Here is a 56,505-nt window from a genome sequence, read left to right as displayed (position 1 = left end):
AGTCCTTGCCGTCGGCGTCGGCCGCCTGCTGCTCGCCGCCGTCGTCGCCGCAGGCGGCGACGGTGAGCAGCAGGCCGGCGACGAGCGGCACGGCTAAGGAGCGCAGGTGGTTCTTCACTGGCATCGGGGGTTCCTCCGGAGGGGGTCGGGGGCCGGTCGGGTTCTCACTGGGCGGCTGCGCGCATGCAGGCGGACACCTCGGCCGCGATGCGGTTCAGCTCCGGGTCGTAGCGCAGGCCCTCGCCGCGCGGGTAGCCGAAGGGGACGGTGAACTCGCCACAGATGCGCCCGGGTCTGGGGGACATCACCACGACCCTGGTGGACAGGTAGACCGCCTCCAGCACCGAGTGGGTGACGAAGACGGCGGCGAACCGCTCGGCGGCGAAGAGCCGGAGCAGGTCGTCGTCCAGCCGCTCGCGGGTGATCTCGTCGAGGCTGCCGAACGGCTCGTCCAGCAGGAACAGCTCCGGGCGCAGCGAGAGGGAGCGGGCCAGGGAGACGCGCATGCGCATGCCGCCGGACAGGGCGCGCGGCCGGTGGCCGGCGAAGTCGGTGAGGCCGACCAGCTCCAGCGCGGCGTCGGCGCGCTTGCGCCGCTCGGCGCGCGGGACGCCGCGCAGTTCGCCGAAGAGCTCGACGTTCGTACGCACCGAGCGCCAGGGCAGCAGCGTCGGGTCCTGGAAGACGTAGCCGAGGCGGTCGGCGCGCGCGGCGACGGCGCCGGCGGAGGGTTCGGCGAGCCCGGCGGCGATGCGCAGCAGGGTGGTCTTGCCGCAGCCGGAGGGGCCGACGACGGACACGAACTCGCCGGCGGCGACGTCGAGGTCGACGGGATCGAGCGCGCGGGTGCCGTCGGGGAAGCGCTTCTCGACGGCGCCGAGGGAGAGGACGGGGCCCGTACCGGACACGGGTGCGGCCTCGTCGGCGTCCGCGACGGTCATGGGCCCACCTCCCGTGCGCTCCGGCGGGGGGTCAGTGCCGCCGGTCAGGTTCCTGCGCCGCGGCGGTGCGTCGCGGGCTCGGGGCCACAGAGGCTACGGGATGGACCTGCGGCCCGGTACGCGGGGTGCCCTGCGGGCGGCGGGCGCGGGCAGCCGGCGGGCGAACGCGGGGCGACCCCGGGACGGTTGCCCGGCCGAGCGCCGGAACCCCGGGCTCCGCCGAAGGCGGGCGGTCGCCCGGGATGCCGCACGCGGGCGGGGCCGCACGGGCGGAGGCGCCGGGGCGCCGGAAGGGGAAGCCGGAGGGCGGAGGGCGGAGGGCGGAGGGCGCGCGACGGGAGGCGGTGCGCAGGAGACAGGGCGCCGTGAGGCGGGCGCGGCCTGCTGCGGACGGGCCCGCGGCAGTTGCAGCGCGGGCCCGCCGGGCCGCCCGGGGTCAGCGGTCGTGCGGGTGCCGGGGGTGGGCCGTGTGGTGCCAGACGTCGAGCAGGCGGGCGGCCGAGCCGCCGACCGGGCCGACGGCGTCGGCGAGGACGTCCGGGGCGGGCAGCCGCGCGGAGGTGACGGCCGGCACCGCCTCCGCGGGGTCGTCGATGGTCGAGGAGCAGACGGCCAGCAGGTAGTCCGGCACGGTCAGCCCCGGTCCGGTGACGCCGACGAGCGGCACGCCGGCCGCGGCGACCAGCGGGAAGACGGTGCCCGGGATGCCGACGGCAGCCTCCGCCCGCGCCGCGGCCGTCAGCGACGGCACGTCGCTGATCTCGTACGCGTCCCACAGCTTGGGGTCCTCGCGCGGGTGCAGGCCCACCAGGATCCGCTTGCCCGCGGCCCGCAGTTCCCCGGCCGCGGCCAGCAGCAGTTCGGTGCCGGGCGCGGCGCCGCCGGTGCCGTCCGGGTACGTGACGCTGGTCAGGACGAGCACGAGCCCCGGCTCCGGCCGGTGGTCGGGCAGCGTGTCGGTCTGCGGCGAGCCGACGGCCCGGATCCGCCGCCGCACGCCCAGGTAGCCGCCGAACGCGCGTGCCTCGGCCGGCGAGGAGGACGTGACCGCGCGCAGCCGGGGCCGCAGCAGCCGTGCGCCCGGTGCCTGCGCGGGACCGAGGTACGCCAGCGAGCTGGCCGCCACCGGCAGCCGCGGGAAGCGCGCCAGGCACTCCAGCGGCCAGTCACCGGCGCCGGTGACGACCAGCAGATCGGCGCGCGGCGCGGCCTGCGGTGTGGCGACGGGCACGGGGTCGCCGGGCTGGACGCCCGAGGTGTCGGGCACCAGTTGGGTGATCCGCACCCCGCGCCGGCCGGCCTCCGCGAGCAGCGGCCTGACGTGGTACGTGCCCCAGGGCTCGTTCGTCGCGACGAGCACCCGCAGCGGGCGCCCGGGGCGGCCGCGGCCGCTGCCGCCGCCGGCCAGCGCGGGGCCGGCGCCGAGCGCGGCGAGCCAGGCGGCTCCGGCCGTCGCGGTGAGCCCGCGCAGCACGCCGCGGCGGGACGGCGCGGGCGCGGCGGGGGCGGGGAAAGCGGCGGACCGGGCCGCGGCGGCGGGGACTTCGGGGACGTCCGGGCCTGCGGGGACTCCTGTGTCGTACGTGGTGGGCATGGGCGGCACGCTAGGCAACGTCACGAACTCGCGGGTGAACGCGGCAAGAACAGCTCCTCCGCGACGCGCCCCGCGCCCCGCCCCGCAATCTTTGGTCCAGACCTCTTGACGAAAGGTCTGGACCAACTTACGTTGTGCCGCAGCGCAACACGTACCTCTCCTGGCAACCCCACAGCCCAGAAGGCGAGCGTGTCATGCAGTCTGCGATCAGCCGGACGCTGCGTCTCTTCGGCATCGGCCTCACCCTGGCGCTCGCCGCCCAGCTCCCCGCCGCCGCCGCGACCCCGCCGGAACCGGCCGGGCCCGCGGCGGCACGAACGGCGGCGGCGGAACCGGCGGCGGCCGAGACCTGTCCCACCAAGCCCAAGCCCGCGGGCAAGATCCTGCAGGGCTACTGGGAGAACTGGGACGGAGCCGCCAACGGCGTCCACCCGCCGTTCGGCTGGACGCCGATCACCGACCCCGGCATCCGCACCCACGGCTACAACGTCATCAACGCCGCCTTCCCCGTCATCCTCTCGGACGGCACGGTCAAGTGGGAGGACGGGATGGACAGCACGGTGAAGGTCGCAACCCCGGCCGAGATGTGCGAGGCCAAGGCGAACGGCGCCACGATCCTCATGTCGCTCGGCGGCGCCGCGGCCGGCGTCGACCTCAGCTCCAGCGCCGTCGCCGACCGGGTCGTCGCCACGCTGGTGCCGATCCTCAAGCAGTACAACTTCGACGGCATCGACATCGACATCGAGACCGGCCTCGTGGGCAGCGGCAGCATCAGCCAGCTCTCGCCCTCGCAGGCCAACCTCATCCGCATCATCGACGGCGTCCTCGCCCAGATGCCCGACGGCTTCGGCCTGACCATGGCGCCCGAGACGGCGTACGTCACCGGCGGCAGCGTGGTCTACGGCTCGATCTGGGGCGCGTACCTGCCGATCATCAAGAAGTACGCGGACAACGGCCGGCTGTGGTGGCTCAACATGCAGTACTACAACGGCAGCATGTACGGCTGCTCGGGCGACTCGTACCAGGCGGGCACCGTCCAGGGCTTCGTCGCCCAGACCGAGTGCCTGGACCGCGGCCTCGTCGTGCAGGGCACCACCATCCGCGTCCCGTACGACAAGCAGGCCCCCGGCCTGCCCGCGCAGCCCGGCGCGGGCGGCGGCCACATGTCGCCCGGCCTCGTCTCACAGGCGTGGAGCCACTTCGGCGGCGCCCTGAAGGGCCTGATGACCTGGTCGATCAACTGGGACGGCTCGCGCAGCTGGTCCTTCGGCGACAACGTCAAGTCGCTGCAGGGCCGCTGACGGACACGCCCCGGCCGCTCGTCCCCCACGGCGAGCGGCCGGGGCGGCACCAGGGTCTGCCGTTCGGATCTCCGCCGGGCTCGCGGCGGCCGGCAGGGCCCGAACGACGGACCCTAAAGTCCAACCGGTGTCCGGAAAGTCCAATGGATCGGGGCGCGGCGTCCGTTGTGCCGCGCCCCTCGGCAGGATCAGATGGATCTCATGCACGATCCGGCTCTCCCCGCCCACGAGGACTTCGCACCCGGCACCGGCACCCTGCCGCCGCGCGCCTGGTACGCCCGCTCCGACGCCGCCCGGCTGCCGCTCGACGGAGCCTGGCGCTTCCGGCTCTCCCCCACCGCGACCACCCACGACACGTCCTTCGCCGAACCCGGCCACGACGCCTCCGGCTGGGACGAGATCGCCGTCCCCGGCCACTGGGTGCTCCAGGGCGGCGGGCGGCACGGCGCGCCCGCGTACACCAACACCCCGTACCCCTTCCCGGTCGACCCGCCGCGGGTGCCGGCCGAGAACCCGACCGGCGACCACCTGCGCACCTTCGACCTGCCCGCCGGCTGGCCCGCCGCCCCGCTGCCCGCGGCGGAGGCCGTGCTGCGCTTCGACGGCGTGGAGTCGCACGCGCGGGTCTGGCTGAACGGCACGGAGCTGGGCGAGTTCAAGGGCTCGCGGCTGCCGCACGAGTTCGCCGTCGGCGCACTGCTGCGCCCCGCGGGCAACGTGCTGGCCGTCCGCGTCCACCAGTGGTCCTCCGGGTCCTACCTGGAGGACCAGGACCAGTGGTGGCTGCCCGGCATCTTCCGCGGCGTCACGCTGCTGCACCGGCCCGCGGGCGCCGTGCGCGACTTCTTCGTGCACGCCTCGTACGACCACGCGGCCGGCACCGGCACGCTGCGCGTGGACTGCGCGCCCGGCGGCCGGGTCACCGTGCCCGAGCTGGGCGTCGACACCGCCGCCGGGGAGTCCGTCACGCTGCCCGTCGAGCCGTGGACCGCGGAGGTCCCGCGGCTGTACGCGGCCGAGCTGGCCACCGCGGGCGAGCGGATCCCGCTGCGGGTGGGCTTTCGCACCGCCGCCGTCGAGGACGGCGTGCTCAGGGTCAACGGCCGCCGCATCCTGCTGCGCGGCGTGAACCGGCACGAGTTCCACCCCGAGCACGGCCGCGCCGTCGACGAGGCGACGATGCGGGCGGACGTGCTGCTGATGAAGCGGCACAACATCAACGCCGTACGCACCAGCCACTACCCGCCGCACCCGGCGTTCCTCGACCTCTGCGACGAGCTGGGGCTGTGGGTGGTCGACGAGTGCGACCTGGAGACGCACGGCTTCGGCGCCCTCGGCTGGCGCGGCAACCCGGTCGCCGACGAGCGCTGGACCCCGGCGCTGCTGGACCGCGCGGAGCGGATGGTCGAGCGGGACAAGAACCACCCGTCGGTCGTCATGTGGTCGCTGGGCAACGAGTGCGGCTCCGGCGCCGGGCTGACCGCGATGGCCGACTGGATCCGCGCCCGGGACCCCGGCCGGCCGCTGCACTACGAGGGCGACCCGACCAGCCGCGACGCCGACGTCTACTCGCGGATGTACGCCGACCACGAGGAGGTGCGCCGCATCGGCGAGCGCACCGAGGACCCGCTCGACGACCCGGCGCTGGACGCCCGCAGGCGCGCGCAGCCGTTCGTGCTCTGCGAGTACGCGCACGCCATGGGCAACGGCCCGGGCGGACTGGCCGACTACCAGCGGCTGTTCGAGACGTACGAGCGCTGCCAGGGCGGCTTCGTCTGGGAGTGGATCGACCACGGCCTCGCCCACCCCGAGCTGGGCTTCGCCTACGGCGGCGACTTCGGCGAGGAACTGCACGACGGCAACTTCGTCTGCGACGGGCTGCTGTTCCCGGACCGCACGCCGTCGCCGGGGCTCGTGGAGTTCGGCCACGTGATCCGCCCGGTGCGCATCGAGGCCGGGGACTTTCCGCACCAGGCCGTCGTCACCAACCTGCACGACTTCGCCGGCCTCGACCACCTCGCCTTCACCTGGACGTACGCGGTGGACGGCGCCGCGGTCGAGGGCGGTTCCACCGCGGTGCCGGCGCTGGCTCCGGGCGAGAGCGCGAAAGTCGAGCTGCCGGCGCCCGGCGTGCCGCCCGCCGGCGAGGCGCAGTGGACCGTCACCGCCCGGCTCGCCGCGGACACCGCCTGGGCGAGTGCGGGGCACGTGGTGGCGAGCGGGCAGTGGCCGGCCGCGCCGCGCCCGCCGCTCGCGCGGCCCGCGGGGGCGGCGCCCGTACGCGACGACGGGCTGGTCCGGCTCGGCCCCGCGGTGTTCGACGCGCGGACGGGCGAGCCGCAGACGCTGGCGGGGGTGCCGGTGGCGGGGCTGCGGCTGGAGGTGTGGCGGGCGCCGACGGACAACGACCTCGGCGCCGACTGGCTGACCGGGACGGAGCTGGCCCGGCGCTGGCGCGAGGCGGGGCTGCACCGGATGCGGCACCGGACGGACGCGGTCGAGGTCGCGGACGGCGCCCTGACGGTGCGTACCCGGGTGGCGCCCGCGGCCACCGACCTGGGGCTGGCCGCGGAGTTCCGCTGGAGTGCGGACGCGGACCGGGTGGCGCTGACCGTGTCGGTGGTGCCGGAGGGCGACTGGCGGCTGCCGCTGCCGCGGCTCGGGGTCGGCTTCGCGCTGCCCGCGGCGTACGGTGCGGTGCGCTGGTACGGCGGCGGCCCCGGCGAGGCGTACCCGGACACGGGCACGGCGGCGCTGCTGGGCCGCTGGTCGGCGGGCGTGGACGAGTTGCAGACGCCGTACGTGCGCCCGCAGGAGAACGGCGCGCGCGCCCGGGTGCGCTGGGCCGAGCTGACGGAGGCCGGAGCCGGGGACGGGAGGGGAGCCGCGGCCGGGCTGCGGGTCGAGGGCGAGCCGGAGTTCGCGCTCACGGCCCGGCGCTGGACCACCGCGGAGCTGGCCGCCGCGACGCACCGCCCCGACCTGGTGCCGGGCGACCGGGTCCACGTCACGCTGGACCACGCCCGCCACGGGATCGGCTCGGCGTCCTGCGGTCCCGGCGTGCTGCCGCAGTACGAACTCGCGGCGCGCCCGGCGTCGTTCACGTTCGTCTTCTCCGCCGCGGCCGGGCACTGACGCGCGGGGGCCCGCCCCGCCCGGATCCTCCCGGGCGGGGCGGGCCGTGGCACCGGTCCGGGGACCGGAGACGGTGCCGGCGCCGTCAGAACAGCGAGTACAGCAGGCGGTTCGGCGAACCGGTGCGCGGGTCCTGGACCTTGTTCGGCGTCGTGTTGTCCACGACCGCCTGGCCGACCTGCGCGGGTGTGGCGGAGGGGTTGCCCTGCAGGTACAGCGCGGCGACGCCCGCGGTGTGCGGGGTGGCCATGGAGGTGCCGGAGATGGTGTTCGTGGCGCTGTCGGAGGTGTACCAGCCGGAGGTGATGCTCACGCCGGGCGCGAACAGGTCCAGGCAGGTGCCGAAGTTGGACCACGAGGCGCGCCGGTCGGTGTTGTCCGTGGCGCCGACCGTGATGGCCTCGGGCACGCGCGCCGGCGAGTAGTTGCAGGCGTTCTGCGGGGTGCCGAAGATGTCGCCGTTGCCCGCGGCGATCGCGTAGGTCACGCCGGAGGCGACGGACCGCTTGACGGCGTCGTCGAGCGTGGTGCTGGCGCCGCCGCCCAGGCTCATGTTGGCCACGGACGGGCCGGAGGCGTTGGCGGTCACCCAGTCGATGCCGGCGACGACGCCCGCGGTGCTGCCGGAGCCGCTGCAGCTCAGGACGCGTACGGCGACGAGCTTCGCCTGCTTGGCGACGCCGTACGTGCTGCCGCCGACGGTGCCGGCGACGTGGGTGCCGTGGCCGTTGCAGTCCTGGCCGTTCTGGCCGCCGCCGACGGTGTCGGTGCCGACCGAGGCGCGCCCGCCGAACTCGTTGTGCGTGGTGCGGATGCCGGTGTCGATGATGTACGCGGTGACGTCGGCCGCGGTGGTGTTGTAGGTGTACGTGGTGCTCAGCGGCAGGTCCCGCTGGTCGATGCGGTCCAGGCCCCAGGTGGCGTTGTTCTGGGTGTCCGTGATCCGCATGACGGCGTCCTGCTCGACGTACGCCACCCGCGGGTCGCGGGCCAGCTCGGCCGCCTCCGCCTTGCTCATCTCGGCGGAGAAGCCGCGCAGCGCGGTGCGGTAGACGTGGTCGGGCCTGACGTCCGCGGTGCCGGCGAGGTCGCGGGCGACGGAACGGGTCTCGTCCTTGGCGACCTCGCCGTTCTTCAGCACGACGATCCACTGGCCGTCGATGGCCGTCGCGGGCGGGGCGAGCCGTACATCGCCTTCGGCGGGGGCGCTGCCCTCGGCGGGTGCGCTGTTCGCGCCGGTGCCGGCGGCCAGTTGGAGGCCGGCGGCGAGGCCGAGTGCGGTGAGCACCGTGGCCGCGCGGCGCAGGGGTGTGGGGGTGAGTCTCATCTCGTGCACCAGAACCTTTCGTTGACCGGATCACGGGCAATGAGGTGCAGTGCGGTGCGGGTGGCCCGCCAAGGGGTAGGCGGTGCCCCGGCAGCGTCTCGCATGCCGGACGGCGCCACAAGTGGCAGGTTCACGCCAAATATTGGCCGAAGGCACTGGTGGCGGCCGTGACGCAACGGGACGTGCGGGACTGACGGGGCCTCAGGTCGGTACGGGCCCGGCCGCCGCGACGCCGGCGGCCAGGGCGTCGTGCAGCGCGCGGGCGGCGGGCGGGATGACCCGCGTACGGCTGCGCCAGAGCACCAGGTGGACGGCCGGGACGGCGGCGCCCGCGAGGGGGCGCCAGGTGACCGCGCCGTGCCGCTCCAGCGGGTCGCCGACCACCCCGAAGTCCGGCAGCACCGTCACTCCCAGCCCCTCGGCGACCAAGTGCTTCGCCGCGTCGGGGGTGTCGGCCGCGTACGCCGGCAGCGGCGGGCGGCCGGCGCCGAGGCGGTGCAGCAGCCGGTGGACGAGACAGCCGGAGCGCATCCCGATCAGCGGCTCGGCGAGCAGCTCGACGGCGCCGATCTCGTCCAGCTCCGCCAGCGGGCTGCCGGGGCTCAGGCACACCACGGGGCGGCCGCGCAGCAGTTCGGTGTCGTACAGGTCGGGGTGCGGCTCGTCACCCGCGAGCCGGACGACGAGCCCCAGGTCGAGCGCCCCTTCGACGAGCCCGCGGCGCACCGCGTCCTCGGCCCCGGCGACGATCTCCACCCCCGTCTGCGGATGGCCGGCGCGGAACTCCCGCACCGCGGAGGCCAGCAGCGGCGCGGCGACCGCGCCACCGGTGCCGAGCCGGATCGACCGGCTGACCCGGTGCTGCTCGTCGGCGGCCCGCCGCAGCCGGTCCACGGCGTCGAGCACGGCGGCGATGTGCGGCAGCAGCTCCCGCCCCGCGTCGCTGATGCGCGCCCCGGACCGACGCCGGTCGAGCAGGTCGACGCCCAGCTCGCGCTCCAGGTTCCGTACGGTCTCGCTGAGCGCCGGCTGCGAAAGGTGCAGCGATTCCGCGGCCCGCCGCAGGGAGCCGAACCGGGTGACCGCGGCCACGTATTCCAGCTGCTGTATGCGCACCCCGACTCCCTGCTCCGCCGCAGGTCGAACACCCTAGCGCGGCGGAGTGGCGGGATTTCCGGCCGCGGCGGGGACGTGACCGGAAATCGGCGGATTGCGCTTCGGAATTGCTCCTCCTGAAGCCGGAAATGCCTTGTCACGAAGGTTTGTGAACGCGGTATTTCGAGTCCGTGTAACTTCGCGGCCGCGGACCCGCGCCGCCCCCGTTGGACGATTCCCCTGCCGGCGGGCGCCCGATCGGCGATCCTTGTGCGGTGCCTGATCACCCCGCCGCCACCGGCGACACAGCCGGCGACACGGTCACCGACACCGCCGCCGAGGCCCCCTTGCCGTCGGAGGCCGAGATCTCGCGGCGTATGCGGCTGCGCGCGCGCTGGCTGACGATCATCGGCGCGGTCGCGACGCTGGTGGCGGCGTCGGCCGTCAGCGTGCTGGTGCCCAACCAGACGCGGGGGCGGTACGTCGACGCCGTCGCCATCGAGCGGCAGGGCGCCGAGGAGGAGGTTCCGTCCGGCGGTACGGCCACCTTCACCGCCAGGATCGCGGCGCCGTCCGACAAGGTCGGACTCGTGGTCGGCCTGCAGCCCGCCGACGCACCGGTGACCTGCGAACCGCGGTCGGTGGACGTGGTGGTCCGCGCCGCGGGAGTGCCCGGCGGGGCCTGGCGGCAGCGGTACCCCGGGAGGCTCGGCCCCACGTTCGAGGCCGGGGTGCGCGTCTCCGAGCGGGCGGAGACGGTCTCCGTGGCGGTCACGCCGCACGCCGGGACGCAGGCGGGCGCCTGCGCGTACAAGCCCGATCTGCTCGTCGTCGAGTCGGCACGCACCCCTCTTCTGTGGGTCACCCTGCTCGGAGCGGGCATCGCCGTCGTGGGCGGGCTCGTGGTGGCCCTCCTCGTCTACCTCAGGCGCGACGTGCTCCGGCGCCCCCCGTGGCTCGGCCCCGCGGCCGACATGCAGCGGGCCCGCGCCCGGGAGCGGGCCGCGGAGCGGGCCATCGAGGACGCCCTGCGGCACGGCCGCGGGCGGCCGCCGGAGCCCCGGTGGCCCGCGGACGACGAGGCGCTGGAGCCGGTGGCCGGGACCGACGGAACGCGCGAGGCGGGGGGTACCGGACAGCGGTCCGGGCCCGGGGCCGGGTCGGACGCGCTCGTGCTCGCCGACCTGTGGACCGTCACCCACGCGCGACTCGACAAGTACCACGGCATCGCCCAGACGCAGGCCCGGCACGCCTTCCGCAACGCCCAGGTGGCCATGGGCATCGGCTTCGGCATGCTGATCGGCTTCACCGTCCTCGCCCTGATCGCCGACAACACCGCGACCAGCATCGTCGCCGGGGTGCTCGGCGCCTCCTCGGCCGGGCTCGCCGGGTTCATCGGCCGGACCTTCGTACGCTCCCAGGAGTCGACGGTCGAGACCCTGCGTGCCTACTTCACCCAGCCGCTGGAGTTCTCCCGCTACCTCGCCGCGGAGCGGCTGGTGGACGGCGCGGACCTGACCCGCGAGCAGCGGGCGGAGATCCTCGGCGCGATCGCCCAGGCCATCGTCGCCCAGCCGGGCGCGGTTCCGCAGGACCCGCAGCAGCAGCCGGCCCCCGGCAACGGCCGCTGACCCGGGGCGGGTTGCTGCGCCTGCCCGCCTTCCCCGCGCTTCCCGCCGCCCCCGCGCCTCCCGTACGGCCCGGGCCGGGCCCGGCGCGGAAAGTGCACAGGTACAGACCTCTTGACGCATTGGTCTAGTCCTTTTAACCTGCTCCGCAACCTCGCCGGCACCTGTACGGGCGGGCGCGTCACCCACCCCGCCACGCGCCCGCCGCCCAGCTGCCGCCCGCGCCGTCACCGCGGGCGGCAGCCCCCCTCCCCCGGTTCCGCGCCGCCGTATTCCCGGATCCCGGGAAACGGGAATACGGAGCCGTCCTCCTGTTGTACGCATGGGAGGACCACAGGACGACGGACGATCAGGAGGACCACGTGGCGGCAGCGGACGTGACGGCAGCCGGCGGGCAGGACGAGATCCGGGGCCGGGTGAGCGGCTCCGCACCCGTGCCGCTGTCGGTGCTGGACCTGGCGACCGTGGGCGCCGGGTACACGGCGGGCGACGCGCTGCGCACCGGCGCCGCGCTGGCCCGGCTCGCCGAGGCGCGCGGCTTCCACCGCTACTGGGTCGCCGAGCACCACTCGATGCCGGCCGTCGCCTCCTCCTCGCCCGCCGTGATCCTGGCGTACCTGGCCGCGCACACGGAGACCATCCGGCTCGGCTCCGGCGGCGTGATGCTGCCCAACCACGCCCCGCTCGTGATCGCCGAGCAGTTCGGCACGCTGGAGGCGCTGGCCCCGGGGCGGGTCGACCTGGGCCTGGGCCGCGCGCCCGGCACCGACGGGGCGACGGCGGCGGCGCTGCGCCGCACGGAGCGGCTGCGCGAGGGTGCCGAGGAGTTCCCGCAGCAGCTCGCGGAGCTGATCCGCTTCCTCGACGACGACTTCCCCGAGGGCCATCCGTACCGCAGGATCCACGCGGTGCCGGGCCCGGTACAGGGCACGGCCCCCGGCGGGGTGCAGTCCGGGCACCGGCCGCCGGTGTGGCTGCTGGGCTCGTCGATGTTCAGCGCGCGGCTCGCGGCGGAGCTGGGGCTGCCGTTCGCGTTCGCGCACCACTTCGCCGGGCAGCACACCGGCCCCGCGCTGGAGCTGTACCGCGAGGCGTTCCAGCCGTCGGCCGTGCTCTCCGCCCCGTACGCGCTGATCGGCGTCTCGGTGCTGGCGGCGGAGGACGGGCGCGAGGCGCGGCGGCAGGTCGCCTCGGGGGCGCTGAGCATGCTGCGGCTGCGCACCGGCCGCCCCGGTCTCGTGCCCTCGCCGGAGGAGGCGGAGGCGCACGGGTTCAGCCCGCTGGAGCGGGAGTTCGCCGACTCCTGGATCTCCAACGTGGTGCACGGCACCCCGGACGAGGTCTGCACCGGCCTGGACGACCTGCGCAAGCGCACGGGGGCCGACGAGCTGATGCTCACCTCGAACGTGCACGGACCCGAGGCGCGGCTGCGCTCGTACGAGCTGATCGCCGACGCCTACGGCATGCCGGCCGGACCGGCGGCGGCCGGGTAGCCGGGGCGGCACCCGGAGCCCGTACGGAGCCGGGCTCCGGGCACCGCCCTCAGACGCCTTCGCCGAGCAGCGCGCCGGGGCGCTCCCGGCCGGCGGTGACGTCCACGCGCTCGCCGGTCTCCTCGTCGACGACGCCGACGCGGATCACCGGCGGGCGCGGGCTGTCCAGACCCGCCTTCGCGTCCATCGCGAAGACCACGGACACCGGCCGGCCGGCGCCCTCGGCGCCGTCGGCGCCCTGGCGGCCGGGGTCGTACAGGCCGGTGTAGCGCAGGAAGCGCCAGCCCTCGTCGTCCCAGTGCTCGCGCAGTCCGGAGCGGACGACGTGGGTCACGGTCTGCCACGCGAGCGAGCGTTCCAGCAGCTCGACGGAGCCCTCGACGGGCACCGCCTCCGGGTCGCCCGCCGTGCCGGGCCCGCCGTGCAGCGGGTGCCCGAAGAGCCGCAGCCGCAGTCGGCGCAGCGGCAATCGGACGGCCCGGTCGGGGTCGCCGAAGAGCAGCCAGGCGAGCACCGCGCCCGCGGCCAGCAGGCCGAGCGCGGCGGCAGGACCGTCCCGCAGCGCCTCCCACCAGGGCCCGCCGGCCGGCGCCGGGAGGCCGGCGCCGGCCAGGCCGTCGGCCAGCACGACCGCGCCGCCGGCCAGCACGAACCCGGCCCTGGCGAAGGCCCGTACGCCGATGGGCGCCTTGTCCCGCGCGGTGCAGCCGCAGGACGAGTCGGGCGCGGTGGCCCTGGCGTAGCCGAGGTACGCCGCGAAGCCCGTACCGGCGAGCGCCGCGAGCGCCCCGGTGGCCAGCGGCACCGGCAGGGCCACCAGGGCGAGCGCGACGAGCAGCTCCGCCGCTCCGACCGCGCGCAGCGCGGCCGTGGCGCGCGGCAGCCCGCCGAGCTTGCGCTCCAGTACGGTGCCCGACGCCTGCACCGGGGTGTTGCGTCCGAACAGCTTGGTGCTCCCGCTCCAGCCGAGCACGCCGCCGACCAGCAGTGCGATCATGCTGCCTCCGTCCTCGATGTGGCCGCGGCGGTCAGTGCCCGACCGTGATCCTGGCGATGTCGACCGCCCCGTCCTTGGGCCGCCAGGCGCCGAGCACCAGCGCGTGCTGCCCCATCCGCACGCCCGACAGGTCGTCGGTGAGCGCGGCGCCCGCGTAGGAGGCGGTGGAGCGGCCCGGGACGATGCGGCCGATCAGCTCGCCGCCGTGGTAGCCGAGGGCCAGCCGGTCCTTGCCGATGCCGCGGACGGTGACGTCGAGGTTGACGATGTTCACCCAGACCGCGTCGGCGGCGATGGTGCCGTCGGGCATCTCCAGGCCGCGGGCGTAGAGGCCGTCGCCGGTCTCGACGTCCTCGGCGGTGGTGGGGTGGAGCTTCCAGATGCTGGTGGCGTTGGTGAGCTGGATGCGGTGCTGCTCGCCGTACGAGCCCTTGACGTGCAGCAGGGTGCCACCGTCGATGCCGGTGATCAGGCCCTCGGCGAACGAGGTCTCCGCGACCGCCGGGTCCAGCGGCGGGGTGGGCGCCGCGAACGCGGCGTCGGGGTCCACGGCGCCGAGCGCCGTGGCGCCGACGACGGTGGCGCCGCCGAGTGCGCTGGCGGACAGGAAGCGCCGCCGGTCGAGCGTCGAGTCGGTCGTGCGGTTCATGGCCGGGCCTCCTTCACTCGTAGATCCAGACACCGGTCTTGCCGGAGCTGAGGCTGGCGATCTGGGAGTACGCCGCGGGCGTCAGGTCGAGGATGCGGTTGGTGCGGCAGACGCCGTTGCAGCAGGCCGCCTCGCCGCAGAAGCTCTTGGTGCGCGGGCCGCAGTCGGTGATGGTGATGCAGACGGCCGACTTGGAGCACTCCTGGACGACGCGCATGACGGAGCCGCAGCCGCGCCGCGGGATGCCGCCCTCGCCGCACAGGTCGGGCCGGGTGATGTCCCAGCAGGCGGCGGAGGCGTTCGGCCAGGCGCCGTGGTTCGAGGCGGAGCGGCAGTTGCCGCAGGCGCCGCCGCCGGCGGAGCCGCAGGGGCCCCAGGCGGCGCCGCAGCAGAACCAGGTGGCTTCGCCGCGCCAGAGGTAGTTCGTACTGCAAGCCATGTGTTCGAGCTCCCTTCAGATTGTCCCGTACATGACAGTCCGAAATGCCATGTGGGGGTGGCGTACGGGTACCGAGAGCCCGCCGGGGAACATGGGTGGCGGACGGCCCGAGCGTGACGTGCAGGACACGCACCGTCAATCGGGCGCCGCGGTGCCAGTGGACCGGTCCTCTGGTGTAACCGCCGCGCAAGGCGGTCCGCGAGCGCGCCGCCCCGGGCCCCGTACTGCCGCGGGCGCACCCGTGCCGCTCAGGGCGCTCCCGCCCCCCGCGTGCCGCTCCGCGCTCCCCGCACGCCGCTCCCCCGTGCGGCGGGACGTGACACGATAGGGGCAACCGGCGGGCCGCGCCGGGCAGTTGTGCCAGGAGCACGCAGGAGTACGGGAGAGGGGAGCCCGGTGACCGGTCTCAACAAGGGTGTCGGCAAGGTCGAGATCGCGCTGAAGTGGGACCCCAGTCCCCTCGGCGCGCCCTCCCACGACCTGGACCTGATCGCGGCGACGTACACCGCCGAGGACCCGCACGGCGAGCCGGCCTACCTCGTCCATTTCGACAGCCGCGCCCCCGACGGCACGATCACCCTCCAGCGGCACAGCCAGACCGGCCAGGGCTTCGGCGCCGACGAGGTACTGACGCTGGAGTTCGCGCGCATCGCCCCCGCGTACGCCCGCGTCGTCGTCGGCGTCGCGATCCAGCAGGGCGCCGGGCGGCTGACCTTCGGCGAGGTGACGGGCACCCACGTGCAGGTGCGCGACGGCGTGGACGAGCTGGCCGCCGACGACTTCGGCGCGGTCGGCGCCGCCACCGCCGCGACCGTCGCCGAATTCGTCCGCGAGGAGTCCGGCACCTGGCAGTTCCACCCGGTGGTGCACGGCTTCGACACCGACCCCGCGTCGTTCTCGGCCCTCATGGGGACCGTGGCCGGCGGCTGACGGCACCGCCCCCGGGGGATGTCACCGCGCCACGCGAGGCAGACGGTGGCACCCCCCGGGGGCGGCGCCCGGGGTCTGTCGACCCTAGTGCCGCCAGGTGCTGAGCGAGTCGGACAGCTCCGCCGCGGCGGCCACGACGCGCTCCGTGATGTGCCCGGCGCGCTCGTCGTCGATGCGGAAGTGCGGCCCGGCGACCGTGACCGCGGCGACGACCTTCTCGCCCACCCCGATCGGCGCGGCCACCGCCCACACTCCCTCGTCGACCTCCGCCTCGCTCTTGGACCACCCCTGCGCGGCCACGGCCTGCACCTCCGCCAGCACCGCGTCCCGCTCGGCGGCCGAGGGGGCGGGGCGCAGCCGGTCGAAGTAGCGCTGGGCCCACGCCTCGCCCATCGCGGCGAGCAGCACCTTGGGCCCGGCGCCGCGGTGCAGGCTCATGATCTGCCCCGGCTCGAACGACAGCCGGATCGTGTGCTCGGGGTGGCTCATCTCCACGCAGGTCGCGAAGTCGCCCACCCGCCGGATCACGAGCGCCGCCTCGCCCGTTTCCTTCGACAGCCGCTCGACGAGCGGGCGCAGCACCCGGGAGACCGGGAAGGCCTGCTCCGCGCTGCGGGCCAGCAGGAAGATCCGCGGCGAGAGCACGTACGTGCCGCCGCCGTTGTCCTCCACCATGTCCATCTCGCGCAGCAGCGAGACGAACCGGTACGCGGAGGGGACCGAGATCCCGACGGAGTGCGCGATCTCCTCCACGCTCAGCTCCGGCCCCTTCTCGGTGAAGAGGAGAAGGATCTTCAGCACCCTCCTGGCGCTGTCCACGCCGGGGGTCCGCTCCCGCCCTTCAGACACGATGCGCTCGCCCTTCTGTGCTCGTGGGTGTATCCCCGGGTGCGTCAGGCGGAGTACGTGCCGACGAGCCGGTTCTGCTCGATGACGCGGTCGCCGTACGCGCTCAGGAACTCCTCGCGCGACGGCTCGCCCACGACCGGGGTGTCGAGGGCGTACACCCAGAAATAGTAGTGATGGGTACCGTGCCCCGGCGGCGGCTGGGGTCCCGTATAGGCCTTGTCGCCAAGGGAGTTGGGCCCTTCCCGGACGGCGCCCCCGGATGCGGGCACGGCGGGTGCGGCCGGGTCGATGCCGTAGACCACCCAGTGGGTGAAGCCCTGCGGCAGCGGCGCGTCGGGGTCGTGGAGGATCAGCGCGAGTTCCGCCGTGCCGGCCGGGACTCCGGTGATCTCGATGCCGGGGGCGGCGTTGCCGTGGTCGGCGGCGTGCCGGTCGGGGATCCGCTCGCCGGGGCCGAAGCCGTCGGCGGCGACGGCGAGGTCCTTGATGTTCAGGGGCATGGGACTGCAGTCCTCTCGGTGGCGGGGCGCGGGCGGGTCAGCCCGTCGTCCGGTCGAGCATGCGGACGATCTCGTCCGCGACGGTGTGCGGGTCCTCCTCGGGCAGGTAGTGGTCGAGTCCGGCGAGTTCGACGGCGCGGAAGTCCGGGCGCAGTTCGCGGGTGGCGGCGAAGGCGCGCGGGGAGACGATCGCGCTGTGCTCGCCGCGCAGCAGGGTGACGGGGACGCGGACGGCCGCGGTCTCGGCGGCGAAGTCGCGGCGCAGCCCGTCGACGGTGCGGACCATGGCCGCGGGGTCGGCGAGCGGGCGCAGCGTCGGGCCGGCGGCGGCCGGGGCGTAGCCGTAGCGGCGCCGGCGTCGGACGGCGTCGGCGGGCAGCAGGGGGTAGCGCTCGCGCAGGTACGTCTCGACGTCCGTGCCGGAGGCGAAGGCGCGGTCGCCGCCGCGTACCCGGGCCTCCAGGGCGTCGAGCACCTCCGGTTCGACGTACGGGGTGTAGTCGACGGCGACGACGCCCGCGACCGCCTCGGGATGCTCGGCGGCCAGCACCAGGGCGTTGCGGGCGCCGAGCGAGTGCCCGACGGCCACCACGGGGCCCAGCTCCAGTTCGCGGACGAGTGCGAGCACGTCGGCGGTGTACGCGGCGGCGTCGTAGCCGGCGGCGGGCTTGCCGCTGCGGCCGTGGCCGCGCTGGTCGACGGCGACGGTCCGCACCGTCTCGCCGAGCCGCTCGACCACGGCGTCCCAGACGCCGAGGCTGGCGGTCGTGCCGTGCAGCAGCACGACCGCCGGACCGCTGCCGGCATCGCGTACGCACAGCCCGACGTCCCCGGCGCGCACGTGGGCCAGGCCCGGCAGCGCGTCGGGGAGCGCCGCGGGGGCGGCGTGCGGTGCCGGGTCCGGCTGCTGTGGTACGCGGTTCACGGTCCCTCTCCCCTCCGCTCAGACCGGCTTGATCGCGGAGAGCGCCTTGCGGACGCTCACCAGGCCGTCGACGATGTCGGAGCGCTTGGCGGCGACTTCGCCCTCGCCGTACTCGTACAGGCCGCCGCCGGTCTTCATGCCGAGCCTGCCCTGGGCGGTCAGCTCGGTGACCAGCGAGGAGACGCCGGACTCGGTGGACAGGTCGCGGTTGAGGTAGGAGCCGACGGCCTCGTAGATGTCCAGGCCCGCCATGTCGACCAGCCGCATGGGGCCGATGACGGCGAGCTTGTAGCCGACGCCCCACTTCACGACGGTGTCCAGGTCGCGCTGGGAGACCACGCCCTCCTCGACGAGCGCCATGCACTCGCGCAGCACGGCGTACAGCACGCGGTTCTCGACGAAGCCGGGCACCTCCTTCTCGACCACGGCCTCGTAGCCGAACGCCTCGACGATGCCGACGAGGCGGTCCTCGACCGCGGCGCCGGTGCGCGCGCCCCTGACGATCTCGATCATCGGGATGAGGTGCGGCGGGTTGGACCAGTGCATGCCGATCAGGCGCTCGGGGTGGGCCATGTCCACCGCCATGTCGGAGATCGGGATGCCGGAGGTGTTGGTCGCGATGATCGCGTCGTCCCGCACCGCGTCCTCGACCTGGGCGAGCACCGTCTTCTTCAGCTCCAGCCGCTCCGGCACCGCCTCAATGACGAGGTCGGCGCCGGCGAGCGCCTTGGCCTGGTCGCGTTCGAAGGTGACGGAGCCGCCGGGGGTGACCGGCACGTCGAGGCGGTCGAGGTGCGCGACGACGCCGGCGCAGGTCCCCTCCGCCCGCGCCAGGGCCTCTTCGCTGACGTCGTAGAGCCGTACGTCGGATCCGTAGCGGGCGAGCAGCGCGGCGATGCCGGGCCCCATGCTCCCCGAGCCGAGGACGGCGCTGGTGGTGGGAATGCTCACGATGGTTCCTTTCGTGCTGTGCTGCTGCGGCTGCTTCTCCTGCCCGGGGCGCGCGGGTCCTGCGGGGGCGGGCCCGGCGCGGGCGGGCTCAGCGGGCGGCCTCGAGCCGGTCGAGCTTGCGGTTGAAGTACATCCAGTAGTTGTCGCGGGCGCGTTCGGGGTAGATGCGGCGGTTCTTCTCGACGCTCTCGTCCGCGTCCGGGGGGTCGTACGGCAGCCCGGAGCCGGCCAGCGCGAGCTGGAAGGCGGCGGCCTTCTCCAGGAAGATCCCGGCGAGCGTCGCGTCGCGGACGTTGCGGCCGACGAACGAGGCGCCGTGGTTGGCCTGGAGCACGGCGTCGGCGTCGCCGAGGACCACGGCGAGGTCGCGGCCCAGCTCCTGGGTGGTGATGATGTGGCTGGTGGCGTCGAAGCGCGGGACGCCGTGCTCGGCGAACCACACGCCGTGGTTGTTCACCGGCTCGATCCGCCCGCGGCCGGCGCCGAGGACCGTGGCCTGGAACGGGTGCGAGTGGCCGACGACGTTGACGTCGGGCCGGGCGAGCATGATCTCGGCGTGCAGCGGCCATTCGAGGTGGCGCAGCCCCTGGCCTTCCAGGACGGTGCCGTCGAAGCCGATGAGGATGTAGTCGCCGGCCTGCACCTCCTCCATGCCGAGGTTGCCGCGCTTGAGCCACAGCCCGCGGCCGTGCGGGTCGCGGTAGGACAGGTGGCCCATGGACATGTCGCCGTGGCCCTCCAGCTCCAGGATCCGGTGGGCCCTGGCGAGGTTGTCGAGCACGTTGGCGACGGAGTCGTCCTGGGAGTACAGCGCATCGCTGGTCTGCATCGGAACTCTCCTTCTCACCGGGCCTGGCCGGCCGCGGCCTGCTCGCGGGCCTCGGCGGCGGTCAGGCCGCCGACCCGCTCGTGGACCCGGCCGCCGCTGGCGACGGCCACGCAGATGAACAGCTCGTCGGGGCGCGGCACATCGGGTACGGAGACGGTGACGGCGTCGTAGTGGGAACGGACGTAGACCTCGTCCTTGTACGCCAGCGGGATGTCGAGGCCCGCGCCCGCGGCGGCGGTCTTCGTCGCGGAGGAGATCCACGCGGCGCCGCCGCCGATCGCCTCGCGCAGCGCGTTGCCGAAGACGGTGGTGACGCAGGCGACGACGTGCTCCTGCTCGCCTGCCAGCCCGGCCAGCCCGCCCTTGCCGTAGCTCTCCACCGGCGCGTCGCCGAGGAGGGCCGCGGCCCGCCGGCCGAGCGCCGTCCCCAGCGCGGCGCTCGGCGCGGTGAGCGCGGACAGGTCGTCGGCGTAGGTGCCGGCGAACGGGTTCTTGACGACGACGCCGCACACCGCCTTGCGCAGCGGCCGGGCGGCCACGGGGCCGTTCTCGTGCAGCGTCTCCTCGACCAGGCCGACCCAGCGCCGTACCCGGTAGTCCTTCAGCACCTGCTCCTCGGGGGTCATCAGGGTTGTCTCCTTCTCGTCCTACTGGCTCCGCACGACGGACAGGGCGTGGCGGTTGGGGTTGGTCGGGTCGTACAGGGCCGTTTCGAGGTTCTCCAGCGTGAACTGGTTGCCCTCGGACATCGCGCGGGTGGCGGCGAAGTCGGCGGAGCGACGCTGGCAGCGGTCGGTGAACGGCCGCTCCTGCTCCTCCCAGCCGGCCAGGGCCGCCTCGATCCCGCCGTCGTCGGCCTCGGTGGCGGCGACTGCCAGGGTGTAGGCGTTGGCCATCGCGCAGCCGGCGCCCTGCGCGAGCGCGGGGGGCATGGCGTGTGCGGAGTCGCCGACGAGGGCGACGGCGCCGCGGCGCCACTCGGCGACGGCGGTGGTCTCGTAGCCGTAGTAGCGGGGGTCCGCGGCGGTGGCGGCGGCCTGGAGGACGGGGGTCAGCTCGGGGTACGCGGACGTCCACAGGTCCAGGTCGATGGGGGTGCGGCTGCCCTGCTCGTCGGCGCGGGGCGCGCCGAGGGCCAGGTACAGCTCGCGGTCGTTGCACGGCACGTAGAGGACCCGCAGGTAACGGGGTTCGAGGTTCCAGAAGTCGATGACGTTGTCCCACTCGCCGGGGCCGAGTTCGGCCTTGCGGCGCGGCACGAGGAACCGCGTGATCCCGTCGCGGGACTTCCAGCGCTCCTGCTCGAAGCCTATGGAGTCGCGGACCTTCGACTTCACCCCGTCGGCGCCGACGACGAGGTCGGCGTGGAGGGTCTCGCCGGAGGCGAGGGTGACCCGGCCGCGGGGGTCGGCGGCGACCACCTCGGATCCGGTGCGGATCTCGACACCGGCCGCGAGGGCGGCGTCCAGGAGGCACTTGTGGAGGTAGGGCCGGGTCATGGTGCGCCAGGGCAGGCCGCCGAAGTCCTCGTGGGACACGCTGGCGTGCTGGAAGCGGGTCTCGTAGTACGGCGGCGTCATCGACTCGGCCATCACCGCCTCGTACGCGCCGATGGCCTTCAGCACCTTGAGGCTGTTGTGCCACAGGACGATGCCGGCCCCCTGCTCGCGCAGCTCCGTACCCTTCTCGTGCACCCGCACCGACCACCCGCGCTGCGCGAGCGCCGCGGCGGCGGTCAGGCCCGCGAACCCGGCGCCGGACACCTCCGCGTGGCGCCCCCGCCTGTCAACCGTGGTTTCCATAGCTCCGCTCTCAGTCGTCGTGCCGGCCGCCCGGAGGCGGCCGGCGCGCCTTCAGTTGCCGGCGTCGTTCCCGGCACCGGATCCGGCGCCGGCCTTCGCGGCCTTCTCGACGAACTTCTCCTGGTGGACGTCGGCGACGCTGGGCGTGCCGCCCTTGAGCACGTCCTGGTCGGCGAGGGTGTCGATGGTCGCCTGCCACACCTGCTTGTCCATGGCTCCCAGGCCGTGCTTCTCCGTGACGTCGCTGGTGAAGGTGTGGTCGATGTCCGCCTGGATCTGCCGCTCGAACAGCTCGGCCTTGTCGCGGTTCTCCGGGGAGGACTCGGCGAGGATCTGAGCGGTCTTGTCCGGGTTCTTCATGACGTAGTCGAACGCCTTGACGTAGGCGTTGGTGAAGCGCTGCACCACGTCGGGTTCGTTCTCGACCATGTTGTCGCTGGTGAACAGGCCGGAGCCGTAGCCCTCGTAGCCGTGCTCGGAGCCGAGCAGGACGTCGAGCGAGCCCTCGCCGCCGGCGGCGTCCTCCAGTTGCGGCACCTCGGCGTCGATGTAGCAGGGGACGGTGTCGACCTTGCCCTGGATCAGGTAGTTCTCGTAGGGCGGGGTGACGCTGACCTCCTTGAGGTCGTCGCGGCTCAGGCCGTTGTCCGCGAGCAGCGCCTGGTAGAAGATGAAGGTCGAGCCGGCGGCGTGGATGCCGGCGGTCATGCCCTTCAGGTCGTCGATCGACGTCAGCTTGTTCTTGTCCTTCACCGTGCACATGGCCAGCGGCGAGGTCTGGTTGACGGCGGCCAGGGTGGTGACGGGCACGTCCTGGGAGCGCGCGGTGACGAGCGACGGCAGGTCGCCGAAGCCGAAGTCGGCGCGGCCGGTGCCGACGATGCGCAGCGCGTCGGGCGAGCCGGTGCCGGTCTTGATGCTCTCGACGTCGATGCCCTCGTCCTCGAAGTAGCCGAGCTTGTCGGCGACGTAGAACATGCCGTGGTTGCCGCGGAGTTGGTAGTCGAGCTGCACGGTGACCTTGTCCAGGCCGCCGGCGGAGGAGTCGTCTCCAGAGTCGCCGCCGCAGCCGGCGAGAAGAAGTGCCGCGGTCGTCGCACCCGCGATACCGGCGACGGTTTTCCTGCTCTGCCTGATTTTCTTTCCGGAGGGGAACATGATGGGCTCCTAGTGCAGGAGAGAATGCAAAACCGGATTCAACGGGTGGTGTCGGCCGTGATGTGCGGGAATCGCTTGCGGAGTACGAACTCCAGCAGCGACATCGCGTAATACAGGATCAGGCCGAGCAGGGACACGAGGGTCAGGGCCGCAAACATGAGCGGGGTGTCCAGCTGCGTCGAGGCGAACTGGATGAGATAGCCGAGGCCGTTCTCGGCGCCGGAGAACTCCGCCACCACCGCGCCGATGACGGCGAGGGTGATCGCGATGCGCATGCCGGCGAAGAGGTACGGCAGCGAGGTGGGGATCTGGATACGGGTGAGGATCTGGTTCCGCGACGAGCCCACGGACCGCATGAGCAGCAGCAGGTCCTGGTCGATGGCCTTGAGGCCGACGATCATGTTGAGGGTGATCGGGAAGAACGTGATCACCACGATGAGCAGCAGCTTCGGCGCGAGGCCGTAGCCGAACCAGAGGATGAAGATCGGCGCCAGGGCGACCTTGGGTACGACCTGGAAGAGCACGATCAGGGGGTAGAGCGCGCGCTCCAGCCAGCCGAAGCGGACGATGAGCACGGCGAGCAGCACGCCGACGGCGAAGCTGAGCAGGAAGCCGTAGAGGATCTCCTGGGTGGTGACCCAGGTGGCGTCCCACAGCATGTCGCGCGAGCGCCACATCTCGGCGAGGAACTCGCTGGGCTTGGCCAGCTCGAAGCTGGAGATGCCGAAGACCTCGACGGCCAGCTCCCAGAGCACGAAGCCGGCGACGAAGACGGTGAGGCTGGGCCACACGCGCCGGATCCAGCCGCGGACCGCCCCGCCGCGGGGGCGCCGGCCGCCGGGGCGGCGCCCGGCCGGCTTCTTCACGTCGTCCTGTGCGAGCGCCATGTCAGACCGTCGCTTTCGGTTCCAGGTGGCCGCGCAGCCGGCCCGTGTACTCGGTGAACACGGGGTCGTCGAGCACCTCGCGGGTGCGCGGCCGGGGCAGGGCGACGTCGAGCGTCTCCAGGAAGCGCCCCCGGTCCAGACCCATCACGTGCACGGTGTCGGAGAGGAAGACCGCCTCGGAGATGGAGTGGGTGACGAAGACGACCGTCTTGCCGGTCGCCGCCCAGATCTCGGCGAGCTTCAGGTTCATCTCGTCCCTGGTGATGGCGTCCAGCGCACCGAACGGTTCGTCCATCAGCAGGATCGCCGGGTCCATGGCCAGCGCGCGGGCGATGGACACGCGCTGTGCCATGCCGCCGGACAGCTCGTGCGGCAGCTTGTCCTCCGCCGCGGCGAGGCCGACCAGCTCCAGCGCCCGGCGCGCCGCGGGGGCGGCGTCGGCGGCGCGCTCGCCCGCCGCGATCTGCCGCAGCATGCTCGCGTTCTGCACCGCGGACTTCCACGGCAGCAGCGCGGGCCGCTGCGGTACGAGGCCGATGAAGCGGCCCTTGACCGCGTCCGCGGCCGGCTGCCCGCCGATCCGCACCGTGCCTTCCGTGGGTTCGAGAATGCCGCCCAGGATTTTCAGCAGCGTGCTCTTGCCGCATCCTGAGGGGCCGAGCAGCGTGACAAAGCTGCCGGGGGTGATGTCGAGGTCCAGGTTCTCCAGAACCGTCTGTTCCTGCTCGCGCCGAGCAAAACTCATCGCGATACCCTGCGCTGAAATCCCCATGGATTCCATGGAAAGCTCCTCTCCGCGCATCAGAGCGACACCGGAGTTGGCCGATCGGGTTATCACTATCTAAGAATGTGTTATCAAGCACGTTAGGCAGGTCACCCCGAGGCCGTCAAGAGAGGAAACATGGTTTTCCCCCGGACGACCCAGCACGGACACACGAAGGGGCGGCCGGGGCACCGGTGACCACACCGGTACCCCGACCGCCCCGGGGGACGGACGGCCCTGCGCCGCGCCGCTACAGCGGCGTTTCCCGTACGTACCGCAGCCGCAGCCGTGCGTAGTGGGCGTCGTCCGCGGACAGCTCCGGATCGTCGTGCGGCCACAGCCGGCGCGGCGTGCCGCCGGCGGCGCGGCAGGCGGCGGGGAGGGTGACGACGGCGCCGTCGCCGGCCGCGAACCGGCGCTCCGCGTCGTCCACCGCCGCGGTCAGCGCCGCGCCGCGCAGCCCCGCGGCGCGCAGCCGGGCCACGGTGGCGGCGCGGGTCTCGACGGTGCCCTTCCAGCCGCCGTCGACGAGCGCGGCGAGGCCGGCGAGCGGGCGGGGTTCCAGCCGTTCGCAGGCGAGGACGGCCAGGGCGGAGTCGCCCGCCACCTCGCTGAGGTGCTCGCCGAGCCAGCGCACGGGCAAGTCCCGCGTGGGCAGGGCCGGATCGGCCCCGGGGTGCTCCGGGCAGGGCACCACCTTGAGCCGCACGTCGGGCAGTTCCCCGGGCGCGGGCCCCAGCAGCAGCCGGGCCTCGCGGCGCGCCATCCGCTCCACGGCGGCGAGCCGGGCAGCGGCCTCGCGGGTGCCGCCGGCCGTGCCGGTGCGGCGGGGTGCCCCGTACCCGGGGGGCGTGCCCGCGGATGCGGCGGGGGCCGCCCCCTGCGCCGCGGTCGAGTCCCCGCGTACCGCGGGCATTTCCGCGTACGGCGCCGGGGCGCCCGTTCCGTACGCCGCCGCCCGCTCCTCCGCGGCGCGCGCTGCCCGGCCCGCGGCGACCGCGTGCGCGGCCCACCGCGCCGCCGCCGCGCACCCCTCCGCACCCAGCTCCGCCAGGTGGTCGGGGCGCAGCCCCGCGGTGATCCAGCTGCGCAGCGCCGCCGCGCGGGCGTCGTCGCGGACACGGCGGTGCTCGGCCCGGTCGTCCCCGGCGCCGGGCGTGAGCGCGCCGAGGAGGTAGCCCGCGGCCCACACCTCCCCGGCCGGCTCCGCGGGCAGCGCCCGCGGCGGGGGCCCCGCGGCGCGGGCGGCCGCGGCGACGGCCTCGTGCGGCACGCCGAGCAGCGCCGACCAGGGGCGCCACGGCCAGGTGAACGGCTGCTCCGCCGCCTCCTGTGCACCGCTGCGCCGGATCCGCACGTGGCAGCGGGACGCGACGAGTTCGACGGCGTAGCCGAGGCCGCCGTGGCGCGCGGGGTCCGCCAGCTCCGGCCCCGCCCAGTGCGCGGTGCCGACGGGCCCGGCCGCGCAGGCGACGGCGAGCCGGATGCCGTGGTGGTCGTTGCCCGCCACCGAAGGACCCATGCCGTGGTCGAGGACGTGCGGTACGGGAGCCACGACGGGGATGCCGCGCTCGGCGCAGAACACCGCGATGTGCTCGTCGTCGTCGCGGGTGTCGTCGGGGAACTCCGCGAGGTACGCCGCGAGTTCGCGGGCGGTGTCCGCCGGCAGCGCCAGGGCCAGCGACGGCACCCACTCCCACGGCGCCAGCCGCACCGCGGCGTAGCCGCCCACCGCGGCCTGCCGCACCCGGTAGGAGTTGTACGGCGACACCCACAGCACGCTCAGCGACACGGCACGGTCGGGGTGCCGTTCGAGGAGCGCGGTGACGTGCCCGGCGAAGCCGGGGGCGAGGTGGGCGTCGTCCTGCACCACCAGGTGGTGGGTGGCGCCGGGGGCGACCGCCGCCCACGCGACCTTCGCGGTGCGCAGCGGGCTGGGGAGCCCGTCGGGCTCCGGGTCCCGGACGATGCGGACGGGCAGCGGCGCGCACTCGCCGGCGACCCGCTCGGCGCCGGCGAGGCGCGAGGGGTGGCACATGACGACGGTGCTGAGCCGGACGGGCGGTCGCGTCATGCGAGTGCCGCCCGGCCACGGGCCGCGGCACCCTCGCCCGTACCCCCGCCGACGGCCGGTTCCGCCGGTCCCGCCAGTCCCGCCGGTTCGGCTGCTTCGGCTGATTCGGCTGCTTCGACCGGTCCCGCCGCCTCCGCCGCCCGTGCCGCGTCGACGATCAGCGCCTCGAACCCCGTCAGCATCGCCTCCGCGGCGGGCTCGTCGATCAGGCTGGTGTCCATGGTCAGCGACACCGGCATGAAGTGCCGGGTGCTGTACACGTGCCAGGCCACCGAGGTCTCCGACTGCCGGCCGAGCGTCTGCCACTCGATGACCGACTTCTCCGGCGGGCCCCCGTGTTCGCGCCGGTCCACCGAGCGCGCCTCGGTGATCAGGTCCCGCAGGTCGTTGTACCAGCAGGTGCGGTCCGTCGGCCGGCCGCGCCGCTCGTCCAGCCTGCGCAGGTCGCCCAGCAGGGCCGACTTGTCGTAGTAGGCGTGGTAGTACGTCTTCATCGCCGCCTGCGCCGCGCGCCGCGCCAGCGCCTCGAACTCCGCGGGCCCCGCGTCGGGTCCGAGCCCCGCGTCGAGCGTGAACAGGCCCTCCAGCGTCACCGTGCTCACCGCCTCCCGCAGCGCGGGCTGGAACCGGTTGCTCACCATCACCTGGAACACCGCGCGGTCGTGCCGCGACTGCCGGGCCACCACCGCGGACGCGGCGGCGAGCAGGATCGCCGAGGAGCTGATCCGCCAGCGCTCGTCCAGCGTCCGCAGCGCCCCCGGCAGGCTCGGCGAGGCGAGCACCGCCTGCCGGAACCGCGGGCGCACGCCGGGCCGGCGGCTGAACAGCCGCTCGGGGGCGTCCCGCAGGGACTCCACCCAGTGCCGCCGGGCCGCCGCGTCGCGCTTGCGGCCCTTCTCGGACGCCTGGAACCCGGCCTCCTCGAGCGGCTGGTGGCCGCGGCCCGCCGCACGCAGCGCCGCCGGGTCCGCACCGTGCAGCAGCTCGGTCAGCGCGCGGTGCAGCAGGGTCAGGCCCATCGCGTCGGTGGCGACGTGCGCGAGGACGAGCACGGCGCGCACCACCTTGCCGCCGGTGCACACGAGCGCGGCGCGTACCGGCCACTCGCGGTCGTAGGCGAACCGCACGGCGCGCCACCGACGTTCGATGTCGTCGGCGAGCGCCGCCGCGGCCGCCTCGCCCCCGGCGTCGAAGAGGTGCACGTCGAACGTGCCGCCGCCGTCCAGCTCCTGGTGCATCGCGCCGTCGCCGCCCACGTGGACGCGGGTGCGCAGCGCGTCGTAGACGGTGAGCAGCCCGCGTACGGCCTCGACCGCCCGGACGGCGGGGACGGCGGGCTCGACGGGCACCACCACCTTGACGTTGGTGCCGTGGTCGTCGGGCTCGGTGTCGAGCATCGCCCGCCGGATGGCCCACTGGCCCCAGGTCACGGGCCCGAGGCCCGCGGGCGCTTCGGCGATGCCGACGGTGACGGTGCGGGCGGTGTGGCCCGCCACCTCGCTCAGTTCGGTACGCACAGGTCCCTCCAGTCACAACTGCGGTAGTCGATGCGGCCGGTCGTGCGGCCGGCGGTGGCGACCGCGGCGGCGTACCCCGGTCCGGTCGCGAGGTCGGCAACGGCGTACGCGGCGCCGTCCAGCAGGCGGGCCGTGCCGTACGGTGCCGGGGCGCCGCCGGCGTCGTGGCGCAGGAAGTCCAGCAGCCGCCCGCCGGCGGCCTTGGCCCACGCCTCCTTGCGGGCCAGCAGCAGGCACAGCCGCCGCACCCGGGCCCGGCCCGCGGGCAGCGCGGCGAGCTGCGCCGCCTCCGCGGGCGCGAAGAACCGCCTGGCCAGGGCCAGCGGGTCGCCGTGCGGGTGCTCCTGCTGGATGTCGACGCCCACGGGCACGGCGCCGCCGACGGCGACGAGGGCGCGCGGCCCCGAGCGGGACAGGTTCCACTGGCAGCCGCGGCCCGCGCCGGTCAGCGCCGGCTTGCCGTTGCGTCCCGCGCTCCAGCCGATCCGCTCGGGCGGCAGCCGCAGGTGGTCGGCGAGCAGCCGCCGGGCGGCGGCGTGCGAGCGGAGCAGCACCGCGCCGCGTACGGGGTCGGCGAGCCGTGCGGCGCGCGCCCGTTCCGCGTCGGTGAGCAGCTCCGCGGCGGGGCCGGCCGCACCGGCGTCGCCGGACAGGTCGACGTCCCAGACCCGCAGCGCACCGCCGCCGCCGGCGCCGCCCGCGCCCCCGCCCACCTAGGCCGCCTCCGCGGCCCGGCCGAAGCGCTGCCAGGCCGTGGCCAGCAGCAGCCCGGCGATGACGACGTTGCCGGCGGCCAGGGCGACGAAGTACGCCTCCGCGTGGTCTACGGCGCGGGCGAGCAGCCCGCCGCCGACGTTGACGGCACCGAGGTAGACGATGTCGGAGGCGATGGTGATGTGCCCGTTGCGCACCTGCTGCAGGCTCATCGTCACCATGTTGAGCAGCCCGAACGCCAGCCAGCTCGGCGCGACGATCGTCAGGTAGTCGTCGGTGAACGCGGCGGTGCCGCCGTCGTCGCTCATCAGCCTGCCGAGCGGCCCCGCCAGCGCGAAGCCGGCGACGGCCAGCAGCGCGTACACCATCAGCACGTACCGCACGCCCTCGCGCAGGACGGCCCGCAGCAGGTGGCCCTCACCGGCGCCGAGGAGCTGGTTCATGGTGATGGCCACGGCCGAGCCGAGCGCGATCGCGGGCGACAGCGACAGCACCTGGACGGCGTGCGCGCCGCCGTAGCCGGCGACGGCGTCGGAGCCGAAGTCCGACAGCACCCACAGCGAGGTGTAGTTCATGCCGGCGATGAAGAGGTACGAGACGGCCACCGGCACGCCGACGGTGACCAGGATCCCCACCGTCTGCTTCAGCGGCTCCGCGGGACCGCCGAAGCGCAGCAGCCCGGTGCGCGCCAGCAGGATCAGCCCCGAGGCCAGTCCCACCACGGAGGCGCCGGCGATGGACGCGGGCACGGCGAAGACGCCCATGTCCGCGTAGAAGCCGAGGAGCCAGACCCCGAGCACCTGCATCCCGGCGACGGCGATGGTGATGACCGACGCCGACCGGGCGCTGCCCCAGCCGCGCAGCGTGCCCGCGACCACCGAGGTGAGGACGGCCAGCAGGAACGAGGCGGCCACCAGCCGGGCGAAGAGCACGAAGTCGTCGTGCGCGGCGGCGTCCACGTCGAGCGTCTCCGCCATCTGCGGCGCGGCCAGCGCGATGACCGCCGCGGCGACGGCGAAGCAGCCGAGCGCGATGGCCCCGATCCGGACCAGCGGCGGCTGCGAGTCGTCGCCCGCGGCGGCGCCGCGGCGGCGCGCGGAGACGACCTGGCTGCTGATCTCGATGCCCTCCTCCAGTGCCAGGAAGAAGAAGGAGACGGGGATGAACAGGGCCCTGATGTACAGCGCGTCGCCGCCCATGTTGCCCAGCAGCGCCGAGATGGCGAACTGGGCGCCGAGGCCGGTGACGACGCCGAGGCAGATGGGGACGGCCAGCCCGCGCAGCCGGCCCCGCAGGCCGGCGGGCGCGGCGGGGGCGGGGCCCGGGGCCGGGTCGCCGTGCTCCTTGACGTCAGTCATCGAGGATCCTGCCTTTCCGGTGGCCCAGGGCGAGGTTGAGCCGCTGCATGGTGCCGGTGCCCTCCATGAACTCGAAGGCCCGGGCGTCCCGGTGCAGCTTGTCGAGCAGCGGGTGCTCCAGCCGGGCGCCGGGGCCGAAGAGGCCAAGGGCGTACTCGGCGGTCTCCAGGGCCAGTTCGGCGGCCCGGTACTTGGCGGCCGACGCGACGGTGCCGTCGCCGGGGTCGCGGTCGGCCTGTTCCGCGGCGGCCAGCACCAGCCGCCGGGTGCCGGCCAGCCGCCGCCGCAGGACCTCCCTCGCGTGCGACTCGTCGGCGCGCAGCGCGCGGCGGTGGACGGCGGCGTAGTCCCAGGCGGCCTGGGCGATGCCGAGGGCCATGGCGGCGACGACCGGGCGGGCGCGGTTGAAGGTGCGCATCGCGCCGACGATGCCGCGACGGGTGGCGGACAGGTGCATGCCGAGGATGTCGGAGCGGGACACGGGCACGTCGTCGAGGCGGACCTCGCTGAGCCCGATGGCGCGCATGCCGGTGGTGGGCAGCGCGGTGGCGGTGAAGCCGGGCCGGGTGGGCTCGACCAGCACGGCGACGACGCCGACGGGGCCGGGCCTGATGCGGGCGAAGACGACGCCGAGGTCGGCCCGGACGGCGTTGCCGATGTACTTCTTCACGCCGCTGAGCCGGTACGAGCCGGAGCCCCCGGACCCGGTGCCGGGCTCCGTACCGGACTCCGTGCCGGACTCGGTGAGCGCGGTGGTCAGCGCGGTGGCGTCGGAGCCGGCGTGCGGCTCGGTGAGCGCGAAGAACGTCCAGGTGGGGCGGGCGGCCAGGGTGGTGTAGTAGCGCTCCTTCTGGTCGTCGTCGCCCAACTCCTCGGTGAGCACCCCGGAGAGGGAGGGCCCGGGGGCGGCGACCATCAGCGCCGCGTCGCCCCAGGCGAGGCGCTCGTAGACGACGACGCGCTCGACGCACGAGTGCAGGTGGCAGGGGCGGCCGTCGACGATCAGCGGGTCCGGGTTGTACGCGGGCGGCAGGCCGAGGAGGACCGGGAAGTAGGCGTCGTGGACGACGGGGTTGAGGGTCCTGGGGTCGGCCCCGGGCTCGTCCATGGCCAGGGCGGTGGCGCGGAAGGCGTGCGCGTATTCCTCGACGGCGGCACGCAGGCGCGCGGGGTCGGGCAGCGGGCCCTGCCGCGCGGTCGGCGGGGTGCGGGTCGGGGTCGTGGTCATGGGCTCACCTCGGTGGCGTGGCGGCCGGTCGCCGGCTCCGCGGCGACGGGATGGACGTCGGCCAGCAGGTCGACGGCGCGGGCGAGCCGGCCGGGGCCGGCGTCGAGATAGCCGGCGGCGCCGAACAGCCGCAGCACGGTGCGCTGCGCCCGGACGAGCGCGTCCGCGGCGCGGGGGGCGGCGAGTGCGTCGGGGTCGTCCGGTGCGGTGCCGTCCGCCAGCAGGAGGCGGGCCTCGACGAGGTCCGCGGCGGCCTCGCCGAGCATGGTGCGTACGGACGAGATGTCGGCCAGCACCTCGCCGCCCACCCGGCGGCCCGCCAGGTGGTCGGCCGCGGTGCGCAGCAACTGCTCGGTGAGGCCCAGCCGGATCCACAGCACGCCCGCGGTCCAGGGCCCGCAGGCGGCGTCGCGGTGGCGTTCGTCGCGCCACACCCCGAGGTCGCCGGAGGCGAATCCCAGGGTGGCGACCGGCGCGCCGCCCGGTGCGTCGGCCGCGTCCAGCGGCAGCAGCGCGTGCCCGCCGGGGCCCCAGGCGACGGCGTCGGGGCCGAGTCCGGCGCGGAGTTCGGCCAGGGCGGGGGCGGGGCCCACGGCCCTGGCGAGGGCGCGGCAGCGCAGCCCGAGCGCCGTGTCGAGCACCGGTGCCTGCTGCCGCAGTGGTCGTACGGTCACGTCCGCGCCTCCAGTGCGCTCTGCCGCGGGAACGGGGTGGTGGGCCGGTCCGGCCCGGGTGCGGGGCCGCCCGCACCGGCCGCGCCGGCCCTCTCGACCGGAGCGGCCGGGGTGGCCGGGGTGAACAGCACCCGGCAGTCGTAGCCCAGGGCCTCGTCCCGGTCGGCGACGGCGAGTTCGCCGCAGGGGTCGGCGGCGTACCGCAGCGCGGCCTCGTACCACGGCCGCAGCCAGCCCCCGGACCGCCGCTCCGGCCGCCGCTCGGCGGCGGGCAGGCGGCGCACGGTCAGCTCCGCAAGCCGCGGCCCGGCGCCGGTGCCGAGGACGAGGACGGCCGCGCCGCTGCCCGGCGGCAGCGCGTACCCGGGCTCGGGCGGCAGCGTGGACTGCTCCATGACGACGACCGCGGCGCGCCGCGCCCCGCCGCCGGCGAGCCGGCCGCGGGCCAGGCGCAGCGCGGTGAACACCCCGGCCGCGCCCTGGTCGTTGACGCCGACGACCTGCGGCCGGCCGCCCAGCAGCTCGGCCAGCAGGCAGCCGGGCAGCACCCGGGCCTGGCAGTCCGGCACCGGCGTGACGGTGAGCAGCAGGTCCACGCCGCCGTCGGGGCCGCCGAGCACGTCGGCGGCGGCCGTCACCAGGTCGGGGTACGAGACGCGCTCGCCGCGCTCCAGCCAGCCGCGGTCGGGCAGCGGGCCGTAGACGGTCTCCAGGTCGTCGGCGTACTCCGCCAGGTCCGCGGCCGTGGTGCCGCCGTGGCCGGCCGGCGGCGGGCCGACGGCGCTGAGCCGCTCCAGTGCGACGGGCATCGCCACCGCCTAGCCCGCCGCGCCGGGGCCGGCGGACACCTCGATGAACGCGCACACCGCGCCGACCGTCTCCAGGTGCTCGGGCTCCAGGGTCTCGGGGTCGATCTCGATGCCGTGGTCGTCCTCCAGCGTCATGAGGAGTTCGAGGACGCTGGTGGAGTCCAGGCCCAGCTCCTCGAAGAGCTTCGTCTGCGCGGTGGCCTCGCCGAGGTCCTTGCGCAGCACGACCTCCAGCGACTTGATGACCTTGACCTCAAGGTCGGACCCTGCCTCGTCGACGTGCGTGGTCATGCTCTGCCTCCTGGGGGAACGGTGGTGCGTCGGTGCGGTGAGTGGTCTGCGGGGTGCCGGCGGGTTCTACGGAACGGGGTCCGACTGCCGCTCCAGCAGGTCGTCGACGGTGTCGCGGCGCCGTACGAGCCGGGCGCGGCCGGCGGTGACGAGCACCTCGGCGGGGTGGCCGTGGCTGAGGAACAGCACGGGTGAGGCGCTCGGCCCGTACGCGCCGGAGCGGGTGACGGCGACGAGGTCGCCGGGCGCGAGGTCCGCGGGCAGGTCGACGGCCTTGCCGAGGGTGTCGTTGGGGGTGCACAGCGGCCCGGTGACGTTCCACGGGACGGCGGGCCCGCCGCCGCCGACGCGGTACATGGGGAAGTTGCGGCGGAAGGGCGAGCCGATGCCGACGGCGGCCATGTGGTGGTTGGTGCCGCCGTCGCAGACGGCGAAGCGCTCGCCGCGCGACTCCTTCGTGTACCGGACCCGGGTCAGGTAGGTGCCGGCGGGCGCGGCCAGGTAGCGGCCCAGTTCCATCACCAGCCGGGTGTCCGGGTGAGCGGCGTGGAAGGCGGCGACGACGGGGTTGAGGCCCGCGGTCAGCTCGTCGGCGTCGAGGTCGCTCTCGGCCGCGTGGTACGCCACGCCCAGCCCGCCGCCGACGTCGACCGTACCGAGGCCGAACCCGAGCCGCCCGGCGAGCCGTTCGGCCAGTTCGAGGATGCGCCGGGTGTTCTCCACGACCGCGGCGGCGGCCAGGATGCGGGTGCCCATGTACGCGTGCACACCGGTCACCCGCACGTTCCCGTACCGCCGCAGGGCGGCCGGGTCGAGCGTGTCGAGGACTTCCTCGTCGATGCCGAACTGCCGGGGCTTGCCGCCCATCGTCAGCCCGCCGCCCTTCAGCTCGAACGCCGGGTTCACGCGGAGCAGCACGTCGGCGGCGGTGCCGCGGTGGCGGGCCTCCTCGTCGATGACGGCCAGTTCGGGCAGCGACTCGGCGATGAGGAGGGCACCGGCCTTGAGGCACGCGGCGATCTCGTCGCGGCTCTTGCCGGGGCCGAGGAAGAGCATCTCCTCGCCGGCGGCGCCGGCGCGCTGCGCGGTGGCCAGCTCGGCCAGCGACGACAGCTCCAGCCCGGCGCCCAGCTCGCGCATGGTGCGGGTCACGGCGACGTTGGGGTTGGCCTTGAGGGAGTAGAAGAGCCGCAGCGCCGGGTGCAGCCGCTCCCGCAGGCCCGTGTACTGGGCGCGCAGCCGGTCGGCGTCGTAGAGGTACAGCGGGGTGCCGAACTCGGCGGCCAGGTCCGCGAGCGCGAGGCCCTGGCAGTGGGTGGCGGGCGTGTCGTCGATCATCTCGGTTCTCCGAACTCGGTCAGGCGCGCGGCCACTTCGGCGTCCAGCGCGTCCGCCTCCGCCTGGCCGGGGGCGACGAGGAGGAAGTAGAAGCGGCCGTCCGCCGGGGCGGCCGGGGGCTCCGCGGGGCCGGCGAAGGCGGCGCCCGTGGTCGCGTGGTTGTCGGGGAGCGCGCCGCGGCCCGCGGCGCGGTCGAAGAGCAGCGGGCCGAGGGCGGCGGCGAGCCGGTCGAACGGGACGGGGCCGGGCAGCCGCACGTCGTACTGCCGGGCGACGGCGACCGCGTCCACCGGGACGCACCGCTCCTGCAGCCGGGTCTGGTACGTGGACATGTTGTTACGGGCGTTGATCTCCAGCACGGGCAGCAGCGAGCCGTCGGTCCGTACGAGGGCGTCGACGCCCACGGGCCCGTGGTAGCCGTCGGCGGCGAGCCGCCCGCCGAGGAGCCGCGCGGTCTCCTCGACGGCCGCGTGCTGCCCGGGGGTGAGCCGGGCCGGGAAGCGGTGGCCCTTGTGGACGCCGCCGGCGGTGAGCGCCTCCTTGACGAAGTCGAAGCGCACGGAGCCGTCCCGGCCCACGGTGAGGTGGTAGTTGAGGTCGGCGGCCTTGTCGGCCCACACCTCCACCACCACGGCGAGCCGGTCGTCCCCGGTACGCTCCGCGCGCCGGCGCACCATCCGCACCAGTTGCTCCAGCCGCCGCGCCCGGTCGGCGACGACGATGCCCTTGCCGGAGACGCCGTACGCGTCCTTGACGCCGACGACGGCGCCGTCCGCGATCCGCGCGGCGGCCTTCTCCGCGACGGCCTCGAACTCCGCGACCGACTCGCACTCCCAGCCCTCGGCGAGGGGCACGCCCAGCTCGGCGGTGACGCGGCGGCTGTAGATCTTGCTGTTGACGCGCTTGGCGACCGCCGCGGGCGGCAGCGCGGGGCTGAGACCGGTCCGCCGGCACAGCTCCTCCTCGGTGGCGGACATCCCGTGCGGGAGGAGCCGTACCGGACCTCCGAGCGCGCGCAGCCGGGCGAGCAGGCCGGGCGAGTCCAGCGCCTCCCCGGTGACCGGGACCCCGGGCCGGCAGCGGTCGGTGACCTGCACGTGCGGCAGGTCGAGGCCGAGGCCGCGCAGGTAGTCCAGGTAGCCGGGGTCGGGCGCGGACTTGAGGACCACGTGGTCGGCCGCGCCGCCGAGCAGCAGCGCGAACTCGTCCATGCGCGCGACGACCGCGGAGGGCGCGTTGTCCCCGACGGCCGGCACGCCGGGCTCGCCGCGGGCCCAGTCGCGTTCGACCTCGATGTTGCCGAGCAGTACGAGCGGTGCGGCCGGATCGCCGGTGCAGGCGCGCCGGACGCCGCTCATGAAGTCTTCGGCCGGCGGGGTGCCGGTCATGTCGTCCCCCTCTTCCTGGCGTTTTTGCTGCTGTTCGTGTCGGCCTGTCCCGGTGTCCTGCCGGTGCGTACGCCGTCAGTGGCGGAACACGGCGGCCGCGAAGGTGGCGCCGAGCCCCACCGCGGCCATCAGGTAGCAGTCGCCCTTGCGGAGCCGGCCGGCGTCGCGCAGGGTCACGTAGTTGATGAAGGAGTCGGCGCCGAAGCAGTGCCCGAGCGCCGCGACGTTGTCCAGGCAGATGCGCGAGCGCGGGAAGTCCAGGATCTGGGCGGCCTTCGCCCAGGAGATGCGGTTGACGTTGTGCGGCAGGATCCACGCCAGGTCCTCCAGGCAGATCCCGGCCGCGGCCACCGCCTCGCGGATCACGGTCGTCAGCCGCTCCGCGTAGCGCCGCTCGAACTCCTCCCCGCGCGGCGGCGGGAGCTTCACGTCGTGGTACTCGCCGAAAGTGCGGGTGACGTAGCTGCGCAGCACGTCGCCCCCGCCGCCGGCGGACACCAGGCAGGCGGCCGACGACTCGCCCATCACGGTGGTGCCGGGGATGAGCTGGGCGGTGGGCCAGTCGGCCTTCTCCCCCGCGACGACGAGCGCCAGCGCGTCCGGGTCGCCGTCCTCGGCGAGCAGCCGCCCGGCGAGGTCGACGGCGGCGAGGCCGGAGGAGCACGCCTGCTGGGTGACGGTGAACACCGCGGCGTGCCCCAGGCCGAGTTCGTCGGCCGCGTCGTGCACGGGGTTCTGCGAGGCGCGGGAGCCGATGGGGATGGTGCGGGCGCTGACGACGTACGACACGCGGTGCTCGTTGCCCTGGAGCGCGGTCAGCTCGCGGCCGGCGGCCACCGTCATCTCGCGCAGTCCGGCGTCCGGCGACATGCGCACGTCGCGCAGGCCGAAGTAGCGGTGGAACAGGGCGAGGTCGCGGTCGCCGACGCCGAGGCGGGGGGCGAGGTCGGCGATGGGCACCGACACGGGCGCGATGTGCGCGGCGACGTCGTACAGGGCGGTCATCGGGCGCTCCTTCCGGCGGCTGCGGTACGGGACAGGGGCGGCGGCGCCGGGTCGGGGCCCGGGTCACGCGGCGGGCCGGCCCGGCGGGCGGAGAGCGTCGCCGTGGCCCGTTTGTCGCGGGTGGTGAGCCCGGTGAACGCGAACAGCACCCGCCCGCCGTCGGCGACGGCCTCGCAGCGGGCCACCGTGCCGTCGGCGGCGGTCCGGTGGCGCAGGTCGACCGGCGCGGGTTCCCCGGCCGCCTCGGCGTCGTTGCCGGGGGCGTAGAGGTCGAGGCGGTCGATGCGCACGGGCACGGGGACCGGTGCGTCCGCGGTGGCGGAGGTGGCGGCGGTCGCGCGCAGGAGGCTGTCCATGGCCAGCGCGGGCAGGAGGAAGTCCCGTAGCGGGCCGAGGTCTTCCGGCGGCGGCAGGTGCAGCCCGGCGGAGCCGCCGGCGGGGCCCGTGCGCGGTTCGCGCAGCGAGTCGAACATGCCGCGGAGCCGGACCGGGGAGCCGGGCAGTGCGTAGGCGTCGCGGGCGGGGGCGAGGGGGCCCTCGGCCGGCGCGGGGTCGGGCCGGGGCGCGTACGAGCCGTCGAGGAGGACCGTCATCCGGCTGTACTCCCGCGCCGGGACGGGGCCGCGCGGCGGGGCGGCGACGACCACCTCGACGCGGCCGGGCCGCTCGGCCCGCGCGGTGACCACGAGGGTACGCGGCCACTGCTCCTCCGCCGCGCGCACGAACCGCGCGAACACGGCGTCCGTGACGGCCACCGGCCGCCCGGCACCGACCGCGGCGGCGGCCTCGGCGGCGATCTCCATGATGAACGTCCCCGGCAGCGTGGGCCGTTCGTCCACCCGGTGGTCGCGGACGTACGGGTGGTCGTCCAGCCCGAGCCGCAGCTCCCAGGCCGTGCCGCCGTCCCCGGCCGGCGTGCCGGGACCGCGGACGAACGCCCCGGCGGGTTCGTGCGGCCGGGCGCCGGCGGCGCGCAGCTCCGGCGCCGCGGCGGCGAGCATGCGCCACTCGGTCTCGCCGAGCCACACGGAGGTGTGCGGGTCGCGGCGGCGGTGCAGGAGTTCGGTGCGGAAGTAGCGGCGGCCGAGGGCGTCGTCGAGGTGGGTGAAGTTGTCCTCGCGGGCGAGGTACGCGTCCTGGACCTGGGTGTGCGTCACCATGCCGCTCTCGGTCCACAGGCCGGAGACCAGGGCGTGCGCGTCGGCGCCGCCGGCCGCGCGGGCGTGGGCGGCGGCGTGGGTGAGGAACTCGTTGGCGGAGATGTAGTCGGCCTCGCCGGGGCGGGCCACGACGGTGGTGACCGAGCTGATCGCCAGCCACAGGGCGGGGTCGTGGGCGGCGAACGCGGCGCGCAGGTTGAGCCAGCCGCGGACCTTCACGTCCCGTACGGCCCGGAACTCGGCGGGCGTCTTGCGCCGCAGCGCGGTGGCCCGCTCCACGCCGGCGCCGTGCACGACGACGTCGGCGCCGCCGGCCGCGGCGATCTCGGCGGCGACGGCGCGCAGCGCGCCGGGGTCGAGCACGTCGCACTGCCGGTAGTGCACGCGGTCGGCGCCGTAGCGGGCGGCGAGCCGCCGCAGGGTGCGGGCCCGCTCGGCGGCCTGCACGGCGCGGTTGTGGCGCCGGTTCAGCTCGGCGAGCCTGGCGCCGGGATGCTCGGCCATCAGCCGCCGCAGGGCGGTGGGCCGGTCGGCGGGGAGCGTGTCGGCGTCGGCGGGACCGGGGGCGGGCCCGGAGCCGAGCAGCCAGATCGCGGCGGGCCGGGACAGCGCGCCGAGCTGGTCGGCCAGCTCGGCGGTGATGCCCCGCCCGCCGCCGGTCGCGACGACGACGGGCGCCTCGACCGGCGGGGCGGGCGGGGGGCGTTCCCCGGCGGGGGCGAGCACGGGTTCGGCGCGTACGCCGCGGCGGTGGTGGGCGACGCCCAGGTGCCGGTCGACGGCGGACTCCCGGTGCAGCAGGTCGAGCCCGTCGGCGAGGTCGCGGGCGTCGGACACGACGGCGTAGACGAGCGCGCCTGGCAGGTCGGCCGCGAGCGCCCGGACGAGCCCGGCGAAGAGCCCGGTGGCGGGGCCGGGCGCGGGCACCCCGGGGTCGAGGACGAGCACGGCGTAGGACCCGCGGGCGTCGAGGGGGTCGGCGAGCAGGTGCGCTGCGGTGAACGCCAGTTCGTGCAGCTCCAGGGTGGCGGTGGGCAGGGCGTCGGGGGCGGCGGCCGGGCGGTGCGCCGTGTCGAAGAGGACGCGTACGTGGCGCAGGCCGCGGTCCGCCAGGACGGCGGCCAGCTCCTCCGGGGCATCGAGTACGTGCACGTCCGCAGCGGGCCCGGGGCAGGCCGCCCGCGGGGCCGCGACCGCGCAGCCGCGCGGCAGCGCGACGCCGGCCAGCCCGGCGGGGTCGTTGGTCAGCACGAGGGTGTCGGGCGGCAGGGCCGGGAGCGGGGCGCGTACCCCGGGACGGTCCAGCCGCTTCAGGCGCAGGACGTGGGGGCGCAGTTCGCCGAGCCGGTCCGGGGCCGCGGGCGACTCCGGAGCGTAGGTGAGCGCGGGTGTGCCGGGTGCCACCGGGGCCAGTTCCGCCGCGGCGTCGTTCGCGCGGACGGCGCGGTGCAGGGCGACGAGTCCCTCGGCGGCGTGGAAGTACGGTCGCGCGCCGGCCGGTTCGGCGGCGGGCGGCGGCACCGCCGCGTCCGGCCCCGCCGGCGGTGCCACGGTCAGCTCCCCCAGCACCCGCAGGCCGCGGGACTCCGCCTCGTCGCGGCGCATCAGCACCGCCGCTGCCGCGGCCTCCGTCGTCACCTCGCCCGGCGGCGGCGTGACCAGTTCCGCGGCCGCCGTGGCGCCTATCACCACCGCCGCGTCCAGCTCGCCCGCCGCGAGGTGGCGGCAGGCCGCCGCCAGGGCCGCGTGGGAGGAGTCCGGGCCGGCGTCGAGCGTCATGTTCGGGCCGTGCAGGTCGAGGAGCTGGGCGACGCGGGAGGCGATGATGTTGGGCATCAGGCCCGGCAGCGAGTCGCTGTTGCTCTCGGGCGCCAGCGCCCGGATGCCCTCCGCCAGCGCGGACACGTCCCCTTCCGCCCGCCCCTCGATGTCGTCGAGGTACGCGCGCATCGTGCACGCCAGCGCCTGCCGCACCTGGCCGCTGTGGCCGACGAACACCCCCGTGCGCGACAGCAGTCCGGCGTCCGGTCCGCCCCCGTCCGGCCCGCCCCAGTCCGCCCGCAGCGCCAGCGCGCACCGCAGCGCCATGAGCTGGCTGCGGTCCAGCCGCTCCAGCACCGCCGGCGGCAGCCGCACCTCCAGCGGCGCGGGCGCCGGGAACGACGCCCCGAAGACGGGGCTCCGCGGCGGCGGCTCCAGGGCGGTCGTCGCGACCACCACGACCGGCGCCGGGTCCGCGGCCGCCGGGGCGGCCGGGCCCGGGCGGTCGCTGACGACCAGGTGCGCGTTGGTGCCGCCGAAGCCCATCGCCGAGACGCCTGCGGTACGGGCCCGGCCGCCCGGCGACGGCCGCCACGGCAGGGTCCGTACCGGAACGGTGGCCGCGCCCGCGACCGGACCGGAGTAGAGGTGCTGCGCGGGGATCGCCTCGTGGCGCAGCGCGAGCAGCGCGTGGATGACGTTGACGGCGCCCGCGGCCCAACCGGTGTGGCCGATCAGCGACTTGTTCGACGTCACCGTCCAGTCCTTGCCGGGCGCGGCCGCGGCCAGCGCCTGCAGCTCCGCCTGGTCGCCGGCGGCGGTGCCGGTCGCGTGGGCAACGATCCAGTCGACGTCCCGCGGCCCGACGCCGGCCGCCGCCCAGGCCCGTTCGAGGGCGATCCGCTGCCCGGCGGGGTTCGGCGCGTACACGGCCTTGCCGCGCCCGTCGGACGAGCCGCCGAAGCCGCGGACGAAGCCGAGGACCGGATCGCCGTCCGCCAGGGCGCGCCCGTAGGTCTTGAGGGCCACGACCGCGGCGCCGTCCGAGAACAGCACGCCGTCCGCGCCGGCGTCCAGGGAGCGCACGCGGCCGTCCCTGGCCAGCCCGTCGAGCTTCGCGAACAGCACCATGGTCTGGGCGTTGACGGCGTACGTGCCGCCGCACAGCGCGACGTCCGCGCGGCCCTCGCGCAGCGCGCGCATGCCGAAGTCGAAGCTGTAGAGGGACGAGGAGCAGGCGGTGTCGACGACGACGGTCTCCACCGGGTCGGCGAGCCCGGCCAGCGCCTCGCGCACGACGCGGTACGGCGCGGTGTCGGCGAGGTCGGGCGAGCCGGCCGGGTAGAGCGCGGCCAGCGGGTCGGTGCCGCCGCCCCGCGGCCCGGCCAGCAGCCGGGCACCGTGGCGGAGGAGGCCGTGCTCGGCGGCATGGCCGCCGTCCGCGGTCATCCCGACCGCGGCGAAGGCGCGCGTACCGGCGTCGAGCCGGACCCCGTCGAGCGCCTGGAGGACGCTGTGGCGCAGCCATCCGCCGCTCGGCTCGCGCTGCGGGGGGCGGCCGGCGGCGAGTTCGGCGCGCAGCCGCGGGTGGGGACGCAGGTCGTGGATGAAGCCGGAGGTGCGGGTGTACGTCTTGTCCGGCGCGGCCGGGTCCGCGGACCACAGCGCGTCGATGTCCATCCGGTCCCCGGGCTCGCTGAACTGCGGTACGCGGTCGCGCAGCAGGTGCCACAGCTCGTCCGGCGAGTACGCGCCCGGCACGGCCAGGCCCATGCCGACGGCGACGATCGCGCCGGGGTCGACGGGCCCGGCCGCCGGCAGCGGCAGCGATCCCGCGGTGCGCACGGCGGCGTCCAGGCCGCGGGCCCGCAGCGCGGCCACGGCGGCGTCGGCGGCGGCGCGGTCGGCGGCGCCGGCCTCGACGCGGTAGCGGAGCGGGCGGGGGGCGCCGCCCTCGGTGCCGTCAGCCATCGGCCCGTACGGCGGTGGCGGTGCCGCCGCTCCGGCCGGTCTCGTCGATGAGCCGGGCGAGGCCGCCGAGGGTGGACTGCAGGGCGAAGCGGGTGTCGTCGGCGACGTGGTGCAGGCCGAAGCGGTCGATGAGGGTGCTGAGCACCTCCATGCGCTTGAGCGAGTCGATGCCGAGGTCGCCTTCGAGGTCGGCCTCGGGGTCCATGGCCTCGACGGGGTAGCCGAGCCGGTCGGCGTAGACCTGCTGGAGGGTGGCCAGCACGTCACCGCCTGCGGCGGGCGCGGCGGGTACGGGGCGGGCCGCGGCGGAACCCTGGGCCACGGGCTCGGTCGCGGGCACGGGGGCGGGGCCCGTGCCGGAGACCGGTGCCGCGGGCGCCGCGGTTGCCACCGGCGTCGGCACCCGCGGCTCCGCCGCGGGCACCGCCCGTGGCGCAGGCGCCGGTGCCGCCGGCTCCAGCCCCGTGTCCTCCGCCAGCCACCGCTCCGCGGTACGGGCCGCGCGGCCCGTCGCCTGGCGCACCAGTTCCCCCAGCCCGGCGCGGCCGCACTCCACCACCGACTCCAGCCCGTACGTCTGCAACTCGCGCAGCGCGGCGAGGAAGTCGACGGGGCGCGTCACCTGTGCCACGAGGGACGCCTTGACGTCGGTGTCGTCCGTAACGAGCCCGCCGAGGGCCGGCGAGTACAGCCGGCGCCGGGCCGGCCGCTCCGCGATGCCCTCGATCGCCGCCGCGAACTCCGCCTGGGCGGTGGCCAGCAGCGGGTTGTGGAACGGGTACGGCGCGGTGAGCCGGACGGCGCGTACGCCGAGGACGTCGGCGAGCGCCGCGAGGCGGCCGAGGGCGTCCTCCGGACCGGAGGCCACGACGTGCCGGGGCGCGTTGACGACCGCGAGCCGCGCGCCGGGGAGTTCCGCGGCGGCCAGCAGCGCGGTGGCGCGGCGGGCGGGCAGGGTGAGCGCGAGCATGCCGCCCGCGCCGGCGGCGGTGTGTTCCAGCGCGCGGGCGCGGTGGGCGGCGATGCGGGCGCCGTCGGCGGCGGTGAAGCAACCGGCGTGGGCGGCTGCGGCCATCTCGCCCATGCTGTGGCCGATGACGACGTCGGCGGGCTCGCGCAGGTCGACCTCGCGGGCGTACACGAGCGCGGCGGCGTAGATCGCGAGTTGCAGCGCGAACGGGTCGGTCTCGGCCAGCCGGCGGCCGTCCGCGGCCTCGGCGTCGGTGAGCAGCGGCGACACCGGCGCGTGGCCGAACTCGGCGGCGACCGCGTCGACGACGTCCAGCAGTTCGGCGACCGGTGCGCTCACCGGCCCGGCGAACGCGCCGGGCCGGTAGGCGCCCTGTCCCGGCAGCAGCAGTACGGTTCTCAGGTCCATCTCCGCCTCCCCTTCGCGTGGCGTGAGAACGGCAGCCGTGGCCGCGGCCCCGTGGGCACGGGGGTGGCGGCGCGGACGGCTGGTGGTGGGTCAGTCGGCGGTGACGGAGAGCGCGCCGAGGCCCGCGACGCGGTGGCCGTGGACGGGGCCCGGCGGTCCGGCGACGGCGAGCGCGGGCATGCCCGCGGCCCGGGCGGCGCGCAGGCCGACGTCGGCGTCCTCGATCACGAGGCAGTACGAGGGGGGTGCGCCGACGCGGGCGGCGGCGGTGAGGTACCCCTCGGGGCTGGGCTTGCCGGCGGTGACGTCCTCGGCGCAGACCAGGACGTCGGGCAGCGGCAGTCCCGCGGCCGCCATCCGGCTGCGGGCGACGCTCCGGGTCGCGGAGGTCACCAGTCCCCAGCGGCGCGCGGGCAGGGCGCGCAGCAGCCGCGGGGCGCCGGGGGCGGCGCGGACGCCGGCGGCGTCGGTGCACGACAGGTGGTCGAACCAGGCCAGTTCGGCGTGCGGGTCGGCGTGGGGGGCCAGTTCGCGGATGACGTCGATGTCGCGGCGCCCGTGTGAGGCGCGTATGACCTTCTCGGGGTCGAGGGAATGGCGCCTGGCCCACATGCGGGTATGGCGGTCCATTGCGGCCGCGGATTCCACGAGTGTGCCGTCCATGTCGAACAGCACGGCGTGCACGTCGAGCGAGCGCGGCCGGCCGGGGTCACCGAGGTCGCGGAATCCGATATTCAGCAGGGAATGAGTCCTGCTCACACCCGTTTCCGGGGTGTCGGTGAACAACTCTTCAGAGGTGTTGCCCGCCCCCGCGGGCAACGTCGCGACAGCTTCGTCGAGTTCGTTGGTGCTTCGTACCGGCTGGTGCGCGGAGTCCACCGGAATCTCCACGCGGGCCGCCTTCCACATAAGTACCTGTCCGTTCGGTGAAAGGTGAACTTCAGGCCGTGCAGCGAGGGTTATGTGGTGCCGTGTCCAGAGTGTGACGAACAGTAGTCGCGCGGTGACTGGAGGCCATCGCGCGTTCGGCTCGGTGTTCGAGCGAGCGTCATCGTACATGCAATCCGTTGGTCTGAACCATTCTTTTTTCGCAAAACCTTTGTCGGATATGTCCCACTCAGGGGACAAGGCTGGATGTTGCCGCTTTGGGCACCTCAACCGGCCCCTGTACAGGCGATGTTGCCGAGGCGGCGGACGCTCTACGATGGCGGACGACCGGCTCGGCGAGCGCGACGACCCCCGGAAGGGAACCGGATGACATGCCGCGGATAGAGCAGGGCAGGGTAAATGTCGACACCGGCCAAGAATTCGTGCTCTTCCTGGTGGGAATGCGCATCAATTACCTCTGGAAGGTGCACAGGTGGTGGCCGGCGTTCACCGCGATGCCGAAGCTGCTGGTCGAACTCGGCGAGGATCCGGAACTCGGCCTGCTGGGCAGCAGAATGAGCCGCAAAGGACGCACGATCACGGTCGTGCAGTACTGGCGGTCGGCCGAGCACATAACGGAGTTCTCGAAATCTCAGGAGCACCGGCACAGGACGTACTGGAAGTGGTTCAACCGCGCCGTCGGCAGCGGCGGGGACGTCGGCATCTGGCACGAGTTGTACTACGTGCGGCCGGGCTCCTACGAGGCCCGCTATATCAACATGCCGGAATTCGGACTGGCCGCCGCTTTCGGCGGGGAACCGGGTCGCAGAGCGGAACCGGAATGAGCCGGGTCGGCGGCCGGTCACGCCGCGTCAGGGAAAGTCGGCGCCCCTTTCGCGCATTCCCGGGACGGTGTCCGGGGCACCCGCGCACTCCACGGCCAGCGCCCCCGCGTGGCCCTTCCCGGGGGCCAGGTCGACCAGGTGCCAGCCGGGCACGCCGGTGGAGACGTCGTCCGCGTCCAGGGCGCGGCCCAGGCCCACGCCGAGCCCCTTGAGGTACGCCTCCTTGCGCGTCCACAGGCGCGTGAAGGCGGCGGACCGCAGCGCCTCGGGCGCCGCGTCGACCACCGCGCGCTCCGCCGGGTGCAGCCGCTCCACCAGGCCCGACTCGGGGGGCGCGTCCTTGACCGGCTCCACGTCGACGCCCACCCGGCCGGGCGCGACGGCCACGAGCACCAGCCCGCCGCCGTGCGACAGCGAGAACTCCGGGCCGCCCGCGGGCCGTTCGAGCACCGGCCGGCCGTGCGGGCCGCCGCACCGGGGGCACGGCTGCCGGCCGAAGCGCAGCGCCGCGGGCGCGGTGCCCGTCAGCTCGCCGAGCAGCCGGCGCAGCGCGGCGTGGGCGACGCCGTAGCGGATCCGGTCGGCCGGGCGCAGGAAGCGCGCGTGCCGCCGCCGCTCCGCGTCGTCGAGCGCCGACAGGTCCGGCTCGACGCCGGGCCCGGCGTCGAACGTCCACACCCGTACGCCCGCGGGCAGCTCCGGCGGCGTCCCGGGCGCTGACCCGGGGACGTCCCCGCCCGCCGCCGCGCTCCCGTCCGCCTCCGGCGACCGGTCCCGCACGTGCTCCGCCATGCCGTCCCACCCCCGTTTCGAACAGCCGTCGCGCCGGGCCCCGTTCGCGCCGGCGGGCGCCCGGGCGCCGCTCAGGCGTTGCTCAGCGCGGGCCAGCGTATACGCGTCGTGCACAGCGACACGAGGAGCGCGCACCCGGCGACGGCGCCCATCCCCCACGCCAGCCCGGCCGCGCCCGCGACGAAGCCGATCACCGCGGGCCCGCCCAGCAGCCCCGTGGTGCCCATGGACGCCACCAGGGACAGCGCGTCGGGGCCCTCGCGGGCCGCCGCGACGTACACGCACGGCGTCACGGCCGCCACGCCGAGGCCGACGCAGGCGAACCCGAGCAGCGCCGGCACCACCCCGCCGGCGAGCACCGCCACGGCGAGCCCCGTGCCCGCCAGCGCGCTGCCGAACCCGACCACCGGCCCGTCGCCCCAGCGGGTGCGCCAGCCGTCGGCGAAGAGGCGGGCGGCGACCATCATCACGGAGACCACCGCGATGCCCAGCGGCGCGACCTCCGGCGCCGCCTCGGCGACGTCCTCCAGGTAGAGCGTCGACCAGTCGTTCATGGCGCCCTCGGTGACGGTGCCGAACGCCATCGCGCACCCCATCCACAGCGTGACGCGCGACGGCAGCCGCCGGCGGCGGCGCTCCTTCTCCGGCGCCCGGAAGCCGTCGTCGGCCGGCAGCCCGGTGCGGGCGACGGCGAGCATGGCGACCAGGAGCACCGCGGCCACCGCGAAGTGCGCGGCGGGCTCCCGGGTCGCGGTCTGGACGAGGGAGGCCAGCAGCGCGGCGGCCAGCGACCCGGCGCTGAACGTGGCGTGCATCTTCGCCATGGCCGTGCGCTCGTGGATCCGCTCCAGCGCCGCGCCCTGCGCGTTCATCGCCACGTTCAGGCAGCCGACGGCGACGCCGTCGACGGCGACGACGGCGAGCGCGGCCGGGTAGTTGGGCGCGGCGGCGAACGCGGGCAGGAACAGCAGCAGGGCGCCGGCCGAGGCGAACGCGAGCCGCTTCGCGCCCATCGCCTTCATCAGGTGGGCGACCAGCGGGAAGGACGCCGCCGCGCCCGCGCCGCAGGCCATGAGCAGCAGCCCCAGCTCGGTCGCCGTCAGGTCCAGCTCGTCCTTGATCCACGGCAGCCGGGACACCCATGTGACGTACTGGAAGCCCAGGAAGCAGAAGAGCGCCGCGATGGCCACCTGGGACCGGCGGAACCCGTCGCGTATCGGCAGCATCGTGATCAGCCCCCTTCCTTGGACACGGACACGGCCCGGGACATGTAGACGGCCCGGGGGCCGTAGCCGGCCGGGGGCGCCACGTCGGGGTGCGGGCCGTAGCCGCGGCGCGTCCAGAACGCGGCGGTGCCGGCGACGGCGACGAGGGAGATCCGCCGGAACCGCCGGGCGCGGGCGGTGGCCGTCAGCCGGGCCAGGAGGCGGGCCGCGAGCCCGGCGCCGCGCAGGTGCTCGGCGACGACGATGTCGTGCAGGTGCAGGTTGTCGCCCGTGTGCCCGGCCTCCTCCGCACCGCGCAGCTCCGGGCAGCGGAACCTCGGGTACGGCAGCGCCAGCAGGTAGCCCTCCGGGGCGCCGTCGGCGTCCAGGACGAAGCAGGTGCCGGGCGAGGCCCGGCCGCGGGCCTGGAGCGCCTCCCGGCCCTCGGCGAGTTCTCGGTCGGCGTACGCGCGGTCCTCCAGCGCGGCGATGGCGCCCCAGTCGTACGCGGCGATGTGGCGGATGCGCACGTCAGCCGGCGCGCAGGCAGGTGTGCGGTAGCGGGCCATAGCCGTTGAACCCCCGGGTCATGTAACTGACGGCGTACGCGCCGCTGGACAGGATCCACACCGGGTCCCCGGACGCGGCCGCCCTGGGCACCTGGACCGGTACGCGGCCCTGCGCCACGACGTCGTCGCTGTCGCAGGTGGGCCCGGCGACGACCGCCGGCACCAGCTCGGCGGCGTCGCCGTGGGAGGGGAACACCAGCGGGTACTGCAACTGGTCGACCTCGTAGAGGCCGTTGAACTTGCCGCAGCTCAGGAAGAGCCAGTAGCCCCGCTCGCCGTCCGCGTGCCGGCGCGAGGAGAGGCGCGCGACGTGCGCCCGGATCGCGCCTTGGTCGGCGACCAGGTGGCGGCCCGGCTCGACGACGAAGCGCAGCGGGCCGCGGGCGGCGGCGCGCAGCCGCGCCATGCCGGCGCGGATCGTCGCGAACGTCTCGTCCAGCTCGGGCACCAGCGGCCGGCCGCGCAGGTCGCGGTAGCCGAGGGCGGGCAGGCCGCCGCCGAGGTTGACGTGGTCGAGGTGGATGCCCCGCCGGGCGAGGGCCGCCAGCACGTCCGCGAAGGTGTCGAACGCGCGGCGCCACGCCGCGGCCGTCATCTGCTGCGAGCCGACGTGCACGGACAGGCCCGCGGGCGTCAGGCCCGCGGCCCGGGCGCCCGCGAGCACCCGCACCGCCTCGTCGGGGGTGCAGCCGAACTTGCGGCTGAGCCCCCACAGCGCGCCCTCGCCGGTGGTGGCCAGCCGGCAGAACACCCGTGCGCCGGGGGCGAGTGCCGCGAGGGCCATGACGTCCTCGGTGCTGTCGGTGGCGAAGTCGTGGACGCCGAGGCGGCGCGCGGCGAGGATGCCGCGGTCGGACTTGACGGTGTTGCCGTAGTGGATACGGGCCGCGGGCGCGCCCGCGGACAGCGCCTGCTCGACCTCGCCGGGGCTGGCGGCGTCGAACCCGGCGCCCTTCTCCGCCAGCCGGGCCAGCACCTCGTCGACGGGGCACGCCTTCATCGCAAAGCTGACGTCGACGCCGGGCAGCCGGCGCAGCAGTTCGTCGTAGCGCTCCTCGATGCCGGGCAGGTCGTAGATGATCCGGTCGTCCTCGGCGGCGGCGAGCGCGGCGCGCAGCCGCGCGGTGACGGCGGAAGCCGTCGCGGGGGGCGCCGGCGGGGCCGGCTGCGGGGGCCGTACCGCTGCGGTCACCGCGCGGTCCCCGGCAGGCCGGTCGCCGCGCTCGCCCGTACCAGCGGCCCCCACGCGGCGATCAGGAGCGCGAAGTCGGCCATGTCGCGGCGGGCCTCTTCCAGCAGGTCCCGGCCGCGGGCGGCGAGCACGCCGGCGAACTCGGCGTATCTGCCGCCGAGCTTGCGGTACGCGATCTCCAGGGCCGTCAGCCGCATGACGTTCTCGTCGCGGTCCAGCCGGGTGCTGCGCGCGGCCAGTTCGCCGACGGCGGCGGCGCGCAGGCGGTGCCGGCCGTCGAGGAGCGCGGGGCCGGCGGCGGCCAGTTCGCCGTAGACGAAGTTGAAGTAGAGCATCGACAGCAGGAACTTGGCGAACCGCAGCTGGTAGGCGGTGAAGCCGGCGCCGGTCTTCCGCTCGTCGGTGTGGTAGTTGACGATGTGCCGGTTGTGCAGGACGCCGGGCAGGGTGGCGTCGTGGACGAGGTGGAGGAGGAAGTAGTCACTGCCGATGGTGTCGGTGGCGGGCGGCAGCGGGACGGCCTCGTACACGCCGCGGTGGAAGGCGACGTTGCACATGTCGACGCGCATGGGGTCGACGGCGCCGAGGACGGCGTGGTCGCCGCCGAACGGCTCGGTGCCCGCGCCCTTGAAGGACTCCTCGACCAGCGCCCGCTTGCGCTCCTCCGGCCAGTCGGGCGGCGCCCAGAGGCTGACGACGTCGTGGTAGACGGCGGGGTCGAGGTCGTGGATCTCCGCGATGTCGACGGACATCTCGCCGACGAAGGACGCGCCGACGAGGGAGACCGGCTTGTGGCCGTGCAGCGGGTTCAGCGCGTCGGCGTCCACCCGCCGGGCCGCCTCGGCGGCGGGCCGGCCCAGGGTGGCCAGTTCGTGGTGGACGGGGAAGACGGGCCGGCCGGCGGCGGTCTGGTAGCGGCTGTCGGAGTCCCGGCGGTGCACCGAGGCGCAGCCGAGAGCGGCGGCGAGCAGGAACGCGCGGTCGGTGCAGGCGCCGTACGAGACGGCGTCGGGCAGCAGCATGCGCAGCAGCTTCGCGGCGCCCGCGACCCGGGCGCGGCGGAGCGCGGCGGTGAGGAAGGCCCGCTGCTCCGCCTCGCCGAGGTGGTGCACGACGACACCGGGCACCGGCGGCAGCCCGGCGACGGCGGCCGCGTGGCCGGCGCGGTCGCGCTCGTCGGCGGAGTCGAGGACCAGGAAGTGGACCTCGGCGCCGAAGTGGGCGGCGGCGTGGGCGGCTTCCTCGTGGACGGCGGCGATGGTGGCCGCGCAGGCGCGGTTGGTGGGCAGCGTCAGGCAGATGCGTGCCACGCCCGCTCCCCGGTCCGTGCCGTCCCGTCCGCCTGTGCCCCGGCCGCGTGCGCCCCGGCCTCCTGTGTCCCGGTGTCCGGCGCAGCGGTGCGCCAGGAGTCGGCCCCGAGGAGCTTGCGGCCGAGGCCGGTCAGCTCGGCCGGCCCGTACCGCTCGGCCTCGTGCCGGCGGGCGTCGCCGAGGAGGGTGGCGTTCCAGTCGGGCGTGCTCAGGGTGCGCCAGGACTCGACGCGCGAGCGGCGCAGCCGCTCGTGCTCCTCCAGGGCGGGCATCATCGCGAGGTACTGCACGGCGCGTACGCCCCTGTCGGAGGCGTTCGCGGCGACGCCGTGGGCCAGCAGCCCGTTCCAGATGAGCAGGTCGCCCGCGGCCAGTTCGGGGCGTACGACGGGGAACTCGGCGCGGTCGGTGTTCGGCCGGATCGGGTCCCGGCCGGCGGGCTGCGCGAGCTTCCACTTCTCGAAGTCGCGGAAGAGGTCGGGCGCGCACTGGAAGCCGCCGTGGTCGGGGCCGGTGTCGTTGAGGGCGATGATGCCCTGCACCCGCTGCGGGAGGACGGCGAGGGTGGTGTCGACGTCCCAGTGCAGCTCGATGTCGAAGCCGGTGTCGGTGGGCTCGATGAGGGTGCGGCTGCGGTTGCCGACGTTGGGCGGGTTGAGATTCAGGCGGTCGAGGGTCACCCACAGCTCGTCGCAGTCCCACACGTCGGCGAAGGCGTCGTAGACGCGCCGGGTCTGGCGGCTGTCCCAGATCAGCTGGTGCTGGTACGCCTCGACGAAGCCGTAGACGTGCAGGTCGCGGTCGAGGTCGGAGCGGAACTCGCGGTCCTCGTACCAGGTCTCGGGGCGGTCGGGGTCCAGGCCCTGGAAGTCCCAGGCGAAGTCGAGGAGGAGGGCGGCGGCTTCCGCGGGTATCGCCTCTTTGACCACGACGTAGCCGTAGGTCTGCCAGAAGGCGTAGTCCTCCTCGGACAGCACGCGCAGCGGACGGGACTTGCGGATGTCGCGTAACGGGGTGCGGGCGAGGTAGGACTCGCCGTCGGCGCTGAAGTACGGGGTGTCGGAAGCGGCACGGTACAGGTACGGGCCGGGGTCGGCCATGGAACGTCCTCCAGAGGTGGAACCGTGTTGCGTGCGGCCGTCACACCGCGCCGGTGAGGACCTCGGCCGCGGCGATGCCGGAGACGCGCGTGGCACCGTGGGTCGACAGGTGCACGGCGCCGAGCCGGTCCTCGGCGGGCAGGCCCATCTCGACGACGAGCGCGTCGGGCCGGCGCCGCACCAGGTCGGCCAGGGCCTGCCACATCCACGGGTGGCGGGCGGCGTCGCGGACGACGACGACCAGCTCGCGGCCGTCGGCCGGGCGCAGTGCCTGCCCGTCGAGCACGTCCGCGGCGCCGGCGGCGCCGGTCAGCTCGGACTCGCCGATGCGCACCGACGTGGTGCCGGGGCGCAGGGCGCGCAGCGGGTCGGCGACGCCCCAGGGCGTACGGCCGTCGATGGCGAGGCTGGTGACGGGGGAGAACTCGACGACGTGCGGATCGCCGACGAGCGGGAAGCGGGCCGGGCCCGCCGGGTCGTGGTGGACCCGGACGGCGCGGCGGGCGGCGACGAGGCCGATCTGGTGGTCGGCCCCGTCGCCGCCGCGGGGGTCGCCGGCCGGGACGCTGCGGGTCAGCGCGGCGGACCAGGCGGCGAACTCGTGTACCCGGGCGGCGGCTTCGACGAGCCGTTCCTCGGGCAGGCTGCCGTCGTGCACGGCGGCGACGATGGCGTCGGTCAGGTCGGTGGCGACGGACTCCGCGGCGTTCTCGCCGCCGACGCACACGGCGTCGACGCCGCCGGCGAGGGCGCGGACGGTGGCGCCGCCGATGCCGTACAGGTCGGAGACGGCGCCCATTTCGATGCCGTCGGTGACGACGAGACCGGTGAAGCCGAGCTCGTCGCGGAGCAGGTCGCGGATGATGCGCGGGCTGAGGGTGGCGGGGAGGCTGTCGTCGTAGGCGGGGATGAGCATGTGCGCCGTCATGACGGTGCGTACGCCGGCCTCCATGGCGGCGGTGAACGGCGGCAGCGCGGTGCGGGCGATCTCGCGGGCGTCGGCGGCGACGTGCGGGAGGCCGTGGTGGGAGTCGACGCTGGTGTCGCCGTGGCCGGGGAAGTGCTTGGCGCAGGCGGCGACGCCGGCGGACTGCAGGCCGCGGATCCAGGCGGCGGTGTGCCGGCAGACGAGGTCGGTGCGGGCGCCGAAGGCGCGGACGCCGATGACGGGGTTCTTGGGGTTGGAGTTGACGTCGGCGGAGGGGGCGTAGTTGAGCGAAACGCCCATGGCGTGCAGCTGGCGGCCGATGTCGTACGCGACCTGCTCGGTCAGCTCGACGTCGTCGACGGCGCCGAGGGCGAGGTTGCCGGGGCGGGTGGCGCCGGTGCCGGCCTCGATCCGGGTGACGTCGCCGGCCTCCTCGTCGATGGCGATGATCAGGTCGGGGTTCTCGGCGCGCAGCGCGGCGGTGAGCGCGGCGACCTGCTCGGGGTCGACGATGTTGCGGCCGAAGAGCACCACGGACGCCAGTCCTTCGCCGATTCTGCGGCGCAGCCAGTCGGGCGCGGTCGTGCCCACGAACCCGGGCTGGAGAACCGAGTTGGCCAGCCGGGCGAGTTCGGGGTTGTTGGCTGCCATGGAGACCTCCGCGGGAGCAGGGGCGGGACGGCGGCCGCGGCGGACTGCGGGGCCGGGCGCGCGACGGGTGCGAGTGGAGTGCAAGGTGTGTCGGAACGGGCTGACGTGGCATGGAAAGACTTGGTACAGACCAATGCCGGATACTGGCCTATACCAATCGGGAGTGTCAAGGAAGTCCGCGATCGGATCGCTGGCGGAATGCCCTGCTCCGCAACGGTGGGCGCCCCGGAGGCGACCTGCGGACGGCCCGCGGACCACGTACGCCGGGGCGCGCACGACCGCGCTCCCGGGCGGGAAGTCCCGGTCCGCGGCGGGTGTTGGCACTGACAGGCTTTGACAGATTTTGACCGCCGAGAGGTAGGAACGATGCCGATCTTCGAGACCAGGACCTGGGAGCCGAGCGAGCGCCGGGTGCGCGGCAGGCTCGGCGGCGAACTCGTCGTCGACAGCGGGGCGCCGCTGCTGGTCCGGGAGGCCGGCCAGCCGTATGTGACGTACGCCTTCCCGCGCGGCGACGTGCGCACCGACCTCGTGCCGGACGCGGTGCGGACGTACGACGGGGACGCGGAGCTGGCCGGCCACGTGTCGGTGCGGTGGTCGGCGCTGGACCGCTGGTTCGAGGAGGACGAGGAGCTGCCGGTGGGCCCCCGGGACCCGTACCACCGGGTGGACACCGTGCGCAGCGCGCGGCACGTGCGGGTCTCGATCGACGGGCAACCGGTCGCCGAGTCCCGCAGGCCGCTGGCGGTCTTCGAGACGGGGCTGCCGGCGCAGTTCTACCTGCCGCCCGAGGACGTGCGGCTGGAGCTGTTCGAGCCCACGCCGACGCGGACGGGGTGCCCGTACAAGGGCTTCGCGTCGTACCGGACGTACCGCGGCGCGGGCACGCCGGAGCGCGCGGACGTGGCGTGGTCGTACGAGGAGCCGTTCCACGAGGTGGCGCCGCTGGCGGGGTACGTGGCGTTCTACGCCTCGGTTGCGGACGTGGTGGTGGAGGGGGTGAAGCGGGCGGCGTGAGCGCGGGCGGGTCGGGTGCGGGCGCCCTGAAACCGGGCGGGTCCGGGTACGGGCCGGCCGCGCGCGGGGCGGGCGTGCCCGGGACGGCCCGGCGCGGGCCGTCCGGCGGCCGCGGGCACGACCTGCGGGGCGGGCCCGCCGGCGGGACAATGGCGCCGTGGGTGGCGCACGCGGCGCGTGCGCGCACGGCAGCGAACCCGGAGGTGCCCCATGGCCGCCCAGCTCACCGACCCCGTCGTGGCCGCCTTCGTCGCGGCGCTCAACGCCGGCGACAGGGACGCGTTCTTCGCGCTCCTCACCGACGACGCGACCATGACCGACGACGGCAGCGAACGCGACCTCGCCGCCTGGACCGACAAGGAGATCTTCTCCTCCGCCGGCCACATGGACGTCGAGTCCGTCGCCGCGGACGGCCGGTCGCTCGTGGCCACGTACTCGAACTCCACCTGGGGCGGCATGCGCACCCGGTGGTCCTTCACCGTCGACGGCGACCGCATCAGCCACTTCGACACCGGTCAGGCATGACGTAAAACTGCACCTGGTCGAGAAATCCCCCCGGGATACCTGTTTGCTACCGTGACGCCGTGGACGGCAAACCAGGGCTGCGGGAGCGCAAGAAGCAGCAGACCCGGGCGGCGCTCTCCGAGGCCGCGATCACCCTGTTCCTCCGCCACGGCTTCGCCGGCGTCTCGGTGGCCCGGGTGGCCGAGGCCGCGGAGGTGTCCAAGCGCACGCTCTTCGCGTACTTCCCGACCAAGGAAGACCTCGTCGCGCACCGCCTCGCCGACCACGAGACCGACGCCGCCCGCGCGGTACGGGCCCGCCCGCCGCGCACCGCCCCGCTGGCGGCGCTGCGGGAGCACTTCCTGCGCGGCCTGCGCGAGCGGGACCCCGTCACCGGGCTCGACGACCGGCCCGAAGTCCGCGCGCTGCACCGGATGATCCTCGACACCCCCTCGCTGGTGGCCCGGATGGAGCGGTTCCGGGCCGGCGCCGAGCGGGCGCTCGCCGAGGCGCTGCGCGAGACCGCGGCCGTCCCCGAGCCGGCCGCCCGGCTCGCCGCGGCCCAGATCGTCGCCGTGCAGTGGGCGCTGGCCCGGGAGAACGCCGCGCGGCTGGCGTACGGGGAGTCGGCCGACGCGCGCCACGCGGGCGCGGTGGCGGAGGCGGAGCAGGCGTTCGCACAGCTGGAGAAGGGGCTGCGCCGGCTGCCGCGGACGCCCCGGCGGCGGGGCGGGCGGACCGGCCGGCCCCCGCGGCAGGGCCCGGGCAGCCGGGACCCGGAGACGGCCGCGCAGGAGACCTCCGCTTGAGCAGACCTCCGCTTGAGGAGCCCGCCGCTTGAAGCCCCCCGCTTGAGGAACCCCCCGCCTAGGAGACGATCGCCATCTCGCGCGCGGTGTCGTTGAGCCGCCGGCCGCCGCTCCCGGTGACGGTCACGATGTCCTCGATGCGCACGCCGAAGCGCCCCGGCAGGTAGATGCCGGGCTCGACGGAGAAGCACATGCCGGGCACGAGCGGCTGCTCCTCGCCCTCGATCATGTACGGCGGCTCGTGGGTCGTGGTGCCGATGCCGTGCCCGGTGCGGTGGATGAAGTACTCGCCGTAGCCCGCGTCGGCGATGACCCGGCGCGCCGCCCGGTCCACCTCCTGGCAGGCGGCGCCGGGCCGTACGGCCCGGAAGCCGGCCTCCTGCGCCGCGCGCACGACGTCGTGGATCTCCCGCTCCTCGGCGGTGGGTTCGCCGACGTGCACGGTGCGGGTGGTGTCGGAGCCGTAGCCGTGGACGAGGCCGCCGAAGTCGAGGACGACCATGTCGCCCTCGCGGATGACCCGTTCGCCGGCCTCGTGGTGCGGGTTGGCGCCGTTGGGCCCGGAGCCGACGACGGTGAAGTCGACCTGGGAGTGGCCGAACCGGCGCAGCAGCGCGGCCAGGTCCGCGGCGACGTCGGACTCCTTGCGGCCGGCGAAGCGCGCGTTCCTGATCTCCTCGTACGCGGCGTCCGCGGCGGCGCCGGCCGCGGCCAGCCGCGCGAGTTCCGCGTCGTCCTTGACGGCGCGCAGCATCGGCAGCCCGTCGGAGAAGGAGACGTACGCGGACTCCGGCAACTCGCGCTGGAGTCCGAGCAGGTGCAGGGCCCAGGCGTCGTCGCTGACCGCGTACCGGCCGCGGGCGTCGAGCAGCGGTGCGGTCACGGCGTACGGGCTGGTGCCGTCGGTCCAGTCGCGCAGGGTGAGGGCCGGTCCGCCGGCCGCCTTCTCGGCGTCGCCGGCCTCCAGCTTCGGCACCACGAGCACCGGATCCGCCCCGGGCACGAGCACGAGCAGGGTGAGCCGCTCGGTGGCGGCGGGCGGCGCGTAGCCGGTGAGCCAGACGAGGTCGGGCCCGGGGGCGACGAGCAGCCCGGCGAACCCGGCGCCGGCGGCGGCGCGGGCGGCGTGCCGCATGCGGGCGCGGTAGTCGTCGGCGGTGAACGGGGCGAAGTCGCCGGTCATGCGGGGCTCCTCGGTGCTCGTCGGCGGGTGTGCCGGGCCTGGAAGGAACGTACCCCGTCCGCCCCGGAACCCGTGTAACGCAAGTCAACTTGCATTAGGGGGCGGCGGAGTCGTACCTTAAAGCAAGAATCACTGCGTTAACTGGCAGGAGGCACCCCGATGGTTCTCACTCCGGACTTCTGGACGCTGTTCACCGTGTTCGCCGCCGGCGGCATGGGGCTCACCGCCGTGACCGCGGCACTGGTCGCCGCACTCGACCGCGCCCACGCCGAGCGGCCGGCGCCGCACTGACCTGCGCTACGTTGGCGGGATGCCGGAAAGCAGCCGCCAGCCCGCCACCGCCGCCCGCAGAACGGGCGGCCGCAGCGCCCGCGTACGCGCCGCCGTGCTGCAGGCGACGGTGGACGTCGTCCTGGAGCACGGCGCCGACGCGCTGTCGATCGCCGAGGTCGCGCAGCGCGCCGGCGTCCACGAGACGTCGATCTACCGCCGCTGGGGCACCAAGGCCGCGCTCGCGCTCGACGCCGTCCTCGACCGCACCCGCACCGACCTGCCCACCCCCGACACCGGCACCCTCCGCGGCGACCTGCTCGCCCTCCTCCACGACACCGCCGCCTTCGTCCGCACCCCGCTGGGCGGCCTGCTGCTGCGGATGGCGGTGCAGGAGGACCTCG

51 protein-coding genes (2 of these 51 only partly in view) are annotated in these 56,505 nt (G+C 75.2%); 11 read left to right on the top strand and 40 right to left on the bottom strand.

Features of this window, described 5'->3' with window-relative positions; genetic code table 11:
* From LG396_RS29945 to LG396_RS29935, 3 genes are all read right to left on the bottom strand, one after another.
* Nucleotides 1-124, bottom strand: the 5' end (the start) of a protein-coding gene (locus LG396_RS29945; RefSeq protein ID WP_225797173.1) for a hypothetical protein. It extends 1,085 nt beyond the left edge of the window; only the first 124 of its 1,209 coding nucleotides appear in the window; the start codon lies at nt 122-124; its stop codon lies beyond the left edge, outside the window.
* Between the two features lie 40 nt (nt 125-164).
* Complete coding sequence (locus LG396_RS29940) at nt 165-941, bottom strand: ABC transporter ATP-binding protein (RefSeq protein ID WP_018837318.1); 777 nt, start codon at nt 939-941, stop codon at nt 165-167.
* 436 nt (nt 942-1,377) lie between these two features.
* Nucleotides 1,378-2,535, bottom strand: a complete 1,158-nt coding sequence (locus LG396_RS29935) for a hypothetical protein (RefSeq protein WP_225797172.1) — start codon at nt 2,533-2,535, stop codon at nt 1,378-1,380.
* Nucleotides 2,536-2,729: 194 nt separating this feature from the next.
* On the opposite strand from LG396_RS29935, the gene LG396_RS29930 reads away from it, so the two are divergent.
* Complete coding sequence (locus tag LG396_RS29930; protein ID WP_100301662.1) at nt 2,730-3,836, top strand: chitinase; 1,107 nt, start codon at nt 2,730-2,732, stop codon at nt 3,834-3,836.
* Nucleotides 3,837-4,028: 192 nt separating this feature from the next.
* Nucleotides 4,029-6,971 (top strand): glycoside hydrolase family 2 TIM barrel-domain containing protein, encoded by a 2,943-nt coding sequence (locus LG396_RS29925; RefSeq protein WP_225797171.1) that lies wholly within the window; start codon nt 4,029-4,031, stop codon nt 6,969-6,971.
* A gap of 85 nt (nt 6,972-7,056) precedes the next feature.
* On the opposite strand, the gene LG396_RS29920 is transcribed toward LG396_RS29925, so the two are convergent.
* Both LG396_RS29920 and LG396_RS29915 read right to left on the bottom strand, forming a co-directional pair.
* A complete protein-coding gene (locus tag LG396_RS29920) occupies nt 7,057-8,307 on the bottom strand; it encodes a S8 family peptidase (protein ID WP_225797170.1) in 1,251 nt (416 codons plus the stop codon).
* Nucleotides 8,308-8,499: 192 nt separating this feature from the next.
* Nucleotides 8,500-9,414 carry a LysR family transcriptional regulator gene (locus LG396_RS29915; protein ID WP_225797169.1) on the bottom strand — a complete coding sequence of 305 codons (915 nt, stop codon included), beginning with the start codon at nt 9,412-9,414 and terminating at the stop codon, nt 8,500-8,502.
* Nucleotides 9,415-9,668: 254 nt separating this feature from the next.
* Here LG396_RS29915 and LG396_RS29910 point away from each other — a divergent pair, with 254 nt between their 5' ends.
* Nucleotides 9,669-11,024 carry a TRADD-N-associated membrane domain-containing protein gene (locus LG396_RS29910; RefSeq protein ID WP_225797168.1) on the top strand — a complete coding sequence of 452 codons (1,356 nt, stop codon included), beginning with the start codon at nt 9,669-9,671 and terminating at the stop codon, nt 11,022-11,024.
* A gap of 359 nt (nt 11,025-11,383) precedes the next feature.
* Complete coding sequence (locus LG396_RS29905) at nt 11,384-12,514, top strand: LLM class flavin-dependent oxidoreductase (protein ID WP_225797178.1); 1,131 nt, start codon at nt 11,384-11,386, stop codon at nt 12,512-12,514.
* Nucleotides 12,515-12,563: 49 nt separating this feature from the next.
* Here the strand turns inward: LG396_RS29905 and LG396_RS29900 are convergent, their stop codons facing one another.
* From LG396_RS29900 to LG396_RS29890, 3 genes are read right to left on the bottom strand one after another with little or no spacing between them, the layout of a single operon-like run.
* Nucleotides 12,564-13,511, bottom strand: a complete 948-nt coding sequence (locus LG396_RS29900; RefSeq protein WP_225797167.1) for a MauE/DoxX family redox-associated membrane protein — start codon at nt 13,509-13,511, stop codon at nt 12,564-12,566.
* Nucleotides 13,512-13,542: 31 nt separating this feature from the next.
* Nucleotides 13,543-14,160, bottom strand: a complete 618-nt coding sequence (locus LG396_RS29895; protein ID WP_018837309.1) for a hypothetical protein — start codon at nt 14,158-14,160, stop codon at nt 13,543-13,545.
* 13 nt (nt 14,161-14,173) lie between these two features.
* The gene (locus tag LG396_RS29890; RefSeq protein WP_018837308.1) at nt 14,174-14,599 is read right to left on the bottom strand and encodes an RlpA-like double-psi beta-barrel domain-containing protein; all 426 of its coding nucleotides are present in this window, start codon (nt 14,597-14,599) and stop codon (nt 14,174-14,176) included.
* 396 nt (nt 14,600-14,995) lie between these two features.
* Here LG396_RS29890 and LG396_RS29885 point away from each other — a divergent pair, with 396 nt between their 5' ends.
* Complete coding sequence (locus LG396_RS29885; protein WP_037742956.1) at nt 14,996-15,529, top strand: TerD family protein; 534 nt, start codon at nt 14,996-14,998, stop codon at nt 15,527-15,529.
* Between the two features lie 84 nt (nt 15,530-15,613).
* On the opposite strand, the gene LG396_RS29880 is transcribed toward LG396_RS29885, so the two are convergent.
* From LG396_RS29880 to LG396_RS29765, 24 genes are all read right to left on the bottom strand, one after another.
* The gene (locus LG396_RS29880) at nt 15,614-16,378 is read right to left on the bottom strand and encodes an IclR family transcriptional regulator (RefSeq protein WP_225797166.1); all 765 of its coding nucleotides are present in this window, start codon (nt 16,376-16,378) and stop codon (nt 15,614-15,616) included.
* A 44-nt stretch (nt 16,379-16,422) separates the two neighbouring features.
* Nucleotides 16,423-16,878, bottom strand: coding sequence for a YbhB/YbcL family Raf kinase inhibitor-like protein (locus tag LG396_RS29875; protein ID WP_100301656.1), 456 nt, complete (start codon nt 16,876-16,878; stop codon nt 16,423-16,425).
* 37 nt (nt 16,879-16,915) lie between these two features.
* Nucleotides 16,916-17,803 (bottom strand): alpha/beta fold hydrolase, encoded by an 888-nt coding sequence (locus LG396_RS29870; protein WP_225797165.1) that lies wholly within the window; start codon nt 17,801-17,803, stop codon nt 16,916-16,918.
* Between the two features lie 18 nt (nt 17,804-17,821).
* Nucleotides 17,822-18,754, bottom strand: a complete 933-nt coding sequence (locus LG396_RS29865; RefSeq protein ID WP_225797164.1) for a 3-hydroxyacyl-CoA dehydrogenase NAD-binding domain-containing protein — start codon at nt 18,752-18,754, stop codon at nt 17,822-17,824.
* 88 nt (nt 18,755-18,842) lie between these two features.
* Nucleotides 18,843-19,583 (bottom strand): class II aldolase/adducin family protein, encoded by a 741-nt coding sequence (locus LG396_RS29860; protein WP_130457467.1) that lies wholly within the window; start codon nt 19,581-19,583, stop codon nt 18,843-18,845.
* 14 nt (nt 19,584-19,597) lie between these two features.
* Nucleotides 19,598-20,209, bottom strand: coding sequence for an amino acid synthesis family protein (locus LG396_RS29855; RefSeq protein ID WP_225797163.1), 612 nt, complete (start codon nt 20,207-20,209; stop codon nt 19,598-19,600).
* 21 nt (nt 20,210-20,230) lie between these two features.
* Nucleotides 20,231-21,385, bottom strand: coding sequence for an FAD-dependent oxidoreductase (locus LG396_RS29850; RefSeq protein WP_225797162.1), 1,155 nt, complete (start codon nt 21,383-21,385; stop codon nt 20,231-20,233).
* 51 nt (nt 21,386-21,436) lie between these two features.
* Entirely contained in the window at nt 21,437-22,543 is a 1,107-nt protein-coding gene (locus tag LG396_RS29845; protein ID WP_100301651.1) for an ABC transporter substrate-binding protein, read from the bottom strand.
* A gap of 38 nt (nt 22,544-22,581) precedes the next feature.
* A complete protein-coding gene (locus LG396_RS29840; RefSeq protein WP_018837298.1) occupies nt 22,582-23,430 on the bottom strand; it encodes an ABC transporter permease in 849 nt (282 codons plus the stop codon).
* 1 nt (nt 23,431) lies between these two features.
* The gene (locus LG396_RS29835; RefSeq protein ID WP_018837297.1) at nt 23,432-24,175 is read right to left on the bottom strand and encodes an ABC transporter ATP-binding protein; all 744 of its coding nucleotides are present in this window, start codon (nt 24,173-24,175) and stop codon (nt 23,432-23,434) included.
* A gap of 268 nt (nt 24,176-24,443) precedes the next feature.
* Nucleotides 24,444-26,267, bottom strand: a complete 1,824-nt coding sequence (locus tag LG396_RS29830) for a hypothetical protein (RefSeq protein ID WP_225797161.1) — start codon at nt 26,265-26,267, stop codon at nt 24,444-24,446.
* Entirely contained in the window at nt 26,264-27,784 is a 1,521-nt protein-coding gene (locus tag LG396_RS29825; RefSeq protein ID WP_225797160.1) for a condensation domain-containing protein, read from the bottom strand. The genes LG396_RS29830 and LG396_RS29825 overlap by 4 nt, the downstream gene beginning before the upstream one ends.
* Nucleotides 27,769-28,497 carry a 4'-phosphopantetheinyl transferase family protein gene (locus LG396_RS29820; RefSeq protein ID WP_225797159.1) on the bottom strand — a complete coding sequence of 243 codons (729 nt, stop codon included), beginning with the start codon at nt 28,495-28,497 and terminating at the stop codon, nt 27,769-27,771. The genes LG396_RS29825 and LG396_RS29820 overlap by 16 nt, the downstream gene beginning before the upstream one ends.
* Complete coding sequence (locus tag LG396_RS29815; RefSeq protein WP_225797158.1) at nt 28,498-29,856, bottom strand: MATE family efflux transporter; 1,359 nt, start codon at nt 29,854-29,856, stop codon at nt 28,498-28,500.
* Nucleotides 29,849-31,084 carry an acyl-CoA dehydrogenase family protein gene (locus LG396_RS29810; protein WP_225797157.1) on the bottom strand — a complete coding sequence of 412 codons (1,236 nt, stop codon included), beginning with the start codon at nt 31,082-31,084 and terminating at the stop codon, nt 29,849-29,851. The genes LG396_RS29815 and LG396_RS29810 overlap by 8 nt, the downstream gene beginning before the upstream one ends.
* On the bottom strand, nt 31,081-31,758 hold the full coding sequence (locus LG396_RS29805; RefSeq protein ID WP_225797156.1) for an acyl-CoA dehydrogenase family protein: 678 nt from the start codon (nt 31,756-31,758) through the stop codon (nt 31,081-31,083). Before LG396_RS29805 ends, LG396_RS29810 begins: the two co-directional genes overlap by 4 nt.
* Nucleotides 31,755-32,567 carry a hypothetical protein gene (locus LG396_RS29800; protein WP_225797155.1) on the bottom strand — a complete coding sequence of 271 codons (813 nt, stop codon included), beginning with the start codon at nt 32,565-32,567 and terminating at the stop codon, nt 31,755-31,757. The genes LG396_RS29805 and LG396_RS29800 overlap by 4 nt, the downstream gene beginning before the upstream one ends.
* Nucleotides 32,568-32,576: 9 nt before the next feature.
* Entirely contained in the window at nt 32,577-32,858 is a 282-nt protein-coding gene (locus LG396_RS29795; RefSeq protein WP_018837290.1) for an acyl carrier protein, read from the bottom strand.
* Nucleotides 32,859-32,924: 66 nt separating this feature from the next.
* On the bottom strand, nt 32,925-34,196 hold the full coding sequence (locus tag LG396_RS29790) for a type III PLP-dependent enzyme (RefSeq protein ID WP_225797154.1): 1,272 nt from the start codon (nt 34,194-34,196) through the stop codon (nt 32,925-32,927).
* A complete protein-coding gene (locus LG396_RS29785; protein ID WP_225797153.1) occupies nt 34,193-35,584 on the bottom strand; it encodes a preATP grasp domain-containing protein in 1,392 nt (463 codons plus the stop codon). Before LG396_RS29785 ends, LG396_RS29790 begins: the two co-directional genes overlap by 4 nt.
* Before the next feature lie 75 nt (nt 35,585-35,659).
* A complete protein-coding gene (locus tag LG396_RS29780; protein WP_027769561.1) occupies nt 35,660-36,589 on the bottom strand; it encodes a 3-oxoacyl-[acyl-carrier-protein] synthase III C-terminal domain-containing protein in 930 nt (309 codons plus the stop codon).
* On the bottom strand, nt 36,586-41,481 hold the full coding sequence (locus LG396_RS29775) for an SDR family NAD(P)-dependent oxidoreductase (RefSeq protein ID WP_225797152.1): 4,896 nt from the start codon (nt 41,479-41,481) through the stop codon (nt 36,586-36,588). Before LG396_RS29775 ends, LG396_RS29780 begins: the two co-directional genes overlap by 4 nt.
* Complete coding sequence (locus LG396_RS29770) at nt 41,474-42,859, bottom strand: acyltransferase domain-containing protein (protein WP_225797151.1); 1,386 nt, start codon at nt 42,857-42,859, stop codon at nt 41,474-41,476. The genes LG396_RS29775 and LG396_RS29770 overlap by 8 nt, the downstream gene beginning before the upstream one ends.
* Nucleotides 42,860-42,949: 90 nt before the next feature.
* On the bottom strand, nt 42,950-43,750 hold the full coding sequence (locus LG396_RS29765; RefSeq protein ID WP_225797150.1) for an HAD-IA family hydrolase: 801 nt from the start codon (nt 43,748-43,750) through the stop codon (nt 42,950-42,952).
* Between the two features lie 368 nt (nt 43,751-44,118).
* Here LG396_RS29765 and LG396_RS29760 point away from each other — a divergent pair, with 368 nt between their 5' ends.
* Nucleotides 44,119-44,571 (top strand): DUF4188 domain-containing protein, encoded by a 453-nt coding sequence (locus tag LG396_RS29760; RefSeq protein ID WP_225797149.1) that lies wholly within the window; start codon nt 44,119-44,121, stop codon nt 44,569-44,571.
* Between the two features lie 27 nt (nt 44,572-44,598).
* On the opposite strand, the gene LG396_RS29755 is transcribed toward LG396_RS29760, so the two are convergent.
* The 7 genes from LG396_RS29755 to LG396_RS29725 all read right to left on the bottom strand — a co-directional run bounded on the left by LG396_RS29755 (nt 44,599) and on the right by LG396_RS29725 (nt 52,318).
* Nucleotides 44,599-45,363, bottom strand: coding sequence for a 4'-phosphopantetheinyl transferase family protein (locus LG396_RS29755; protein WP_225797148.1), 765 nt, complete (start codon nt 45,361-45,363; stop codon nt 44,599-44,601).
* A 71-nt stretch (nt 45,364-45,434) separates the two neighbouring features.
* On the bottom strand, nt 45,435-46,589 hold the full coding sequence (locus LG396_RS29750) for an MFS transporter (RefSeq protein ID WP_225797147.1): 1,155 nt from the start codon (nt 46,587-46,589) through the stop codon (nt 45,435-45,437).
* A gap of 5 nt (nt 46,590-46,594) precedes the next feature.
* Nucleotides 46,595-47,137, bottom strand: coding sequence for a GNAT family N-acetyltransferase (locus tag LG396_RS29745; protein WP_225797146.1), 543 nt, complete (start codon nt 47,135-47,137; stop codon nt 46,595-46,597).
* On the bottom strand, nt 47,100-48,383 hold the full coding sequence (locus LG396_RS29740) for a type III PLP-dependent enzyme (RefSeq protein ID WP_225797145.1): 1,284 nt from the start codon (nt 48,381-48,383) through the stop codon (nt 47,100-47,102). The genes LG396_RS29745 and LG396_RS29740 overlap by 38 nt, the downstream gene beginning before the upstream one ends.
* Nucleotides 48,326-49,639: a DUF6271 family protein gene (locus LG396_RS29735; protein ID WP_225797144.1), complete on the bottom strand. Its 1,314-nt coding sequence runs from the start codon at nt 49,637-49,639 to the stop codon at nt 48,326-48,328. The genes LG396_RS29740 and LG396_RS29735 overlap by 58 nt, the downstream gene beginning before the upstream one ends.
* Complete coding sequence (locus LG396_RS29730; protein WP_225797143.1) at nt 49,621-50,739, bottom strand: phytanoyl-CoA dioxygenase family protein; 1,119 nt, start codon at nt 50,737-50,739, stop codon at nt 49,621-49,623. The genes LG396_RS29735 and LG396_RS29730 overlap by 19 nt, the downstream gene beginning before the upstream one ends.
* 40 nt (nt 50,740-50,779) lie before the next feature.
* Nucleotides 50,780-52,318, bottom strand: coding sequence for a glycoside hydrolase family 3 protein (locus LG396_RS29725; protein WP_018837276.1), 1,539 nt, complete (start codon nt 52,316-52,318; stop codon nt 50,780-50,782).
* Nucleotides 52,319-52,684: 366 nt separating this feature from the next.
* On the opposite strand from LG396_RS29725, the gene LG396_RS29720 reads away from it, so the two are divergent.
* From LG396_RS29720 to LG396_RS29710, 3 genes are all read left to right on the top strand, one after another.
* Complete coding sequence (locus LG396_RS29720; protein WP_225797142.1) at nt 52,685-53,335, top strand: DUF427 domain-containing protein; 651 nt, start codon at nt 52,685-52,687, stop codon at nt 53,333-53,335.
* Nucleotides 53,336-53,545: 210 nt separating this feature from the next.
* On the top strand, nt 53,546-53,860 hold the full coding sequence (locus tag LG396_RS29715) for a nuclear transport factor 2 family protein (protein WP_037742880.1): 315 nt from the start codon (nt 53,546-53,548) through the stop codon (nt 53,858-53,860).
* A 59-nt stretch (nt 53,861-53,919) separates the two neighbouring features.
* Entirely contained in the window at nt 53,920-54,648 is a 729-nt protein-coding gene (locus tag LG396_RS29710; protein WP_225797141.1) for a TetR/AcrR family transcriptional regulator, read from the top strand.
* Between the two features lie 58 nt (nt 54,649-54,706).
* Here the strand turns inward: LG396_RS29710 and LG396_RS29705 are convergent, their stop codons facing one another.
* Nucleotides 54,707-55,831: an aminopeptidase P family protein gene (locus LG396_RS29705; RefSeq protein WP_018837272.1), complete on the bottom strand. Its 1,125-nt coding sequence runs from the start codon at nt 55,829-55,831 to the stop codon at nt 54,707-54,709.
* Nucleotides 55,832-55,990: 159 nt separating this feature from the next.
* On the opposite strand from LG396_RS29705, the gene LG396_RS39470 reads away from it, so the two are divergent.
* Together LG396_RS39470 and LG396_RS29700 are read left to right on the top strand one after the other, a co-directional pair.
* Complete coding sequence (locus tag LG396_RS39470; protein ID WP_263979735.1) at nt 55,991-56,122, top strand: hypothetical protein; 132 nt, start codon at nt 55,991-55,993, stop codon at nt 56,120-56,122.
* A 19-nt stretch (nt 56,123-56,141) separates the two neighbouring features.
* On the top strand, nt 56,142-56,505 hold the 5' portion of the coding sequence (locus LG396_RS29700; RefSeq protein ID WP_018837270.1) for a TetR/AcrR family transcriptional regulator. It continues 233 nt past the right edge of the window; only the first 364 of its 597 coding nucleotides appear in the window; the start codon lies at nt 56,142-56,144; its stop codon lies off the right edge, out of view.

Source organism: Streptomyces aculeolatus (assembly GCF_020400605.1).
GTDB lineage: Bacteria > Actinomycetota > Actinomycetes > Streptomycetales > Streptomycetaceae > Streptomyces > Streptomyces aculeolatus.
Note: the sequence above shows the minus strand (reverse complement) of the source record. Positions and strands in the feature narration are given on the sequence as shown.

What these genes read in the sequence shown, in the direction of transcription:
- LG396_RS29940 (WP_018837318.1), bottom strand. Translation starts at nt 941, where the DNA reads ATGACCGTCGCGGACGCCGACGAGGCCGCACCCGTGTCCGGTACGGGC.
- LG396_RS29935 (WP_225797172.1), bottom strand. Translation starts at nt 2,535, where the DNA reads ATGCCCACCACGTACGACACAGGAGTCCCCGCAGGCCCGGACGTCCCC.
- LG396_RS29930 (WP_100301662.1), top strand. Translation starts at nt 2,730, where the DNA reads ATGCAGTCTGCGATCAGCCGGACGCTGCGTCTCTTCGGCATCGGCCTC.
- LG396_RS29925 (WP_225797171.1), top strand. Translation starts at nt 4,029, where the DNA reads ATGGATCTCATGCACGATCCGGCTCTCCCCGCCCACGAGGACTTCGCA.
- LG396_RS29900 (WP_225797167.1), bottom strand. Translation starts at nt 13,511, where the DNA reads ATGATCGCACTGCTGGTCGGCGGCGTGCTCGGCTGGAGCGGGAGCACC.
- LG396_RS29895 (WP_018837309.1), bottom strand. Translation starts at nt 14,160, where the DNA reads ATGAACCGCACGACCGACTCGACGCTCGACCGGCGGCGCTTCCTGTCC.
- LG396_RS29890 (WP_018837308.1), bottom strand. Translation starts at nt 14,599, where the DNA reads ATGGCTTGCAGTACGAACTACCTCTGGCGCGGCGAAGCCACCTGGTTC.
- LG396_RS29875 (WP_100301656.1), bottom strand. Translation starts at nt 16,878, where the DNA reads ATGCCCCTGAACATCAAGGACCTCGCCGTCGCCGCCGACGGCTTCGGC.
- LG396_RS29860 (WP_130457467.1), bottom strand. Translation starts at nt 19,583, where the DNA reads ATGCAGACCAGCGATGCGCTGTACTCCCAGGACGACTCCGTCGCCAAC.
- LG396_RS29855 (WP_225797163.1), bottom strand. Translation starts at nt 20,209, where the DNA reads ATGACCCCCGAGGAGCAGGTGCTGAAGGACTACCGGGTACGGCGCTGG.
- LG396_RS29850 (WP_225797162.1), bottom strand. Translation starts at nt 21,385, where the DNA reads ATGGAAACCACGGTTGACAGGCGGGGGCGCCACGCGGAGGTGTCCGGC.
- LG396_RS29845 (WP_100301651.1), bottom strand. Translation starts at nt 22,543, where the DNA reads ATGTTCCCCTCCGGAAAGAAAATCAGGCAGAGCAGGAAAACCGTCGCC.
- LG396_RS29840 (WP_018837298.1), bottom strand. Translation starts at nt 23,430, where the DNA reads ATGGCGCTCGCACAGGACGACGTGAAGAAGCCGGCCGGGCGCCGCCCC.
- LG396_RS29835 (WP_018837297.1), bottom strand. Translation starts at nt 24,175, where the DNA reads ATGAGTTTTGCTCGGCGCGAGCAGGAACAGACGGTTCTGGAGAACCTG.
- LG396_RS29830 (WP_225797161.1), bottom strand. Translation starts at nt 26,267, where the DNA reads ATGACGCGACCGCCCGTCCGGCTCAGCACCGTCGTCATGTGCCACCCC.
- LG396_RS29815 (WP_225797158.1), bottom strand. Translation starts at nt 29,856, where the DNA reads ATGACTGACGTCAAGGAGCACGGCGACCCGGCCCCGGGCCCCGCCCCC.
- LG396_RS29810 (WP_225797157.1), bottom strand. Translation starts at nt 31,084, where the DNA reads ATGACCACGACCCCGACCCGCACCCCGCCGACCGCGCGGCAGGGCCCG.
- LG396_RS29800 (WP_225797155.1), bottom strand. Translation starts at nt 32,567, where the DNA reads ATGCCCGTCGCACTGGAGCGGCTCAGCGCCGTCGGCCCGCCGCCGGCC.
- LG396_RS29795 (WP_018837290.1), bottom strand. Translation starts at nt 32,858, where the DNA reads ATGACCACGCACGTCGACGAGGCAGGGTCCGACCTTGAGGTCAAGGTC.
- LG396_RS29790 (WP_225797154.1), bottom strand. Translation starts at nt 34,196, where the DNA reads ATGATCGACGACACGCCCGCCACCCACTGCCAGGGCCTCGCGCTCGCG.
- LG396_RS29785 (WP_225797153.1), bottom strand. Translation starts at nt 35,584, where the DNA reads ATGACCGGCACCCCGCCGGCCGAAGACTTCATGAGCGGCGTCCGGCGC.
- LG396_RS29780 (WP_027769561.1), bottom strand. Translation starts at nt 36,589, where the DNA reads ATGACCGCCCTGTACGACGTCGCCGCGCACATCGCGCCCGTGTCGGTG.
- LG396_RS29775 (WP_225797152.1), bottom strand. Translation starts at nt 41,481, where the DNA reads ATGGCTGACGGCACCGAGGGCGGCGCCCCCCGCCCGCTCCGCTACCGC.
- LG396_RS29770 (WP_225797151.1), bottom strand. Translation starts at nt 42,859, where the DNA reads ATGGACCTGAGAACCGTACTGCTGCTGCCGGGACAGGGCGCCTACCGG.
- LG396_RS29760 (WP_225797149.1), top strand. Translation starts at nt 44,119, where the DNA reads ATGCCGCGGATAGAGCAGGGCAGGGTAAATGTCGACACCGGCCAAGAA.
- LG396_RS29755 (WP_225797148.1), bottom strand. Translation starts at nt 45,363, where the DNA reads ATGGCGGAGCACGTGCGGGACCGGTCGCCGGAGGCGGACGGGAGCGCG.
- LG396_RS29750 (WP_225797147.1), bottom strand. Translation starts at nt 46,589, where the DNA reads ATGCTGCCGATACGCGACGGGTTCCGCCGGTCCCAGGTGGCCATCGCG.
- LG396_RS29745 (WP_225797146.1), bottom strand. Translation starts at nt 47,137, where the DNA reads ATGGCCCGCTACCGCACACCTGCCTGCGCGCCGGCTGACGTGCGCATC.
- LG396_RS29730 (WP_225797143.1), bottom strand. Translation starts at nt 50,739, where the DNA reads ATGGCCGACCCCGGCCCGTACCTGTACCGTGCCGCTTCCGACACCCCG.
- LG396_RS29725 (WP_018837276.1), bottom strand. Translation starts at nt 52,318, where the DNA reads ATGGCAGCCAACAACCCCGAACTCGCCCGGCTGGCCAACTCGGTTCTC.
- LG396_RS29720 (WP_225797142.1), top strand. Translation starts at nt 52,685, where the DNA reads ATGCCGATCTTCGAGACCAGGACCTGGGAGCCGAGCGAGCGCCGGGTG.
- LG396_RS29715 (WP_037742880.1), top strand. Translation starts at nt 53,546, where the DNA reads ATGGCCGCCCAGCTCACCGACCCCGTCGTGGCCGCCTTCGTCGCGGCG.
- LG396_RS29705 (WP_018837272.1), bottom strand. Translation starts at nt 55,831, where the DNA reads ATGACCGGCGACTTCGCCCCGTTCACCGCCGACGACTACCGCGCCCGC.
- LG396_RS39470 (WP_263979735.1), top strand. Translation starts at nt 55,991, where the DNA reads ATGGTTCTCACTCCGGACTTCTGGACGCTGTTCACCGTGTTCGCCGCC.